Source organism: Tannerella forsythia 92A2, from assembly GCF_000238215.1.
GTDB lineage: Bacteria > Bacteroidota > Bacteroidia > Bacteroidales > Tannerellaceae > Tannerella > Tannerella forsythia.
The window spans coordinates 1,671,450-1,729,120 of sequence record NC_016610.1; the positions used below are offsets into that span (position 1 = coordinate 1,671,450).

49 protein-coding genes (2 of these 49 cut by a window edge) are annotated in these 57,671 nt (G+C 47.0%); 36 read left to right on the top strand and 13 right to left on the bottom strand.

The genetic code is table 11. The features are described from left to right. Window positions 1-135: the final stretch of a DNA-directed RNA polymerase subunit alpha gene (locus BFO_RS06870; protein ID WP_014224923.1), read on the top strand. The gene continues 858 nt to the left of window position 1, outside the view; the window shows 135 of its 993 coding nt (coding positions 859-993); the start codon falls outside the window, past its left edge; its stop codon occupies window positions 133-135. A 6-nt stretch (window positions 136-141) separates the two neighbouring features. Continuing rightward, complete coding sequence (gene rplQ / locus BFO_RS06875; protein WP_014224924.1) at window positions 142-621, top strand: 50S ribosomal protein L17; 480 nt, start codon at window positions 142-144, stop codon at window positions 619-621. 136 nt (window positions 622-757) lie between these two features. Here rplQ and BFO_RS06880 read toward each other — a convergent pair whose 3' ends face one another. From BFO_RS06880 to hemW, 5 genes are all read right to left on the bottom strand, one after another. After that, window positions 758-1,531, bottom strand: a complete 774-nt coding sequence (locus BFO_RS06880; RefSeq protein WP_014224925.1) for an ABC transporter ATP-binding protein — start codon at window positions 1,529-1,531, stop codon at window positions 758-760. Beyond that, window positions 1,531-2,274: an MlaE family ABC transporter permease gene (locus BFO_RS06885; protein ID WP_014224926.1), complete on the bottom strand. Its 744-nt coding sequence runs from the start codon at window positions 2,272-2,274 to the stop codon at window positions 1,531-1,533. Before BFO_RS06885 ends, BFO_RS06880 begins: the two co-directional genes overlap by 1 nt. Before the next feature lie 314 nt (window positions 2,275-2,588). After that, window positions 2,589-2,744 carry a hypothetical protein gene (locus BFO_RS15845; protein ID WP_167536503.1) on the bottom strand — a complete coding sequence of 52 codons (156 nt, stop codon included), beginning with the start codon at window positions 2,742-2,744 and terminating at the stop codon, window positions 2,589-2,591. Continuing rightward, window positions 2,737-3,312 carry an AAA family ATPase gene (locus tag BFO_RS06890; RefSeq protein ID WP_014224928.1) on the bottom strand — a complete coding sequence of 192 codons (576 nt, stop codon included), beginning with the start codon at window positions 3,310-3,312 and terminating at the stop codon, window positions 2,737-2,739. Before BFO_RS06890 ends, BFO_RS15845 begins: the two co-directional genes overlap by 8 nt. A gap of 129 nt (window positions 3,313-3,441) precedes the next feature. Then, a complete protein-coding gene (gene hemW / locus BFO_RS06895) occupies window positions 3,442-4,566 on the bottom strand; it encodes a radical SAM family heme chaperone HemW (RefSeq protein WP_041591186.1) in 1,125 nt (374 codons plus the stop codon). 195 nt (window positions 4,567-4,761) lie between these two features. Here hemW and BFO_RS06900 point away from each other — a divergent pair, with 195 nt between their 5' ends. Continuing rightward, complete coding sequence (locus BFO_RS06900; RefSeq protein WP_014224931.1) at window positions 4,762-6,918, top strand: elongation factor G; 2,157 nt, start codon at window positions 4,762-4,764, stop codon at window positions 6,916-6,918. Window positions 6,919-7,464: 546 nt separating this feature from the next. Next, a complete protein-coding gene (locus tag BFO_RS06905) occupies window positions 7,465-8,817 on the top strand; it encodes an IS5 family transposase (protein ID WP_046472573.1) in 1,353 nt (450 codons plus the stop codon). Between the two features lie 148 nt (window positions 8,818-8,965). On the opposite strand, the gene BFO_RS06910 is transcribed toward BFO_RS06905, so the two are convergent. After that, entirely contained in the window at window positions 8,966-10,168 is a 1,203-nt protein-coding gene (locus tag BFO_RS06910) for an IS110 family RNA-guided transposase (protein ID WP_014224932.1), read from the bottom strand. Between the two features lie 239 nt (window positions 10,169-10,407). Between BFO_RS06910 and BFO_RS06915 the strand changes: the two genes are divergently transcribed. Next, window positions 10,408-14,058 (top strand): DUF6383 domain-containing protein, encoded by a 3,651-nt coding sequence (locus tag BFO_RS06915; RefSeq protein WP_014224934.1) that lies wholly within the window; start codon window positions 10,408-10,410, stop codon window positions 14,056-14,058. Between the two features lie 148 nt (window positions 14,059-14,206). Here the strand turns inward: BFO_RS06915 and BFO_RS06920 are convergent, their stop codons facing one another. From BFO_RS06920 to BFO_RS06940, 5 genes are read right to left on the bottom strand one after another with little or no spacing between them, the layout of a single operon-like run. Continuing rightward, entirely contained in the window at window positions 14,207-15,490 is a 1,284-nt protein-coding gene (locus BFO_RS06920; protein WP_014224935.1) for an APC family permease, read from the bottom strand. A gap of 10 nt (window positions 15,491-15,500) precedes the next feature. Continuing rightward, window positions 15,501-16,373: a hypothetical protein gene (locus tag BFO_RS06925; protein WP_244262951.1), complete on the bottom strand. Its 873-nt coding sequence runs from the start codon at window positions 16,371-16,373 to the stop codon at window positions 15,501-15,503. Between the two features lie 35 nt (window positions 16,374-16,408). Next, on the bottom strand, window positions 16,409-17,965 hold the full coding sequence (locus BFO_RS06930) for a DUF6850 family outer membrane beta-barrel protein (protein ID WP_014224937.1): 1,557 nt from the start codon (window positions 17,963-17,965) through the stop codon (window positions 16,409-16,411). Between the two features lie 26 nt (window positions 17,966-17,991). Beyond that, the gene (locus tag BFO_RS06935) at window positions 17,992-19,227 is read right to left on the bottom strand and encodes a DUF4876 domain-containing protein (protein ID WP_014224938.1); all 1,236 of its coding nucleotides are present in this window, start codon (window positions 19,225-19,227) and stop codon (window positions 17,992-17,994) included. Window positions 19,228-19,240: 13 nt separating this feature from the next. After that, the gene (locus tag BFO_RS06940) at window positions 19,241-22,099 is read right to left on the bottom strand and encodes a TonB-dependent receptor (protein ID WP_014224939.1); all 2,859 of its coding nucleotides are present in this window, start codon (window positions 22,097-22,099) and stop codon (window positions 19,241-19,243) included. A 266-nt stretch (window positions 22,100-22,365) separates the two neighbouring features. Between BFO_RS06940 and BFO_RS06945 the strand changes: the two genes are divergently transcribed. From BFO_RS06945 to BFO_RS06960, 4 genes are all read left to right on the top strand, one after another. Next, window positions 22,366-23,202 (top strand): patatin-like phospholipase family protein, encoded by an 837-nt coding sequence (locus tag BFO_RS06945; RefSeq protein ID WP_014224940.1) that lies wholly within the window; start codon window positions 22,366-22,368, stop codon window positions 23,200-23,202. 8 nt (window positions 23,203-23,210) lie between these two features. Further along, the gene (locus tag BFO_RS06950; RefSeq protein WP_014224941.1) at window positions 23,211-24,914 is read left to right on the top strand and encodes an alpha-amylase family glycosyl hydrolase; all 1,704 of its coding nucleotides are present in this window, start codon (window positions 23,211-23,213) and stop codon (window positions 24,912-24,914) included. Window positions 24,915-25,015: 101 nt separating this feature from the next. Beyond that, on the top strand, window positions 25,016-25,960 hold the full coding sequence (locus tag BFO_RS06955) for a ribose-phosphate pyrophosphokinase (RefSeq protein ID WP_014224942.1): 945 nt from the start codon (window positions 25,016-25,018) through the stop codon (window positions 25,958-25,960). Window positions 25,961-26,048: 88 nt separating this feature from the next. Beyond that, the gene (locus tag BFO_RS06960) at window positions 26,049-26,390 is read left to right on the top strand and encodes a cupin domain-containing protein (protein ID WP_014224943.1); all 342 of its coding nucleotides are present in this window, start codon (window positions 26,049-26,051) and stop codon (window positions 26,388-26,390) included. A 20-nt stretch (window positions 26,391-26,410) separates the two neighbouring features. Here BFO_RS06960 and mnmA read toward each other — a convergent pair whose 3' ends face one another. Then, entirely contained in the window at window positions 26,411-27,475 is a 1,065-nt protein-coding gene (mnmA, locus tag BFO_RS06965; RefSeq protein ID WP_041591187.1) for a tRNA 2-thiouridine(34) synthase MnmA, read from the bottom strand. Window positions 27,476-27,905: 430 nt separating this feature from the next. Between mnmA and BFO_RS06970 the strand changes: the two genes are divergently transcribed. The 25 genes from BFO_RS06970 (at window position 27,906) to BFO_RS07085 (ending at window position 55,092) form a co-directional block, all read left to right on the top strand. After that, on the top strand, window positions 27,906-28,523 hold the full coding sequence (locus BFO_RS06970) for a TetR/AcrR family transcriptional regulator (RefSeq protein ID WP_014224945.1): 618 nt from the start codon (window positions 27,906-27,908) through the stop codon (window positions 28,521-28,523). A gap of 211 nt (window positions 28,524-28,734) precedes the next feature. Beyond that, on the top strand, window positions 28,735-31,083 hold the full coding sequence (locus BFO_RS06975) for an efflux RND transporter permease subunit (protein WP_014224946.1): 2,349 nt from the start codon (window positions 28,735-28,737) through the stop codon (window positions 31,081-31,083). 99 nt (window positions 31,084-31,182) lie between these two features. After that, a complete protein-coding gene (locus BFO_RS06980) occupies window positions 31,183-33,525 on the top strand; it encodes a TonB-dependent receptor (protein WP_014224947.1) in 2,343 nt (780 codons plus the stop codon). A 74-nt stretch (window positions 33,526-33,599) separates the two neighbouring features. Beyond that, window positions 33,600-34,802 (top strand): hypothetical protein, encoded by a 1,203-nt coding sequence (locus BFO_RS06985; RefSeq protein WP_244262892.1) that lies wholly within the window; start codon window positions 33,600-33,602, stop codon window positions 34,800-34,802. 362 nt (window positions 34,803-35,164) lie between these two features. Next, window positions 35,165-35,896 carry an L-2-amino-thiazoline-4-carboxylic acid hydrolase gene (locus tag BFO_RS06990; protein WP_014224950.1) on the top strand — a complete coding sequence of 244 codons (732 nt, stop codon included), beginning with the start codon at window positions 35,165-35,167 and terminating at the stop codon, window positions 35,894-35,896. A gap of 173 nt (window positions 35,897-36,069) precedes the next feature. Further along, on the top strand, window positions 36,070-37,515 hold the full coding sequence (locus BFO_RS06995) for a C69 family dipeptidase (RefSeq protein WP_014224952.1): 1,446 nt from the start codon (window positions 36,070-36,072) through the stop codon (window positions 37,513-37,515). Between the two features lie 248 nt (window positions 37,516-37,763). Next, window positions 37,764-38,492 carry a nitroreductase family protein gene (locus BFO_RS07000; RefSeq protein ID WP_014224953.1) on the top strand — a complete coding sequence of 243 codons (729 nt, stop codon included), beginning with the start codon at window positions 37,764-37,766 and terminating at the stop codon, window positions 38,490-38,492. Window positions 38,493-38,531: 39 nt separating this feature from the next. After that, entirely contained in the window at window positions 38,532-39,320 is a 789-nt protein-coding gene (locus BFO_RS07005) for an outer membrane lipoprotein-sorting protein (protein WP_014224954.1), read from the top strand. Window positions 39,321-39,397: 77 nt separating this feature from the next. Continuing rightward, on the top strand, window positions 39,398-39,808 hold the full coding sequence (locus BFO_RS07010; RefSeq protein ID WP_014224955.1) for a four helix bundle protein: 411 nt from the start codon (window positions 39,398-39,400) through the stop codon (window positions 39,806-39,808). Continuing rightward, the gene (locus BFO_RS07015; protein WP_014224956.1) at window positions 39,805-41,049 is read left to right on the top strand and encodes a DUF1302 family protein; all 1,245 of its coding nucleotides are present in this window, start codon (window positions 39,805-39,807) and stop codon (window positions 41,047-41,049) included. Before BFO_RS07010 ends, BFO_RS07015 begins: the two co-directional genes overlap by 4 nt. Before the next feature lie 199 nt (window positions 41,050-41,248). Then, the gene (locus tag BFO_RS07020) at window positions 41,249-41,887 is read left to right on the top strand and encodes a DUF6796 family protein (RefSeq protein WP_014224957.1); all 639 of its coding nucleotides are present in this window, start codon (window positions 41,249-41,251) and stop codon (window positions 41,885-41,887) included. A gap of 9 nt (window positions 41,888-41,896) precedes the next feature. Further along, on the top strand, window positions 41,897-42,460 hold the full coding sequence (locus BFO_RS07025) for a methyltransferase family protein (protein WP_014224958.1): 564 nt from the start codon (window positions 41,897-41,899) through the stop codon (window positions 42,458-42,460). 337 nt (window positions 42,461-42,797) lie between these two features. Next, window positions 42,798-45,143 carry a TonB-dependent receptor gene (locus BFO_RS07030; RefSeq protein WP_014224959.1) on the top strand — a complete coding sequence of 782 codons (2,346 nt, stop codon included), beginning with the start codon at window positions 42,798-42,800 and terminating at the stop codon, window positions 45,141-45,143. Window positions 45,144-45,193: 50 nt separating this feature from the next. Continuing rightward, on the top strand, window positions 45,194-46,423 hold the full coding sequence (locus tag BFO_RS07035) for a hypothetical protein (protein WP_155642564.1): 1,230 nt from the start codon (window positions 45,194-45,196) through the stop codon (window positions 46,421-46,423). A gap of 119 nt (window positions 46,424-46,542) precedes the next feature. Further along, the gene (gene zupT / locus BFO_RS07040; protein ID WP_014224961.1) at window positions 46,543-47,364 is read left to right on the top strand and encodes a zinc transporter ZupT; all 822 of its coding nucleotides are present in this window, start codon (window positions 46,543-46,545) and stop codon (window positions 47,362-47,364) included. A gap of 210 nt (window positions 47,365-47,574) precedes the next feature. After that, window positions 47,575-48,057, top strand: coding sequence for an SRPBCC family protein (locus BFO_RS07045; protein ID WP_208854686.1), 483 nt, complete (start codon window positions 47,575-47,577; stop codon window positions 48,055-48,057). 30 nt (window positions 48,058-48,087) lie between these two features. Beyond that, window positions 48,088-48,879 carry a class I SAM-dependent methyltransferase gene (locus BFO_RS07050; protein WP_014224963.1) on the top strand — a complete coding sequence of 264 codons (792 nt, stop codon included), beginning with the start codon at window positions 48,088-48,090 and terminating at the stop codon, window positions 48,877-48,879. A gap of 15 nt (window positions 48,880-48,894) precedes the next feature. Then, the gene (locus BFO_RS07055; protein WP_014224964.1) at window positions 48,895-49,515 is read left to right on the top strand and encodes a class I SAM-dependent methyltransferase; all 621 of its coding nucleotides are present in this window, start codon (window positions 48,895-48,897) and stop codon (window positions 49,513-49,515) included. 78 nt (window positions 49,516-49,593) lie between these two features. Next, complete coding sequence (locus BFO_RS07060) at window positions 49,594-50,247, top strand: class I SAM-dependent methyltransferase (RefSeq protein ID WP_014224965.1); 654 nt, start codon at window positions 49,594-49,596, stop codon at window positions 50,245-50,247. Between the two features lie 78 nt (window positions 50,248-50,325). Further along, on the top strand, window positions 50,326-51,141 hold the full coding sequence (locus tag BFO_RS07065) for a KilA-N domain-containing protein (RefSeq protein ID WP_014224966.1): 816 nt from the start codon (window positions 50,326-50,328) through the stop codon (window positions 51,139-51,141). A gap of 96 nt (window positions 51,142-51,237) precedes the next feature. After that, window positions 51,238-52,005, top strand: a complete 768-nt coding sequence (locus tag BFO_RS07070; protein WP_014224967.1) for a class I SAM-dependent methyltransferase — start codon at window positions 51,238-51,240, stop codon at window positions 52,003-52,005. Window positions 52,006-52,051: 46 nt separating this feature from the next. Then, window positions 52,052-52,627, top strand: coding sequence for a hypothetical protein (locus BFO_RS07075; RefSeq protein ID WP_014224968.1), 576 nt, complete (start codon window positions 52,052-52,054; stop codon window positions 52,625-52,627). Next, a complete protein-coding gene (locus tag BFO_RS07080; protein WP_014224969.1) occupies window positions 52,624-53,019 on the top strand; it encodes a VOC family protein in 396 nt (131 codons plus the stop codon). Before BFO_RS07075 ends, BFO_RS07080 begins: the two co-directional genes overlap by 4 nt. A gap of 58 nt (window positions 53,020-53,077) precedes the next feature. After that, a complete protein-coding gene (locus BFO_RS14960; protein WP_244262893.1) occupies window positions 53,078-53,335 on the top strand; it encodes a hypothetical protein in 258 nt (85 codons plus the stop codon). Between the two features lie 5 nt (window positions 53,336-53,340). After that, window positions 53,341-55,092 carry an ABC transporter ATP-binding protein gene (locus tag BFO_RS07085; protein WP_014224970.1) on the top strand — a complete coding sequence of 584 codons (1,752 nt, stop codon included), beginning with the start codon at window positions 53,341-53,343 and terminating at the stop codon, window positions 55,090-55,092. A gap of 76 nt (window positions 55,093-55,168) precedes the next feature. Here BFO_RS07085 and BFO_RS07090 read toward each other — a convergent pair whose 3' ends face one another. Continuing rightward, entirely contained in the window at window positions 55,169-55,534 is a 366-nt protein-coding gene (locus BFO_RS07090; protein WP_014224971.1) for a four helix bundle protein, read from the bottom strand. An 87-nt stretch (window positions 55,535-55,621) separates the two neighbouring features. On the opposite strand from BFO_RS07090, the gene BFO_RS07095 reads away from it, so the two are divergent. Beyond that, window positions 55,622-57,352 (top strand): ABC transporter ATP-binding protein, encoded by a 1,731-nt coding sequence (locus BFO_RS07095; protein ID WP_014224972.1) that lies wholly within the window; start codon window positions 55,622-55,624, stop codon window positions 57,350-57,352. Between the two features lie 83 nt (window positions 57,353-57,435). Then, window positions 57,436-57,671, top strand: partial view of a glutaminase gene (locus BFO_RS07100; protein WP_041591191.1) — the 5' end (the start) only. 679 nt of this gene lie beyond the right edge of the window; only the first 236 of its 915 coding nucleotides appear in the window; it begins with the start codon at window positions 57,436-57,438; its stop codon lies off the right edge, out of view.

A 57,671-nucleotide genomic window follows, 5' to 3' on the forward strand; every position in this document is an offset into this window, starting at 1 on the left:
CAGTTCAACAAGAACGACTTGTTGAAGTTTCGCAATTTCGGGAAGAAATCGCTCACTGAATTGGACGAATTGTTGGAGAATCTGAACCTCTCCTTCGGAATGGATATTTCAAAATATAAATTAGATAAAGAGTAAAAAACGATGAGACACAATAAGAAAGTAAATCATTTGGGACGTACGAAGGCGCATCGTGAAGCGATGTTTGCCAACATGGCATCGTCACTGATTAAACATAAACGTATCTTTACCACTACGGCCAAAGCCAAAGCATTACGCAAATACGTAGAGCCGCTGATCACGAAGTCGAAGGAGGTAACGGATCATTCACAGCGTGTCGTATTTGCTTCGTTGCAGGACAAATATGCGGTGAAAATCCTTTTTACCGAAATATCGCCGAAGGTGATGGAGCGTCCGGGCGGATATACCCGTATCATTAAGACGGGTACACGTGCCGGCGACAATGCCGCCATGTGCTTTATCGAATTGGTCGACTTCAACGAAAACATGTTGACGACTAAGACGAGGAAGACGGCAGCCAAGACCCGCCGTTCGCGCAAAAAGAGCGCCAGCGATGCGACAGTGGTAGCCGAAACCCCGGCCGAAGAAAAAGCGGTAGAGTAATCTATACATACACATAACAGTAAAGAGAAAATGCAGGATTTCGCGTAAGGCACGCGGGAACCTGCGTTTTTTTTGCGTTGTATGAAAGGGAGGGCGTTTTTTTTTGAGGTGTGCAGGGGAAAGAGAGTATCGGAATTTATCCTTCGCGCAGTTGCTGCTCTTCCAGCTCACTGGCTTTGCGCAGCAGATCGGAAGCAAAGATAAAATCGTTCAGCGCTTTATTGTTCGATGAAACGACCTGTTCTTTGGTACCCTGCCACTCTTTCACCCCTTCCTTGATAAAGACGATGTTCTCGCCCATGTTCATGACCGAATTCATGTCGTGCGTATTGATGATCGTCGTCATATTGTATTCTTTTGTGATACTATGAATCAGATTATCAATAACTAACGAGGTTCTTGGGTCGAGGCCGGAGTTCGGTTCGTCGCAGAGCAGGTATTGGGGTTGCAGCGCGATGGCGCGGGCGATGGCCGCGCGTTTCATCATCCCTCCGCTGATTTCGGAGGGATAGAGGTCGCATGCTTCGGAAAGATTCACGCGTTCGAGACAGAACCTGGCGCGTTTCTCACGTTCACGGGCCGTTTCTTTCGAGAACATATCGAGCGGAAACATTACATTTTCGAGCACGGTCATGCTGTCGAAGAGCGCTGAACCTTGGAAGAGTACGCCCGTTTCACGGCGTAGCAGGTTCAACTCCGTTTTGCCCATCCGGACGATGTTACGACCGTCATATAAGACTTCACCTTCGTCCGGATGAATCAGCCCGATGATGCTTTTGAGCATAACGGTTTTGCCCGATCCGCTGCGTCCGATGATGAGGTTGGTTTTTCCTGTTTCGAAGACGGCATTGATGTCGTTGAGGACGGTGCGTCCGTCGAAAGCTTTTGTCAGGTTCTTGATTTCGATCATCAGGTAAGCATGATTTGGGTTAAGACTACGTCGGCCAGCAGGATCAGGATGCTGCTGATGACGATGGCATTCGTACTGGCTTTACCGACTTCGAGCGAGCCGCCTTTCAGGTTATAGCCGAAAAAGGAGGCGACTGAGGAGATGATGAAAGCATAGAAGACCGACTTGATCATTGAATAGGTGATGTAGAACGGGTTGAAGAAATATTGTAACCCGAACTCGAACGATGAGGGGGTCATCCCATCTACGATATAGCTGGCGAACATACCACCGAAGATACCGGTCGTCATGCTGAATATCACGAGTACGGGGATAAAGAGCATCATCCCCGTGATTTTTGGCATGATCAGGAAGTTGGCCGAATTGATACCCATAATTTCCATGGCATCGATTTGTTCGGTCACCCGCATGGTTCCGATTTCGGAAGCGATGTTACTGCCTACCTTCCCGGCCAGAATCAAACACATGATCGACGACGAAAATTCAAGCAGGATGATTTCGCGCGTCGTATATCCGATGGTAAATTTAGGGATTAGTGGCGAAGTGATGTTCAGCGAGATCTGTATGGCGATAACCGTCCCGATAAAGACGGAGATGATGACGACGATCCAGATCGAATCGACGCCGAGCTTATAGATTTCACGCATCAATTGCTTAAAGAACATGCTCCATCGTGTCGGGATGGTGAACACTTTATTCATCAGCAAGACATACTCGCCCAATTGCTGCAATGCTTTGATCATGCGCTTTATGTTCTGTTTTTTGTTCGCGGTGCAAAGGTATGATTTTAATTGCTAAAACCCAAGCGGGGTGTCGTATGGCTTCGGCGCGGGGAATTATATTATACATTCTTTAGTACAGGGATAAAAGCAAACACGCAAAGACGATGGGGGAGGGCTACATCGTTTTGCGACAATCAAAGCGATAAGAAAGAATAAAAAATGTATTCGTTACGTCACGCGGTATATAGGATACAATGTATATAAATAGTCTTTTGTTGATTATTGAGATGGCGGACCTTTCTTCTCCCTTTCAAAGAGAAAAAGGGACAGTCGTCTTACAAATCAACGGCTTTCACACGAAATATCTGACCGTTGCGAGCAAAAACCAATTCTCCGTTTTCCTCTTTTCTCTTCTTGACTAAACGTTGAAATGCCAAACTGGCTCCTTTTACGACGTTTTCTTCAAATTTGCTCAACTCTCGTTCATTCATACGTTTCTAATTTATTATAAACAACAGTATTGTAAATTTCTTTCTTTCCATTTTTAAAGCCTTTTGCAATGACTTCCATGGGAGATAACGAATTGTCGGTAATCATCCAATAATCGCAGATCGGGATATATAACTGAAAAAGATTCTGAATACCAGCCACGTAGCGCCTTCGCACCGTGCTTTCTGTCACATTATGCCCTCCTGCCATGACCCGGTTGCGTACCCGCTCCACTGCCAAATCAGGCGTGTTCAGCCAGAAATAAAGCAAAGTCACATAATATCCTTTCTCCTGTGCATTTTGCAACAGTCTGGCAATCGAACGACTGGCCAATGTCGTCTCTAATGCAAAAGTCTTGTTAGCCGATATCAATTCCCTGATCCTCTTATACATAATCCGGCTCGCTTCTACGGCGACGGCAATACTGTCGGCGTTGAAAGGAGATAGTCCTTTCGCGATTTCATCGGAATTGACAAACTCCTTACAGCCCAGCATTTCCGGCAAGATGGTATATGAAGCCGTTGTTTTTCCTGCCCCATTACATCCGGATATGATATATAAGTACGGCACAACTTTTAATGGTTACTTGAGGCAAAGGTATGTAATCTTTTTGTAACAACCATGCTTTTTTAAGAAAAATGACAATAAAGGCAAAAAAAAATCGTTTTTCTAACCGAATCGGATGCTTTCCTTCGTTTTTTAAATCATCAGATCGCATATGATTCCGTCGGAAGTAAAAAACGTCTCTTCGGGAATACGTATGGTGTTTCCGGTTTGTTGGAGTTTTCCGCATTGGAGATAAGGTTGCGCCCGCTCATCAAAATAGCGTACATAATCCTTTCCGAATGCGTCTTGCAAGCAGGATATCTCAACTCCCCACATGGTACGCAAGGCTGTCATGACATATTCGTTATAACGCATGGGTACCGTTGGAAATTCCTGCTCGAAATAAGATCGATTGTGTAACAATGCGTTGCAATACTGAGGCAAAGAGGCTACATTCCATTGCCGGGAAGAACCGTCGTATGAATGGGCAGAAGGTCCTACGCCCAGATATTTTTTACCCATCCAATACGATGTGTTATGTTTGGAAAAACAGCCAGGAAAACAAAAGTTGGAAATTTCATAATGTACATATCCTGCCTCTTTCGCTTTTTCCGTCAGTATGGAGTATAGAAGTGCACTCGTATCTTCGTCGACCGGACAAACAGCGCCTTTTTTCATGGCTCGGTACAAGGGAGTACCTTCTTCATAGCTGAGATGATAGGCGGAGAAATGAGGAACACCCAGCCCGAACGCCTCTTCAAGGTTCAATTCCCATGCCTCGGTGGTTTGCCCGGGCAAACCATACATAAGATCAATACTGATATTTGTCAGTCCTGTCTTCCGGCAACGGTGTACGGTGTCAATGGCCTTCTGGCGATCATGCCGACGGTTCAATTGACATAAGTCGCTGTTACTAAAACTCTGCACACCGAGGCTGATGCGGTTAAACGGTAACATACGAATCGACCTCAGATACGCTTCGGTCAGATCGTCAGGATTGGCCTCAAAAGTCACTTCACGACATGTGGACAGATCGAAATGGAACTCGATAGCGTTGAAAATACGTGCAAAATCATCGGCCGCCAATCGAGAAGGCGTACCTCCCCCGAAATAAATCGTTTCGATCGATTCCCCCCGTACATAGCCGGCTCTCTCTCCCAGCTCACGCACAACGGATTCGACATAAGTGTCTTTATACGTATGATTCGTCTGCGAGTAAAAATCGCAGTAAGCACATCGTTGGGCGCAAAAAGGGACATGAATATAAATTCCAGCCATTCCGTTTATGGATAAAAAGTGTGTAAAGATACTGTTTTTCAGGAAAACAAAAGGTTTGTGTTGCAGAATAATGTTTTTAAACATGGTTTTTTTTGCCGGCAGGTTCGGGAACAATGTCTATTTTGCGACCATTTAAAAACAGACGGGAAAGTCATTTCTAAATTATCTTGCGTCAATTATTAAAAGAACAATAATATGAAAGTTTATCAAACAAATGAAATCAAGAACATCTCCATTTTGGGAAGTTCCGGTTCGGGGAAAACCACTCTCGCTGAAGCGATGCTTTACGAGGGTGGGGTTATAAAACGCCGCGGCACAGTGGAGGCCGGCAATACGGTGTGTGATTATTTTCCGGTAGAGAAAGACTATGGGTACTCTGTCTTTTCAACCGTTTTCAGTGTGGAATGGAACGGCTTGAAATTGAACTTTATCGATTGTCCGGGGGCTGACGACTTCATCGGCGGGGCCGTATCAGCTCTGAACGTGACAGATACAGCCTTGATGGTCATCAATGCACAATACGGGGTAGAGGTAGGTACGGTCAACCAGTTCCGTTATACGGAAGAATTTCATAAGCCTGTGATTTTTGTGGTCAATCAGTTGGATAATGACAAGGCGGACTTTGATAATACGGTCGCACAACTGAAAGAAAACTATGGAACAAAAGCTGTTCAGATACAGTATCCGGTACAATGTGGAGCTGCATTTAATGCGGTGGTCGATGTGCTGAAGATGAAAATGTATCGTTGGAAGCCTGAAGGAGGCGTACCTGAAGTATTGGAGATTCCGGCCGAGGAAGCGGAAAAGGCTACAGAATTGCATAAAATTCTCGTCGAAGCCGCGGCAGAGCACGACGACTCCCTGATGGAGAAATTCTTTGAAGAAGGAACGCTTTCGGAGGATGATATGCGCGCGGGTATTCGCGCAGGGCTTGTCTCGCGAGGCATGTTCCCGATCTTCTGCGTATGTGCCGGAAAGGACATGTGCGTACGTCGGACATTGGAATTTCTGGGCAATGTGGTGCCGTGCACGGATAAGATGCCGCGCCTCGTAACGACGGAAGGCGTTGAAGTCACTCCGAGCACATCGGGTCCAACAAGCCTCTTCTTTTTTAAGACGACGGTAGAACCACACATCGGACAGGTATCGTATTTCAAAGTCGTTTCGGGAAAAGTGAAGGTCGGAGATGATCTCACCAATGCCGATCGCGGATCGAAAGAGCGTATTGCTCAGCTCTTTGTCGTAGACGGACAGATGCGTAACGAAGTAATGGAGATGGAAGCCGGCGATATTGGCACAACCGTAAAATTGAAAGATGTACGTCGCGGTAATACCCTTAACGGGAAAGGCTGTGAGTATCGGTTTGACTTTATTAAATATCCGGAACCCAAATACCGCCGTGCCATTAAACCGGCGAACGAAGCGGATGCGGAAAAACTGAGTGAAATCCTGGCTCGGATGCACGAAGAAGACCCGACATGGCTCGTTGAATTGTCGAAAGAGTTGAAGCAAACGATTATTTCAGGCCAGGGAGAATTCCATCTGCGCACACTTAAATGGCGCATTGAGAATAATGACAAGCTGGCTGTCGAATATATTGAACCTAAAATACCTTATCGTGAAACGATTACAAAGGCAGCACGCGCCGACTACCGGCACAAAAAACAGTCGGGCGGAGCAGGACAGTTCGGTGAAGTACACTTAATCATCGAACCGTACTATGAAGGCATGCCGGCGCCTGCAATTTATCGCTTCGGCGGACAGGAATACCGCATGAATGTACGGGATACGCAGGTTTATGACCTTGAATGGGGCGGCAAGCTGGTATTTGTGAACTGCATCGTCGGAGGTGCCATTGACGCCCGTTTTCTTCCTGCCATTCTGAAAGGTATCATGGGACGCATGGAACAGGGCCCCCTAACCGGGTCGTATGCGCGTGACGTGCGGGTTTGTGTTTATGACGGGAAAATGCATCCGGTAGACAGTAATGAAATATCGTTCATGCTCGCAGGGCGTAACGCATTCAGTACGGCGTTTAAAGATGCCGGTCCGAAGATTTTGGAACCCATCTACGATGTGGAAGTATTTGTACCGGGCGATTATATGGGCGATGTGATGAGCGACCTGCAGGGACGTCGTGCGCTGATTATGGGCATGAACAGCGAGAAAGGATATGAAAAACTCATGGCTAAGGTACCATTGAAAGAAATGGCAAGCTACTCGACCTCCCTCAGTTCAATCACCGGAGGGAGGGCTTCTTTCACCATGAAGTTTGCCGGCTATGAACTTGTACCGTCTGAAGTACAGGAGAAATTGCTGAAAGAGTATGAGACAACACAAGAAGATGAATAACAACGAATCATAGTTGCTTTTGTTTTTTGTTTAAATGTATTAAAGAAAAGCCCCCTCTGTGACGGATGGGGGCTTTTTATGTGCATGCTGCTGTGCGTACGCATTTCTAAAAGTTGCTCCTTCCTCTGGGTATTGGGAGGATTTCTTGCGTAGTCGATTGTTTTTGTTCAAGTAAGACGCTTTTAATTCGTATCGATAACAATAGTTTGAATGCTTTAATACCCTGTTTTAGAATTTTACATGTCAAATTATGGATGAGAAAAAGTGATTTTTTGTTTGTCCAAACATTTTTTTTACCTTTCCTCTAAAACGTATTTTGTGAGTTTGCTTAGATTGCTGCTCAATCCCTCCCAAATTCGGTTGTTTGGGTGACTATAACACACGACTGTTGGCTCCGTGACGGTCGGTGTGTCTCGGAGATTGCGAATACTAAGTAGTCGCTCCTTAATATTTGCTTAATATTTTGTGATTCAACAAAATAATATTGAAAACAGTTGCATATATTTGCAGGAATTTGTATCTTTACAGAATAAAACCCTGCGAATTATGTTAGGAAAATTACCGGAAAAAGGGCAGCGGGATTTGTTCCGCCCCATGCTGAAAGATTTTATTGACATGAAGCACGAACTTGCCGTTCTTGCAGACAAAATAGACTGGTCCTATTTTGAAAAGGAGTTTGCTCCACTTTATTCCGAGAGAGGAGCTCCGAGCGTACCCATCCGCCTGATGGTTGGTTGCTTAATGTTAAAACATCTATACAATCTTGGAGATGAGCGTCTACCGGAATTTTGGGTTCGAGATGTTTACTTTCAGTATTTCTGCGGAGGTGAATTTTTTGAGCATGAGTTTCCTTTCGATCCGAGTGATTTCGTTCATTTCCGTACCCGTGTGGGTGAAGAAGGGATAGGAAAGATTTTTGCTTACAGTGTCCGTCTGCACGGCAAAGAAGTGCCTAAAGAATCCAAGTTTGTCCTATCGGACACCACCGTGCAGGAAAACAACATTACTTTTCCTACGGATGCCAAGCTGTGCAAGAAAGTAATTGATAAATGCAATAAGATTGCTAAGAAAGAAGGAATCATCCAGCGTCAGCGGTACACCCGGGAAAGCAAACAATTGCTTCGCGACGCTTACAACGGAAAACATCCCAAGCGTGTCAAAAAAGCCAATAAAGCCAAAAGGCGGTTGAAAACAATTGCCAATGCCTTGTTGCGTGAGCTTGACCGCAAAATGAACGAAGAACAGAAGAGACTGTACGAAAACGAGTTCTCGCTTCTTAAACAAGCTGTAAATCAAAAACGAAATGACAAGGATAAAATTTACAGTCTGCACAAACCCTTTACCCGCTGCATAGCTAAAGGTAAGGCACACAAACAGTATGAGTTTGGGAACAAAGTCGGACTCATTACTACAGGCAAGAAAGGCAGAAAAATCATTACAGCCGTACAGACATTCTTAGACAACCCTTATGATGGAGACACCATAGAACCGCTTCTTAGACAGATGGAAGACAATGATTTGAAATTACCTCAAGAACTTGCGTACGACAGGGGAGGGAGAGGTCGCAGAGAAATAAAAGGAGTAAAAATCATTACTCCCAACAAACCTAAAAAATCTGACAGTGAATATCAGAAAATGCAGAAACGCAAGAAATTTAGAACCAGAGCAGGTATTGAACCTATCTTCGGACATCTGAAAAAAGACTTCCGTATGGAACAGAACTATCTGTGGGGCGAAAAAGGGATACATATTAATGCCTACATGGCAGCAACAGCTTGGAATCTAAAGAAAATGCTGGAAAAGATTAAGGAAAATCTTTTGCGTTCTATTTTTTACGGGTTTCTGCCAAAGGAAAAAATATACTTTTATTCCTTTTTATTCAAGAAAATCAATTGTTAAGGAGCGACTAAGTATGTTACTTTCCTCTACAAGCTTGGGTAGCTTATGCCGGTGTCCGACTCCTTCCGGTGTATCTGTAAATTTGCGAAACGGGCTACTCTGTGCACCACAAAGGTAATTACGTGGCACCGAAAGGTATATCAAATGGCTAATCGGCCATATACGATTCAAGCAGTTTGATTTGTCCTTCTGTTCTTTTCAACTCTTCCTGCCTTTTGAGATAAATGTCAATGAAATCCTCTTCTTTGGAGAGCATGTGCCATACGGCAACGAGTATTTTCCGAGCGATGGCCACCTGGATCTTCATTTTGTTCTTTTTCTTGACGGTAGTTTGGAGGTAGCTGAAATGAGAGAAGAAACAGTTTCGGGTTCGTGATGCAGCCCATGCAATTTCGATCAATATTTGTCTGAGGTATCTGTTTCCGTGTGTCACTTTTCTGCTTTTGAAACGCCCGTTGCTTACATCGTTACGCGGTTTCAGACCGCACCATCCCACAAGGCTTGCCGCTGTAGCGAACATCTTCATATCAACCCCTGTTTCCGCAATGATTGCCGTGGCTGCGCGTTCCTTGACACCGGGGATGGTTTGCAGGCGTTCGTATGGTTTGGGGTAATGTTCTTTGCAGAGCCGGACGAGTTCTTGCTGACAGTCCGCCGTCTGTTCTTCGATCAGGTCGAGTGTTTCCTTCAATTGTCTGAGAACAATCAGGTCGGTTTCTGAGAACGAGCCTGTCAGCGCGGCTTTCACCCTCTCACGTCCATGTTTGTTGATTATGCGTCCATGCACAAGCCTGAGGAGTTCATCAGGATCGGTCTGTCCGTCGATTATCGCTTTGAGTACAGACCGATAGCTTTTGCTTTTGGTGGTAGCCACGTAATTGCTGAGCCTAAAACCGCATCTTTGCAAAGCTGCGTCGAGTTTGTTGCTGTTGTAGGTCGTATCTTCGCACAGGTCCATGATACGGCGGTTCAATTTGCGCATATCCTGCACGATGGGCTCGGGAACGAAGCTTCCCTTGATGAGATTTTTCAGAAGACACTCCGCGATCCATCGGGCATCCTTCACGTCACTTTTCCTGCCGGGAAGCTGCTTGATGAAATAGGGATTCACCAATCTGAGTTCCATCGATTCGCAGAGTTCCGTCCATACCGGAACCCAATAGACGGCCGTGCTCTCCATAGCTGCTTCGGTGACACCATGGGCTCTCATGTCATGATGCATCTGACGCAAGTCCGGAGTAAGCACTCCATAAGTATTTTCCCAAATAATGGCCTGGTCATACCCCATAATACAGAGATAAATGCTATCTTTGTGCACATCAAGGCCGGCAACTGTTCGAGTTCTGTTCATAATTATTTTTTTAAATTTTTTCCCTCCAAGATAGTAAAATTGTGGCTAAGAACACGCAAAGGAGGGGACAGAAAACAGAGCGTCGGCCTTGTGTTTTTATCTGACCGGTGTAAAATCTCGAGGATTTTATCTAAATTTGCGGTGTCAAATAGTTTGGTATTCAATGCTGATTTCAAACAAAAGAGAAATAAAACGTCATGATTTAAAATCCGAAATAATAATAATAATAAAGAATATTTATGAGAAAAAAATTATTTTTGCTATTCGCCGGCCTTTGTGTGTTGGCGAATCTTAATGCACAGGATAAGGAGTTCTGGTTTTCCGCATCGGATGTAGCGGTAACGCATGGTGACGCTCCGATGTTTTTTGTATTTACAAATCCTGGGAGGATAGATGCGCAAGTAACGATTGAGTATTGGGGCGGACAACCGGCCGGATCACCTCCTTATTTTGCCACTTTTACGGTTGATGCGGGTGGTTATAAAAAATGGGATATTGCAAGTGGAGGGTCAACACCGGCAAAAGGTTTATTCGAGACACCTGCCTACAAAGCCGGCACGGTTTCCAACTACGGTATTCATATTACATCAACTCAGAAAATTCTGGCATACTATATGGTGAATAACAATGTTCAACGAGATATTTATTCACTGAAAGGAGCACCGGCTTTGGGTAAGAAATTCATCACCCCGTTCATGCAACATGCAGGTGAGTATTTTGAACAACGACCGTCAGCGAAATATAACATGGGTAGCGATGAAATCGAAATCGTAGCAACGGAAGACAATACGATTGTCAAGATAGATAAATTGACTAAGCGGATTATGAAAGGTACAACAGGCACATACTATAATGTAGGAGAAACACCATCTTTTACGATGAATCGGGGAGAGACTCTTACTCTCCGCGAAGATACGGTGGGTGCCACAAATACAGTTAATGATATTGCTGCGACTAAGAACAACGGTACATTGGCCGGAACGATGATCTCGTCAAATAAACCGATTGCCGTGACACAGACGGAAGACTGTTTGAGCGCCGTCAGTTTTTCTCGGAAAAGCGGCAATACTGACTTGGTAGGAGACCAGTTGGTGCCGGAAGATATGGTTGGAAAACGTTATGTCGTACTTCGCGGACACTCGACGGTAGGTGATCGTGTAGACTTCGTTGCCATCAATGACCATACGACGATTAAGGTCTATTATTGGGATGGTACTACGCCTGCACAAGTTACTTCGCCGACATTGAACCGTGGCGAAATGTGGCATGTGGATATGACGAATCTAACGGGTGTTTTGCCTTATAATGCAGCTACTGCAAAAGCGAGCGATATTTTCGTCGATGCTACCGAACCGGTTTATTGCTATCAACATTCGGCTACCTTAGGAGAATTAGGTGGCGCAATTATCCCGTCCATGTATTCCATCAGTCAGCAGCAAATCAGTTTTTATCAATCGAATGGAGCTGTTGGTAAGAATAATATCTTTTTGGTATTCCGTACAGATTGCGATACGGCATTTACGATCAGTATCGACGGAAGCCCAGCTCAAAAATTCGCCGATGCGGGTTTGGTGATTACTCCTAAAACGATTCCCTCCCATATTGCCGGTGAATGGAAATATGCCAATGTGACACTCGATAATGCATGGGATAATCATGTAGTAACGATTAAAAATGAAACATCTACATTTTCTTTGGGATATTTCAACGGAGTAGGCACCAGTACGGCCGGCTATGGTTATCTTTCCGGATTCGGCAGTTTTGCCTTCGATCCCGATACATTTTGGCGTTGTGCCGATAACCCCCAACCCGTTACATTGGTAGGCGGTTATGCTTTGAGCTATCGGTGGTCGCATTATCCTGATACGGGCTATACGACTCCTACCGCCACTTGGACGAGCCCATCTATCCGTGCACGTGAAAAAGGAATGTATGTGCTGGAGATGAATCAAGACCCTCGCATCATCCGAGATACCGTTTGGGTACTTGATATGAAATGGAATGCCTCCATCAAGCGCCAACCGAACAAACCGGCCAAGATCGGGGTTCCGCAACAGTTCAGCATCAAGATGAATCAGTCGATGCTCAACATGCCTACCCTACGCATCAAGTGGACTTTCGAGGGCGGAACCCCGTCTACATCGGTAGCGGCCAGTCCGAAGGTAGTTTGGAACTCGACCGGACAGAAAAAGGTCACGCTTCATCTCTCGGCCACAGCCGGTACGGGGGCTTACGAAGTGACGTGCGACACGACCCTCGTGATGGATTTGATGCTTCACGAAAAGCACCTCGGATACTTTGTCGACCGGAACGTACGTGGCGGACGCCGTGACGGAACGAACTGGCCGAATGCTTTCCCGACGATCGATGAGGCGCTTGGCCTGGCTTCTCAGGGCGACTGTATCTGGGTGGCCGAAGGGAACTACATGCCTCCGCAAGGCCAGTCGTATGTGATCGATTACGACAGTGTCGAAATCTACGGCGGCTTCGGTGCATGGGAAACGGATTTGAACGAACGGAACTACACCTTGCATAAGACGATCATGAACGGTAACGGAAGCAACGTCGTCGTCTTCGACGGATCGACGAATTATACGAACAACGCTTGCGGAGTCAGTCGCGATGCCCGTGTCGACGGATTCATCATCCGTGGCGGAGAGGCCTCGGAAGGAGCGGGTATTCTCTTCAAGAACGGGGCTTCGGGGACCGTAGCCAACTCGATCATTACATCCAATACGGCGACGAACTTGGGAGGCGGCATCCATATCAGCGGCGGATATAACGGCGGCTGCATGGGACGTACGGGCGACGCGCTGATCTACAACACCGAAATCAGTCACAACCGGGCCACCACAGCGGGTGGCGGTATCTATAATAGCGGAAGTGCGTTCCTCTCGGTCAATAACACCGTGAGCGGAAATATAGCCCCGACGGCAGGAGGCCTCTATAACAACGGCGGTGATCCCCATCTGCGCAACAGCATCCTCTGGGGGAACCTTACGGGTGGGGCACTCGGGTCCGACGTGATGAACGAAGGCGGAACGCCCGTATGGAGCCATTGTAATGTAGGCGGATGGAGTGCAACGCTCGGAAAAGATGGCGGACGAAACATCGATCGCAACCCCGTATTCCGTCGCAAAGGATACGACGACGATCTGACGCCTCGCAGCGACGGCAACTACCGCCTCTCGAGCACCAGTCCTTCGGTGAACAGCGGCTATAACCCGTTCGTGCTGTCGGGATTCCGCAACCGAACCTCAACCGTGCTGCTCCATCCGGCCAAGGCAGGGTATACCGAAGCTCTCGGTCTCGATCTGGGCAGTCTGGCCAGGATTTATGACGATATCGTAGATATGGGTGCATACGAATATCATCCGAATACGATATACCCCAACGTTGTACATGAGATTGTGATCGGTACGTATCCGAACGTAACGACGGTTCCCGGCGCAGGTATTCATTATATCGAAAGCCAGAAAGACTTTACGATGACGCTCACCCCGGCCGAAGGCTACAGTCTGAAATACATACAGGTGAAGACGGACTCGAAGATACGCGATGAACAACAAGGTGGTATCCGCATCACCCATAACGAAGACGGAACGGTAACGCTCGTCTTTCCCAAAGTGGTCGAGCCGCTGACGATTCAACTCACGGGTGTGAGTCCCGTCTCGAACGTCTCGATCGATCGCGGTTACGCCCTCCGTACGGAAGAGGGTACGCTTCATATCCGTACCGCAAAAGCAACGGACGCACAGATTTACTCGGTCACCGGACAGCTCGTTCATCGGACGCAGATCGCCCGGGGAGAAACCTCGATTCCGTTAGCGAAAGGCGTATACATCGTTACCCTCGACGGACAAATCAGACAGAAGGTGGTGATACGGTAAAAAGCCGGGAGAGGAAAAGAAAAATACAATAAAGATGCAAAGAGGGTGTGCTCAAACGCAATGTTGCGGGTGCACCCTCTTTCGGTGTAAGAACGTGTGAAATAATCCTTCACCTCGGCCCTTACCCTACGGTAATCGTAATTTGTAATTATTTAAGATTTCTCCTGTATGTCAGGTAGCCGATCAGCAAGTTGATCAGTCCGAGCATGCATTCTTTTGTATGATTGAGAAAAGCGAAGGCAATCATCCATAATGAAGCGGCGATAAAGATGATCTGAAAAAGAGGAAAGGCCGGACTTTTGAAATTCTCCGTGTTGTCAGGATGTGCTTTCTTCTTGTATCGGACAAGAATGACACCGAGTACGACGAGCAGGGTTGAGATGCTCAACAACACCCCGCAATAGATCATGATTTGTTCGAAGGTACCGCTCAGCAGCAGGGTCGTGCTGATGGCAAACTGCAGCCATAAGGCTCTCCGCGGTACATCATTGTCGCGCGCCTTGAAGAAGCGCCAAAGCGGATATTCACGGGCGATGCTTGCCGTTACTCTTGGACCGATCCAGATCATGGCGCTGATGCCTGAGATAAGCAGCACCGAGAATCCCCATCCAAAACATGTTGCTGCTTGTTCGCCGAGCATCAAACGGATACCGGGAGTGGCAATGTCCAATTGCCCGACCAGTTCGTGCAAAGGGGTATGTTTCAGAAAGACGAATTGCAGGAGCGTATACAGCGTCGTTACGATACATGTCCCGTAAATCAGCGATCGGGGAATAGCCTTTCTCGGATGCTTAAACTCTTCCGTAATGTATGTCGCCGCATTCCATCCCGAATAGGAATAGCTGACGTAGATCAGGCTGACGGCAAAGGCCGATGAACTGCATTCCCACAGGTAGTCGGTGTTGAAGAGGAGAGCATTATCTTTATTCGCAGGGAGATACAGGCCGACAATGATGATAGCCAGTATTAAGAGTACTTTAAAGACGGTGCTTATATTCTGGAAACGTGCGCTGTAACGCAGGTTGAACGTATGGATTGATGTAATCAGCAGGATGACGGAAATAGCTGTCCATACAGGGGATATCAGTCTTATGGGTAGATAATCGGCGAAAGCGAAAGCCGAGAGTGCGATTGGGGCAGCGAATCCGACGGTCAGCGAAATCCAGCCGGATAAATATCCGACGACGGGGTGATAGATGCGGGAGAGAAATGTAAATTCTCCTCCCGATTTCTTAATGAGTGTGCCGATTTCGGCATAACTGAAGGCACCGCTTAACGCGATAACGCCTCCGCATAACCATAGCGTCAGAATCGTAGCGGTGTTATGTAGCGAAACGAGCTGAAAGCCTAAGCTGGTAAATACTCCGGCACCGATCATGTTGGCTACCACGATCGATGTGCCGGTAAGTATGTTAATCTTGTTTTTCGACACCGGAGCCGGTCTATTTTAAACGTCCTTCTGCTGTCGCAGCATCGAGCAACAACCGATATGCCCGTACCGTACTGTCGGCATTCAGGTAACGGTCTCTTAATTTTTCATACGTCTCCAACACCTTCGTCGAGCGGTGATAGAGCAAGGAATCCACTTCGCGCGAGGGTTCGTAGTCTTTGGGATACGCATAGACGAAATAACCTTCTTTGGATTGATGTGTGGGGATATTGAAAAAATTACGAGGCGTCGGTTGCTGTATGTCACGATGCGTATGGCTAGCCTCAACGAAAAAGTCGACGGCATAATCCGGATAACCGAACAGATACCCATACCCCCGGTACCGTTCGTAGATTCCTGCGTTCTCGATGGTCGAGACGACGGTGGCCGGGTCCGTACCGGGCACAAGACCATATTGTCCGAAGAAACTCTCCTTTGCCTTGAGTAGACTGTCTAAAAGACTGATACGCAAAACGCTTAACTGTATCGTGCGGATGCTGTCCTGATGTGCCCGATAAGGAATAAGGACAAAAGCCAGATCGGGTAGACGGATTTCGTTGACGGCTTTCTGTACACGCGACAGGCGGTCTAAGTACCGGCCTTTTTGGGTTCTGTCCACAATATTGGGACTGCTCCGTTTGGCAGAATCGGTATTGGCCAAAGGCATCCTGTACAGCTTTAACGAACTCATCGGCTTGATGCGTCCCATAAGGGTGTAGACTGCTTCGCGGTCTAACCCTGTCTGTAAGATGGAATCGATTAATAAAGCGCTTTCATCGGGGGGAGTTTGTTCCGCTACCGTTCTTGGAAGGGTATGCTGGCTGCTTCTGCAACCGAGCAGTAAAAAAACGAGCAAGAACATACCCCAGCAATATTTCATTACCATACTTGTTTCTTATTTTTTATGTTTCGATTTTGTCGTTAAAAATTGCATCCTATGCTGAATGATAGCATATTTCTGTTGCCGAAACTCTTGTTTTGCGCTTTGGCGTAAGAGGCATCCGCACGTACATATACGTTCACGTCGGCGGAGCGGTTTATTTTCTGCGAATAAACGCCCGAAAGATGCACGGCAAAAAATCCCGATGTATCATACTCGTTATCTCTCTTCTCTAACTGCGAATGAATCGGGTATTCTTTATAAGCCCCACCGTACAGATAGCTTCCGTCAATGTTTTTTCCGTAGATCAGCCGGGTGCCCACCAGCAGCTTTTTCGACAACTTGTCCGACAAGGTAAAATTACGCTTCCCGAAACCTTCGAATATGATATTTCGTGCGTGTTTTCTGCTTTTGGGCAAAAGATAATTGTCATCCAGATCAGTATAGTTTACTTTACCGCCAAGCAGATAGGTGTACTCGTCGCCCTGATTCTTTGTCCACGAATATCCGACACTCAGGAATTTGCTCGCATAGGTCGAACGGATGCTCTTATACAGTGTGACGTATCCTTTGAATGTCTCGGTATCGTCGAATTTCGTAACATATTCGATGCCCTTCACCATGCGTTGCATATATTCGAGATCAAGGTAATGCGTATGATCCTCCCCTTTCGTTTTGAGCGATGCTTTTTGATGCCACACACGATCGATGACCGTACCTTCTTTCCGCGGGTTCGTAAACGAAACTTCGGCGTCTTCTACACTCGTGAGATAGTTACCCGTCAACATCAGATCGATGCTTCCCGAGTAGTGATACTGCAAGCCTGCTCCAAGGCTTTTACGGATGTAATTCGTCGTTCTTCCGCTGCCGATACCGATGATGGCATTTCCCAAACCGCGCAGTTCGTAGAACGGCTGATCGATATAGACGTTTACATTAGACATATTCGATTCTTCCTTGAATACCCCATATTCGAGATTCAAGCCGATGTGATTGCCACTATTGACGGAATAAACCACTCCGGGACGGACGGAAAGTTTCATCGCATAATTTTCCGTGCGGATATCGCGTTGCTTGGCTGCCAGATAAGCGTAATATTCCCCTCCGACACCGAATAACCATTTCTCTCCGATAGCCGGAAAATTGATCTTATATTCCAGTTCGTAATACTGGTTGTTCCAGTCGCTCGAGAGCGTATCAGCCACGAAATAAGGCATGCCGCGGTAAGGGTTGATTAGCGAAGCGTTAAATCGGGCATCCTTGACTGCGTTTCGTGTGTAATCGAATCTTCCCCAGAAATAAAAGTCGCGAATATTTACGCCACCTTCGGTATTTAGCGTAAGGCTCTTATTCTTGTCTCCTTCCATCACCCGATGATAATTGCCGTTCTCCAGCGTATATCCTCCGGAGAGTGTCGCGTAGCTTTTCGATGGATCGAGTTTCAGACCGGCTGCGTTCGACGATTGATTCCAAACCCAAGTCATTTTCATCTTTTCGGTTGCTGCCGGCGAGAGGCCGGCTTCCTGTGCTGACATAACGGCGACCGACGAAAGGAAAAGCCAGAAGAGAAATTGCTTCTTATATGTTGTTCGTTGCATAGCGTTTTTTTACTTAAAAATGATACTTATTTTAGGGTGTGATTCCAGCTCGGCATTTTGGCGTTGTAGCGTCTGAACATGGGAACGACCCCTCTTTCAAAATCTTCCGTGCTATTGTTGGTATCTTGCAAAAAAGGAGTCCCATCCGGGTTCTCTCCGATCTTTTTACGGGTTACTCCAAGTGAATTATAGGTCGCACCGACGGTCGTGATTCCGGCATCCAATACGCCCGGCATGCGCTTGGCATTAACCTTCGTTTCGTCGTCTACGGCTTCTACACCGTCCAACACGTACTCAATCGGAATCTTTGCATAGAGCTTCTTGGATGAACTACTCTGATCCTTTGCTTGTAATGCCGGATTGTTTACCGGATCATACGTTTCTCCTTCGGGTACTTTGAAAATAACGTAGGCGCCACCGAAAATAGAAGTTAAATATTGGGGTGACCTTCCTTTGTCGGCCTTCCCATCAAAGTAGACATGTTCCATATCGAAAGCCGGTTGATCCGGGAACTTCGGATTGTTCATATTGAACTCGAACTCGGAGCTGGAACAGTCGACCGGTGAATTCGGATTATAAATCTCGAGCTTATGATTAGCTGCGAACTGTGAAATCACACAGCTTTCACCGGGTTTCAGAGGGTAAGTCGTTCCATTTCCGGGGAATTTCCATATCCGATCGGTGTAGACATATTTGTCGCCGTCCTCCTGAGGCCACACGGGAAGGATGGGAGTGGCTTTCGTCGGATACAGATTCGCAAAATAAATGTCATCTAAGTAAAGCGTTTCTTCCGAATTGTTATAAATTTCGTAAAACTGATTTCGGAAATAGAATTTGGCCGTTCCCGCGTAAAAGATTTCTTTAAACACGAGAGGGCTTATTTTCTGACCGGAAATAGGCAAATCAATCGTCGCACGATGATTCAATACGGGATGGTTCACTAAACTGCCGTTTAAATAATACCATACGCCTTCCTTGTTTTTTAATTTTCCCGAGACGACGATGCTGTACATTCCGGGAATCAGATCGCCAATCTCTACGGTCGAGGAAGTGAGTTCTTTTTCCACGCGGATCCCTTCGGTATAGTTGTTCAAAATAAGTTTCAGTCCGCTTGTGCCGTCAAAACCGGGCACTGTGATTTCGGGACGAATAGTGACGGATATCGGCGTTATTTCTTTTGTTCCGAGAGCATCGGAAAACGAGTCGCATGAAACCAAGAAAGACGCTGCCCCGATGAGTGCAAGATATATTTTTTTGTGCATAGTCCAACGTATATTAATGGATTAATAAATTTACTTCTAATCCGAAGAAGAAGTCTTTTACAGGGAGAAATCCTTCGCCCCCTTGATGATACGAGCCGGGGTTGCGCTTGGATTCCACAACCGGATAATATCTGAACATATTGTTCGCAAAGAAGGAGACACGCATAAAATTGCGTATTTCTTTTGTTATATTGATATTGAAATTGAATAACGGCGGGATGGATTCAACAATGTACAAGGCATCGTTGCGTCGACGAAGGATGGATTTAAACTCTGGCTCATCCTTCTTCGAAGGGTCGAAGTCGTATTGTTTTCCGTCGTTCTTGGAGATATAAGCTACAGGGACGGTATCATTGCCGAAAGTATAACGGTCTCGCTGGCTCCAAACGGTTTCCATTGTGAGGGTAACCACAAATCCTATTTCGGGGATGTTATGTGTTGCCCGTAGAGCTGTCGAGAACCGGTCGGTTTTATGTTTGGACATCGCTGGGCCGTACAGTCCGACGTGGGTGCGCGAAGCGCCTCCTTCACCGCTGTTGTCATAATAGGTATAGGTGTCCTGATAATTCTCGTTCTCCATGTAGGCGCCCGAAAAAGAAAAGGCGGTACGAATGGCGTCAATCCGGTTGATGCGTAAATCGAACTCAACGCCTTGGCTGTTCATGACCAAATGGTTGGAAGGAACATAATATTTCGCCAACACGGGATGAGCGGCCGATAATTTGTAAACCGGTTGATTCTTGCCTCCCGCGCGTTTATATTGTTTAAAAGTAACCGGATTGAACCTGGGCGACATGGAATAGCCATTCTTCAAGTGTTCTTTAAATGCGGTGACATACAGTTGGAAGTCATCGAACAGGAAATCTGCTCCGAGCTCCGCTTTCGTGTTGGTCGCCGCTTTCAGGTCATGATTTCGGGTGTCGAAAACCCGTGTCGTTGTCATAAAGATACGCTGATCTTCGGGAATCTTATCGTTCGGCATCTCGTTGATGTTGATGTATTCGAAGTATGCTTTCTCCGGATACAAATAAACCAGAGTAGGCATCTTCGCTGTCACGCCGTATCCCGCTTTCAGGAAAACCTTTTGAGGAATCACTTCGAATGAGGCGTTAATACGGGGGGATAAGACGTTCTCTACGTCTTTCATCATATCGTATCGTAATCCCGCCTGAACACGTAATTGGTTGTTAGGGGTAAGGTGTGCGGTCAAGTTCTCTTCCACAAAGAACGAACCGTGCCGGATAAAGGGTATGTCTTTGTAAGCACGCGGTCTGAACGTGGCGTTGAGCGCTTGTAAATTACGGTAAGGCGGAGCCATCCGGTCAAAGACTTTCCCTTTCCCTACATTACCCTCCAAGCGGTATTCTCCTCCGAGCAGTATCCGATGATCCGTTTTACCCCATCGTTTAAACAACGTGGCCGATAATTTGGCAAAGGCGTTGATCTCTTTTCCGTAAATATCATATTTCCCTTTATAGGTGGAAGGCAGGAATACGGCCCGATCCGAAGGATTTACGTGCGTGTAGTCGGTAATCTTTTTCCCGTCCACGTCATATAAATCAAGGCCGGGCTTGTTGGTGATGACTGCTCCGTCGACCGTTGTCATGGAATAGGGAGCATTCGCCGCTGTATACAATTCTTCGTAATGACTTTTTTTATCCGTATAGCTTCCGGATAATGCGTACCTGATATTCTTCAGCCAGCTTTTATCTTTAAAATAGATGGTCCCGTTCGTGTTTAAAGATAACTTGGCATCTTTACCGCTTGATACGGTTTCCGTGATTTTATCGTCCGGATTACGGTCTCGTTTAGCCTGTCCGTACATGAAATCGACGATAGTATTACTCTTCCATCGATTGTCTAAATATACATTGGAGTAGATGGCCTTGGATGAGAAGCGCCGATAATATCGATACGACTGAACCGGCGTATTTACATTATAAGTATAGTCGGCGCTCAGGTTTAAATCACCGCGGTTCTTCCCGAGGTTGGTCCCTTTCTGTGCAAAGAAATGGTAGATATTCGGGTTCGTTCGCGCCTTAACGGTTAATGGGGTCTTACCGGCTTTCGATTTGACTAAGACGGCCCCCGACGTTAAATCGCCATATTCTGCCGAGGGGATACCCCGTATCACTTCGACCGATTCGATATTCTCGAGCGAGATGTTTCTCGTGTCAAGCCCTCCTCCCGGCGAAGCCGTTCCTCCCAACGCACCTAAATTTCCTAACACGGCAGGGTGCATAGCTTGCAGGTTTGCATTGTTCGAGAGCGGTGATCCGTCTTGTATAATGGTGGCACCAAGGGCATTCATCGCCGATTCGCCCCAGCCGTTTGGATTGCCTACGGTGCGGATATTGATCTGAGAAGCATAGTTCAGATTGGGATTAGCGGTGATTCCTCCCGGCAGTAAGGCTAGTACATTATTTAAACTGACCGATTGAAGGTGTTCGATCGCTTTATGAGAGATCGTCGAGGAAGTCGATTGTCCGCTCTGTCCGGGTTCTACGGTTACAACGACCTCTTTTAACCGGAAATTGTCTTCTTTTAAGATAAAGTCAACGCTCGTATCGGCATGTATTTTCAAGAGCGTGTCTACGGTGACTTTCCCAATGAAAGATACTTTTAACCTGATTTCACCTTCGAAAATGGGAGTAAGAGTGTAATCTCCGTTTACATCGCTTGTTGTGCCGATGCCGGAAGCTTCAATGATAAGTGAAGCACCGGGAAGAGGCTGTTTTTGATGCCTTGTTGACATTTCATATACGGTTCCCCGCAGAGAAAACTTCTTTTGGCTCAACAGAGGAACCGCGTTAAAAGACAGACCTGCTATTCCGAAGAGGATAAGCAGGATTTTTCGTTTTGTTGTTATCATAGTTCTTAGTGCATATATTGGTCAGATATTCATATTATTTTTTGTACCCAACCATCTTTCTTTTGTCTGTGTTTTTTTTGAGGCGCAAAGATAAAAAATCACAGGTTACAAATCAATCCCTATTTTTGGGGATATTGAAAAGTGGGTTTTTCGATTAGGAGCCATGAGAAAGATAAGGATGGATCAAAGATTCGTGATAAAAAACAGATCCTGTACCGGTTGTTCATCCGAAAAAAAACTATACCTTTGCCAGACAAAGTTTGAGGGTGATGAAAAAAGGCACAAGAAAACGATATCGATTGGGATTGGCGCTAAGTGGAGGCGGAGCAAGAGGCTTTGCACATATTGGCGTGTTCAAGCTATTGGAAGAGTGTGGTATTCGTCCGGATGTGATCGTCGGAACGAGTGCCGGAGCACTGATGGGGACTTTATTTGCTGCCGGTCATGCGGCAGATGAAATCAAACGGATGTTTACGGGGCGGGAATTTTCGGAGTTTGCACAACTGCAAATCCCGAAGGCCGGTTTATTTGACAGTAACCGTTTTAGCCGGTTTGTCGAACGTCATCTGCGGGTGAAGACATTCGAGGAACTTCAAACTCCGATGATTGTTGTCGCCACGGATCTCGATCACGGGTGCAGCCATCACTTCTCATCCGGTCCTATTGCTGAACCGATTCGTGCATCATGCAGTATTCCGATCATTTTTAATCCAGTGATAATCGACGGAATCCATTATGTGGATGGTGGACTTTTTCATAATTTTCCCGTGTCGGTGATCCGTGATCTCTGCGATGTGGTGATTGGGGTGAATGTGAACCCATACACGTCACCCAAATACAGCCAAAACATTTACAGCATTGCCGAACGATCGTTTCACTATCTCTTTGAGGCGAACACAGCAAAAGACCGCACCAATTGCGATTTGTTGATTGAGACGGCAGAGTTCGGAAAATATAGAATGTTCGATCTGAAGAATGTCGACCTTATCGTGGATGTCGGGTATCGTACAGCTCTCAAGACATTCCACAAGTTCGTGAAGGCTTCGGACAAGAAAGAGTTACTCATTCATGCCTTTTTGGACAGAAATGCGATTATTACTTAATAAATGTTATGGAAAGAGATGAAAAAGTATTTATCTATCAGGTGTTTCCGAGGATTTTCGGAAACAGGACGCACCCTTGTGTGAAGCATGGAAGTTTGCAGCAAAACGGGTCAGGTAAATTTGACGACTTCACATCGACCGCTTTAAAGGAGATCAAAGATTTCGGTATCACGCATGTGTGGTATACCGGTGTCATTGAGCATGCCACGCAGACCGACTATACCGTGTTCGGCATACCTAAAGACCATGATGCCGTAGTAAAAGGGAAGGCCGGATCACCGTACGCAATCAAAGACTATTACGATGTGACGCCCGATCTTGCCCGAGAGGTCCCTAATCGTATGGCCGAATTTGAGGCACTTGTCGATCGTACGCATGAGGCTGGCTTGAAAGTTATCATTGACTTTGTGCCTAACCACGTCGCCCGGCAGTACCATTCCGATGCCAAAAATCCGCTTATGCAGGATCTGGGACAAAATGATCAGACTCATCTTGCTTTCGATCCGAACAATAACTTTTACTATCTGCCGGGACAGACTCTCCAACTGCATTTCGGTGCACAGCAGGAAGATTTTGAATACAGTGAATTTCCAGCCAAAGTGACCGGTAACGATTGCTTTTCTGCGCATCCCGGCCAAAATGACTGGTATGAAACGGTTAAGCTGAATTATGGCGTTGATTTCCAAAACGGAAAACTCGGACATTTCTATCCGGTGCCTGACACATGGAAGAAGATGCTCGATATCCTGAGGTTCTGGCTTGGAAAAGGGGTAGACGGATTTCGTTGTGATATGGCGGAGATGGTGCCGATCGAATTTTGGGAATGGGTTATTCCACGTGTGCGTAGCTGGAAGAATGTGATTTTTATTGCCGAAGTATATCATCCGTCACTTTATCGCGATTTCTTGAAACGTGGTCAATTCGATTATCTGTATGACAAGGTTGGTCTGTATGATACGCTTCGGGAGGTCATGTGCGGACGAGCTCCGGCCGGCCGGCTGACCGAATGCTGGCAGGCTGTCGACGATATCCGCCCTCACATGTTGGCTTTTCTCGAAAATCACGACGAACAGCGGATCGCCTCCGACTTCTTCGCCGGGGAAGCACAAGCCGGGATACCCGCTTTCCTTACGGCAGCTACGATGGGTACTAACCCGGTGATGATCTATTGCGGACAGGAACTGGGCGAACGGGGTATGGACGAAGAAGGCTTCAGCGGACGTGACGGACGCACAACGATATTCGATTACTGGAGCCTTGAGTGCTTGCGTAAATGGAACAACGACGGACGGTTCGATGAAGGACAGCTAACCGACGAACAGAAAACGTTGCGTCGCCAATATGCCGCCATTCTCCGCATCGCTGCCGCAGAGAAGGCAATTTGTCAAGGGAAATTTTTCGATCTGATGTACGTGAATCGGAACAACCCGTATTTCGATCCGCACCGGCAGTATGCATTCTTGCGCAAGTCGGGCCGTGAAGTCTTGCTTATTGTCGCGAATTTCGATCGGACGCCCCGGACGGTACGCGTCAACATCCCCGACGAAGCTTTCCGAAGCCTGCCGATTCCGGATAATCAAGCGGCCGAGCTGACGGACCTGTTTTCAGGAACGAAGACTGTCGGCACATTGACGGCCGCCTGCCCTTACGAGATGGCTTTGCCCGCATGCTCCGGAAAAATCTTGAAATTCCATTACAATACTCAGGGGTGAATATTTTAAGCGAGTGAAGGGTTTTTTCCATAAACAGACCCGTTATTTCGGAATAAGTTCCTACTTTTGTACGATATTACTTTTAAATAAAATTCGATCTGATGAGTGCACATACTCCTTTTGCTGTCTTTTCGGGAACAAACTCCCGTTATCTTGCAGAGAAAATCTGTAATAGTCTGGGTTGTTCGATGGGACAGATGAATATTGAACATTTCTCCGACGGTGAGTTTTCCGTCTCATACGAAGAAAGTATCCGTGGCAAAGACGTGTTTTTAGTACAATCTACATTCCCCAATGCGGACAATCTGATGGAACTCCTGCTGATGATGGATGCAGCCAAACGTGCTTCAGCACATTCGGTCATTGCCGTCATTCCGTATTTCGGATGGGCACGTCAAGACCGGAAAGATAAACCGCGCGTCTCCATTGGGGCGAAAATGATTGCGGATTTGTTGAGTGTGTCCGGTCTGGATCGGCTCATCACGATGGATTTGCATGCGGATCAGATTCAAGGTTTCTTCAATGTGCCAGTCGACCATCTGTACGCCTCATCCGTATTTCTTGACTACATCAAAGCGCAGCTCCCGCTCGATAACCTCGTGATGGCCACCCCTGATGTAGGCGGCACGAAACGTGCCAGCAGCTATTCGAAATTTCTTGAAATACCGATGGTCATCTGTTATAAGAAACGACTTAAAGCCAATGAGATTGCCGACATGAGGATCATCGGTGATGTAGATGGCAGAGATGTGCTGTTAGTCGATGATATTGTCGATACCGCCGGAACGATTACGAAAGCCGCCGATCTGATGATGCAAAATGGAGCGAAATCCGTGCGGGCAATGGCAAGCCATGCCGTAATGTCTGACCCTGCTACGATGCGTATTGATCAGTCGTCGTTAAAAGAAATGATTTTCACCGATTCGATTCCCTATACGAAGAAAAGCGAAAAGATTACAGTACTGTCGGTGGCCGACATGTTTGCCGAAGCCATCCGGCGTGTGTGCCACGACGAATCGATCAGTTCGCTTTATGCTATCAAGTAACGGGCGGGGAACAGATGATTATGAGTTAAGTATGCTGACAGCTGACAACTGAATACTGACAACTGAAAAACAATGATCAAACAATGCCATGATTTTGGATTTTCCGAACATTAAAGAAGAACGGTTACCGCGTTTTAAAGGCGGTGAAAAGGAATATATCGCACGTATGTTTGTCGATGAGCATAACCGTATCATGTACGGCCGGCTTGAATCCGGCGCATCCATCGGCATGCATATGCACGATACGAGTAGCGAAACTATTTATGTCCTGCAAGGAAGCGGTAAGGTGTTGATCGACGACGGGGAAGAGAACGTGAGCGCAGGGCAGTGTCATTACTGCCCGAAAGGTCATGCGCACAGTCTTGTGAACGACAGTGATGCCGATCTGATCTTTTTTGCCGTTATCCCTCAACATGAAAGCGTAGGCTAAGCCTCCTGCTGTCACTTTTATCAGATAATCATTCCGCTCCCAATGCAGAGATGATGCTCCTTGTCGTATACGACAGCGAACTGCCCGGGCGCAATGCCCTGTATCTTGTCGTCGCTACGGATCGTATATAAGTCGCCGAAGCGACGAATATAGCCATGCGTGAACTCGGGTGTGTGACGAATCTTGAATGTGATTTCTTTCTCATCGTCGAACGTCCCCCAGATATCTTCGGTGATAAAATGGAAACCTTCCATACGAATCGTTTTGCCGTATTGTGTTTCCGGATCGTAGCCGTTCGAGACATAAATAATATTATCGTCCACATCTTTCCGGATCACGAACCACGGTCCTCCGCTCAATCCTAACCCTTTGCGCTGACCGATGGTGTGAAACCAGTAGCCTTGATGTTTACCGATCACCTTACCGGTTTCCAGTTCGATGATTTTCCCTTCACGACGGCCGAGATAACGCTCGATAAAATCGTTGTAATCAATTTTACCGAGAAAGCAGATGCCCTGACTGTCTCTGCGCTGTGCGCTCGGCAGGTTCTGTGCCGAAGCAATGGCACGCACTTCACTCTTCATCAGGTGGCCGATCGGAAACATCAGCTTGGAAATTTGCAGATTCGTGATCTGACCGAGGAAATCCGTCTGATCTTTCACGGGGTCTTTCGCTGTTGACAACCACGTCCGACCGTTGATCTCCGTTGTTGTCGCGTAATGTCCCGTAGCGATTTTGTCGAAATCTTTTCCCCATCGGTCTTCAAAGCATCCGAATTTGATGTAGCGATTGCACATCATATCGGGATTGGGAGTCAGGCCACGTTTTACGGACTCGATCGTATAGCTGACCACTTTGTCCCAATATTCGTCGTGAAGCGAAACCACCTCCATCCGGCAGCCGTATTTCTTTGCTATATATGTGGTCATTTCGATATCTTCTTCCGCCGGACAGTCGATGTATCCGTCCTTATCCTCCATCCCGATACGGATGTAGAAAATCGTCGGGTCGTAGCCCGCCTCTTTCAGCAGATGTACGACGACCGAACTGTCTACCCCTCCGGAAACCAATGCGACTATTTCCATACTCTTACCGATAACTTTTCCGCAAAAGTACAAAAAAGACATCTTTCGGACAACGAAACCGCTTCGTTCCTGCTTATTGGCATAGAGAATCCCCTCTTTGGGGGATTGCGGCGTTCCTTCGTTCGTCGTACCTTTGAAGCCGGATGAACAAGCGCAATCAACGACCATACACGCCATGCCCGTGGAGAGATGACGCACCTCACCGAAGCTCTTATTGCTTTGACTGCCCGCCATGGATTCGAACTGAAGGAGTTTAAGCGGCTCTTGCCGCATTATTCACGCTAAAACGAAGATTTCGTCTCCCTCCTGATGTTTTTCTCCCTCCCTAACAAAGGGGATATAGTCCTCAAAAATCCCCTTTTTTAGGGATTGTGAACACTGTTCATTTGGCGTAATTTTGCAATTGTAATTTTACTGTTTAAGTAGATAAATGGCACAAGTACAGAAAGAGGATATACGCCGTATCATTCTGCAAGCGGCACGGGGAGAGTTTCTGCAAAAGGGATTCAAAGATACTTCTATGCGTACTATCTCGAGACTGTCGGGGGTAACGCTTAGCAATATTTACAACTATTTCAGAGACAAGGACGAGATTTTCCGTGCGGTACTCACACCGTTGCTCAATGCTTTCGAGCAGTTGTTCGCCGAACACAACAGCGATGATTACATGAGTAAGGAATTTTTCTCAATGGACTCGCACCAGAAAAAGTTGATCGATGATTTTATGGTTATCCCGACGAATTACAGGACGGAGCTGAAAATATTGCTTTTCAATTCCGCGGGTTCGTCGCTCGAAAATTTCAGAGACACCTTTGTCGATCGGTACACGCAGGAGAGCCTGCGGTATATGAAATTAATGAAAGAACGATACCCTCATATCAAAGCCGACTTCTCTGATTTTTTCTTGCATTCGATGTGCTCACTTTGGCTGACGGTGATGGGCGAAATCGTAACGCACGACGAATTGACCGATGCCGATATCAAACAGTTTATTACGGAATACATCACTTTCGGTACTGCCGGATGGAAAGCTTTGATGAAGATATGAACAAAATATTTTTTTTGAACGAATTAGAACAATGTTCTTTAATAGGTATTGGGCGTTTGGTATTCGGTCTTGGGTGTGTTGTAGAGACGTAATTGCCGAGCAAGAGCAAATGGTTAGGGTAAAATTGTGTTTTTTACACCCCAACACCTAACCCCCAAAACCCAATACCAAACATAAATATAATTGAATTATTAATTAATAGACAATACAGATGAAAATAGAAAAGATCAACAGATGGTTTGCCCGTAGAGGCGAATGGATTGTAAAAAGACGATGGGTGGTAATAATCGGATTCATTGCTCTGTTTGCCGCAGGGTTCTATGGGCTTCGGTTTATGAAAATCAACGACTCGTGGGAGAGCTACTTCCTCGAAGACGACCCCGTACTGCTCAAGACAGAAGAGTTCAAAGCCGTATTCGGCAACGACAATTATGCTGCCGTATTGACCGATTGCGACAACACTTTTACCAAGGAAAATCTGGAACTCATACGCGAGCTGTCGAACGAGATGCTCGACAGTATGTCGTATGCCGACAAGATGACCTCTATCACCGACATCGAATTTATGATAGGCAATGAAGAGGGTATGTCTATCGAACAGATTGTGCCCGAAGAGATACCTTCCGACGAGGCAGGGCTTGCAGAGATACGCCGTAAGGCATTCCTCAAACCGTATATCGCCAACCGACTCGTATCGCAAGACGGCAGAAACACTTGGGTATTGCTCAAACTGCGTCCCTTCCCCGACGATTCGGTATGGTACAAGGGCAAAGGTTCGGTGCCTCCCGAGAACCTGACAGGTAGAGAATTGGAACACATCATAAGAAAAGACAAGTACAAGCCCCTCAACCCGAAAGGTATGGGACTTCCCTATCTTACCGACCAGAAGATGAAATGGATAGGCAAGGAGTTACCTCGTATTATGGGGCTGGCTATATTGCTGGCAATCGTAGTGCTGATATTTGCCACCAGATCGTTGAGGGGAGTCGTAGTGCCTGTCGTTACGGCAATAGGGTCTATCGTGATGTCCTACGGTATGCTCGGATATCTTCGTTTCTCGATAGACAGCGGTATGATGTTGATACCTATGTTGCTGGCTTTTGCCGTGGCGATAGCTTACAACATACACGTACACTCGTTTTTCAGGCGACGATTCCAGATGTACGGCAATCGTCGGCAGGCGGTCGTAGACACGGTAGGCGAGATGGGCTGGCCTGTACTGTTCAGTGCCCTGACTACGTTTGCCGCACTGCTGTCGTTCCTTACCATTCCTGCCACACCGATGCACTTTATCGGTATTGCTACTTCTACGAGCGTGATGCTTACCTTCCTGATTGCCGTAACCGTGATGCCTGCCGTCCTCAGCTTCGGCAAAGACCGCCAACCCGACCCCAAGATACAGGCAGCCGGAGGCGGATGGCTCGACCACCGTCTCGAAGCATTCGGTAATGTGGTATTGAATCGCGAGAAAGTGATATGGGGCATATTCATTGTCTTTACCGTCTTTATGATTTATCAGTTTACCAAGATAGAGACGGCATTCGATGTGGAGAGTTCGATGGGACGTAAAGTTCCTTATGTAAAAGAAATACTCGAAGCGAGTGAGACGGAGCTCGGCTCTATTTACTCGTACGATGTTATGATAGATCTGCCCGAAGACGGAGCCGCCAAGTCGCGCAAAACGCTGGTAGCCCTCGACTCATTGCAGAGATATGTCGATAAATATCCGTTGACCAAACGCAGCTCTTCGATATTGAACATACTCAAAGACCTCAATCAGACACTCAACAACGGCGATGCCGCCTACTATGCCATACCTGCAAACTCCGACGAGATAGCCCAACAACTGTTGCTCTACGAGAATGCCGGAGGCAGCGAAGCAGAGACGTGGATAGATTACGATTACCGACGGCTGAGGCTGCAGGTGGAGATGAATGCGTATAATTCGGGTGAAGCCGAAAGAGAGTTGAAAGACGTGGCGGAGGTAGCCGAAAAGTTGTTCCCCGATGCCAAAATCACTCCCGTAGGCTCTATGCCGCAGTTTACCGCAATGATGAACTATGTGGTACGCGGACAGATTACCTCCTTTGCCGTGTCGCTATTGATTATCGGAGTGCTGATGATGTTGGTATTCGGAAGCATTCGTCTTGGGCTTATAGGGCTTATTCCTAATATTATGCCTGCCATCACGGTAGGCGGTCTGATGGGTTGGCTCGGATATCCGCTCGATATGATGACGGCTACCATTATGCCGATGATACTCGGTCTGGCTGTCGACGATACCATTCACTTCATCAACCACGGACATCTCGAGTTTCAGCGTCAGCGCAACTATCGAAAAGCCACTCTCAGAACATTCCGTATAGTGGGTACTCCCATCTTGCTTACAAGTCTGGTCATATCCGCCAATTTTGCGATGTATATGACATCGAACGGACTTACCATAATACATATGGGTATACTGTCGGTGGCAGGTGTATTGACGGCTTTGTTAGCCGACTTGTGCATTACGCCGCTATTATTCCGCCGTTTCAGAATATTCGGTAAAGAAAAGAATTGAGGTAGGTGTTAGGGATTGGGTATGGGGTTGTTCTTGCCTAATACCCAACACCTAATATCTCTTAAAAATAAACAGCGTAATAATATGTATATATAGAATATGAACGCAACAATCAGAACAATTGCCGCAGTGGCTGCTTTCATCATATTGACGACCGCCGCACAGGCACAGACAGCAGGTATCAGAGGTGTTGTCGTCGACGATGCGAACGAAGAGCCGCTGATAGGTGCAAACATATACATCGAGCAACTTCGGCAGGGCGATGCGGCAGGGAGTAACGGCGAATTCGCCTTCTCGGGACTTGCGGCAGACACGTATACTGCCATCGTATCGTATATGGGCTATCGTACACGGACGGAGAAGATTACACTGCGCGAGGGCGAGACACGACAGATAAAGATACGTCTCCAAGCTGAGTCGAAGTCGCTCGGAGAGGTCGTCGTAACGGCAAAGGGCGAAGCCCGAATACTACGCGAACAGGCTATGCCTATCTCGGTCATATCGATGAATCAGCTTAGCGGAACGGTCAATAGTATTGTCGATGTGCTAAACAAAACGGTAGGTGTTACCCTGCGTTCGTCGGGCGGAGTAGGTGGAGCTACACGCCTCTCGGTGCGCGGGCTGGAGGGCAAACGCATAGGATTCTTCATCGACGAAACGCCTTTGAACGACAATACCGATTTTATCGACATCAACGATATACCTATCGATATGATAGACCGTATCGAGGTGTACAAAGGCGTAGTACCTGCCAAATTCGGCGGCTCGGCAATGGGGGGTGCCGTCAATATAGTCCTCAAAGAGTACCCTGACCGTTATGCCGATGCAAGTTATGCTGTCGAATCGTTCAATACTCATAAGATACAGACCGTTGTCAAAAGAAACATTAAGGAAAAAGGTATCGTATTCGGTGTAGGAGGAGGATATACATATTCCGACAACGACTACGTTATGGAGCTGTCGCACCTGAATAATATAAAGGTGAAACGCAATCACGACAAGTATAAAAAGCTGTTGTTGGGCGGGTCGTTGAAAGCTAAAAAATGGTGGTTCGACGAGGTAGAGTTCGAGCCCGTATTTGTCGGTACATACAGAGATATTCAGGGCATAGAGACCGACATACGCGAGGCATTCATAAAGTCGCGTGCGTACATTCTTGCCAATACTCTGAAAAAAGATAATTTCCTAATCGAGGGGCTCGACCTCGATATGTCTACTTCTGTGGCTTACACCGACTATAATCTTGTCGATACGGCAAAGCAATGGTATGACTGGAACGGCAATGCTTATCCGTCCGTATCTCCGTATGGGGGAGAGTTGGGCAACAGGTACGCCTCCGACGCCCGAAACAAAAAGTTTACGATATTAAACAAGCTGAATCTGGAATATCTCATAGGCAAGCAACATACCATCAACTTCAACTCGTACTTTGCTTTTGCCGACGGATATCCCAAAGACGATATGCGGGAGCTCAGCATAGGCAAAAAGGCGGTGTTCGACTCCAAAATGCGAAGTTGGACAGGAGGGCTTACTTACGATTTCCGTAGCGTAGACGACCGTTTCCTCAACTCGCTGACCGCTCGTTATTATCTTTATACGATGAATACACGCAGCGCCAGCATATTCGGATTGGGCGATAAGGACGTGAATCTGAACAAGAGCGACTTCGGTATCAACGACGCTTTGCGTTATCGTTTTATGCCCGACCTGATGGGGAAACTGTCGGCGGGTTACGACGTGCGGATACCGTCCGAGACCGAGTTGCTGGGCGACGGATATACCATATCGCCGTCGGAGGCGCTGTTGCCCGAACGCAATACGAGCGTCAACATCGGTATGCTGTACGACCTGACGGGCAAAAAGCCGAGCAACCTGCAAATAGAGATAAACGGATTCTTTATGTATCTGCAGAATATGATACGTTATACGAAAGGTATTATAGGGGCACAGTATCAGAATTTCGGAGAGATGCGTACGATAGGAGTAGAAGCCGAAGTGAAAGCCGATATTACTCATTGGTTATACGGATATGCCAATGCTACGTTTCAAGACCTCCGTGATGCACGACGATACGAAGAGAACAGCTCTGTCCCAAATCCGACGAAGGGGTTGCGTATGCCCAATATTCCGTATCTGCTTGCCAATGCAGGACTGGAGTTTCATACGGAGAATATCTTTGGAGGCAAGGGGCAAAATACCCGTATTTTTGCCGACATATCGTTTGTGGAGGAGTATTTTTACGATTTCGAGATGGCTGCCGGACAGCGGCGTATCCCACGCAGTACGACGATAGACCTCGGCTTCGAACACAGTTTTTTCAACAACAGTCTTTTTATTTCCGGAAAAATAAAAAACCTGACCGGTGCACGCGCGTTGTCCGAATTCAACCGTCCGCTACCGGGACGTAGCTTCGGCATAAAAATAAGATACGTGCTTAAATGATACGTTTTTAGATAATTAGATAACAATAAATCATTTTATAAATAAATTTTTAATCAAGTAATATGTGTAAAAAAATGTTTTTAGCGGCTTGTATTGCCGCAGTAGTGATGACGGGTTGCAAAAAAGACACTCCGAATGTACCCGATGGAGGCAAAGGTAAATTTTTAATTGAGACCACCGTTAAGAATCCTGAAGGTATGAGCGGTTCGTCGTTCTTACAGCTGGTTCCCGATATATCTGGGAGTATCGATAATTCCAACGCCATTCCGTTGGGCTTTTCGAGTCCGGTAATGGTCGTAGACAACAGCGTGTTTATTTTCCCCACTATGGGCAAAGATGCCGACAATAACATAAAGCGCTATACCTACAACCTCTCGGCACAGAAGCTCACCGATATGGTGAAAATGGACGTGCCGGCAAACACAATGCCTATCAATATTATTAAAGTAACCAATCGGAAAGCCTATGTGCCGTTCTACACTTTGGGCGTGGTGTGGATTGTCGATATCGAGACGATGCAGAAGACGGGCGAGATAGACCTTAAACCTTATTCGCACAAAGACTCAAGCCCCGAGCCTGCTTTCGGTATCGTACGCGACGGACTCTATTACCTGCCACTCGACCAGATTAACGAAAACTTTATGCCTTACGAAGATTATCGTCAGGTAGATGTGGCTGTAATCGATACGAAAACAGACAAGGTACAGAAGATTATATCCGAAAAGACATCGAAGCTCTCTTTCCCGACAAGACCTATGTTGAGGAATATGATTTTCACCGACGAGCACAACGATATCTATATTGCCTGCACGGGCAATTTCGGACTTAACCCGACGTATCTCAATAACGGTTTCGTCTGTATCCCTGCGGGAAGTACCGAATTCGACGTATCGAAATCGTGGGATATAAAGGATAATGTGATAATCGGCACCGACGAAAACTACAAACCAGCCTCGATATTCAACTGCAAATATATAGGCAACGGTAAGGTAGCCGCCTATGTCAATATCATAGAATTGAACGGCGAAAATCCGTATACCTCGAAAAACAGTATGGCTGTAATTATAGATATGAAAGCTAAGACGATTACCAGAGTGAAAGGTGTCCCGTTGAGCGATAGCCATAGCGTGGTAGTGGAATTCTATAACGGTCAGGTTTTCTTTGGAGCTTACGGCGACAAGCAAGCAGGCTTCTTCACATACAACCCCGCAGACAGCGAGGCAAAACACGTATGCACCACAACGGGTAATCCTATCGATCTCTATATTTTCAAATAAAAGGTTATTGGGTGTTTGGGTATTGATATACCGTATATACGCTCATATTGGGCGTATATACAACCCAATACCTCTATGCCGAAAGTTGCATTAGTTTTTGAATAATAAAAGGTTAGATATATGTACACGAAACAAAAATATAATACCGATGTTCTCTGTCACCGTTCGATACGGTTGTGCGGATAGTTGGCTTTGTCTACAAAGCATTTTATGCGTGAGTTCTTACGAACGGAGCGGTTGGATTGTCTGGACGGAAAAACGTTTCCCCTGCCCCAAAACAACCCCAAAATCGTAGGAGCCTCGATACGCTCTGACGAACATACGAGATTAATTAAACATAAAATTAAAAGAAGGAGAATACTATGATAAAAACGAATGATTTTACGGATTATTACACGAAGCAACACGCGAATATGATAAAGCAGTTCGAGCAATGGTTTCGGTGTGTACGAAAAAGTGCCGCTCCGTACATAACGCCCGAGCAGTCGGAGAGGGTACACGAAATCGCTTTGAAAGAATACGAGACGCTTATCCCCGAAATACCTTATATCGGCGGTAAGAAAGTAGCCGGTACACGCAATCTGGTAGGCAGTGTCATACTGCTTGCATATATCAGAGCGTTCGAAAAAGAAGGGCTCTCGGAGCGAGTCATCGGCGAAATCGTTTATAAAAGTTTCGACGCTTTTTTTGCTCGAATTCCAGCCGTATTCGGCACCCTTGCGGGAAAACTGATGTTCGTGCCGTGGTATGTAAAAAAGCGTAAAAAGACGATGGAACGTGTTGCCGCCTTGTCATATACGGAAGGCTTCGTTTCCAGTTTTGTGCCTTGTGTCGACGGTAGTTTCGTTTTCGGACAGGATGTGTCGGAATGTGCCATTCACAAATTCTACGTAAAGCACGGTGCTCGGAAATATGTGCCATATCTTTGTTTGGGCGATTATCCGATGTTTCGCAGACTGAATATAGGATTTTTCAGAACCAAAACGATAGGGCACGGAGATGCCGTATGCGATTTTCGTTTCAAAAAGGGGAAAACCGAAAGCGGCTGGCCTCCCGAGAATCTGGCTGAATGGCAGGGAAGTAGGGAAAACTGAGGTAGCTGTGAGAAATGATATTGAGCACTGCTGGGAGAATGATGGAAAAATGTTGGTTGACAATATCGAACCGTTATCGCAATGTGATTTTACACGAAGATATCGTAATACCGAATCATTTCCACACAGTTACACAAAACATTAAAATAAATAACAAATAAAATTTTATAGATATGAATAGTAAAAAGATTAACGAAAAAGGAAGCATTTATCCGTCGGAATGCACGACCGTGATAGTCGGCAATAAGATGACAGACGACGGTTCGATGATTGTGGCACGGTCTGAGGACTGGAATACTATGTTTGCCAAAAACTTGGAGATTTACGAAGACACTGCCGAAGGTCCCGAGACATTCGTTGCCCGCGACAGCGCCTTTCGCTGCGAGCTGCCACGTGAGGCACTCGGCTATACGGCGTTAGCTCCGTATCATCTGCCGGGGCACTGGGGCAGTGCGGGCTTCAACACGGCGGGCGTAGGTATGAGTGCCACTGAGAGTATCTTCAGCAACGAGAAGGCTCTGCAAGCCGACCCGCTTGTCGAGGACGGCGTTGCCGAAAACTCGGTATTCAATATCGTGTTGCCGTACGTACGCACGGCACGTGAAGGGGTGCGGCGTCTGGGAGAACTTATCGAACGCCACGGAATAGCCGAAGGATTCGGTATCGGCTTCGTGGACGATAGCGAGATATGGTATCTCGAGACCGCTTGCGGACATCGCTGGCTGGCTTGCCGTATGCCCGAAGACAAGTACTTCGTGACAGGCAATCAGAGTCGTTTCCGAAAGTACGACCCCAATGATACGGAGCACTATATGGCGTCTGCCGACTTGATAGAGTTTGCCCGCGAGCACGGACTGTACGACCCCGCCAAAGGAGAGTTCGACTTCCACGAAGCTTATGCCCGCGACATAGAGCTCGACACCACCTACAATTATCCCCGCGTATGGGGATTGCAGGCGATGTTTAGCCCGCAGATAAAGAACGACGTGGCACGCAACACATTCCCTGTATTTGCCGAAGCCTCCAAGCCGCTGAGCCTCGACGACATACGACGTGCATTCCGTTTCCATTACCAAGGTACCGAGCACGACCCCTATCTGCACCGCAACCCGAAGGAGAAGTACCGCCCTGTATCTATCTTCCGTACCACGCAGACACATATCCTACACGTACGTCCAGAGCTGCCGCAGGCTATCGGGCGTGTCGATTATATGTCTATGGGAATGGCTGTGCTGGGGGTATTCTTGCCACTGTATCAGGGGATAACGTCGTACCCCGAGGCGTACACGAAGGGAACCAACCGTTCGAGTGCAGACTCTGCCTATTGGAAGTTCCGTAAGGTGCAGACATTGGGAATGGTCGATTTTAATCGCTATGCTCCGCTCATTCAGAGCACATACTCGCGTTTCGAAGCCGAGACGGCACAGCGGCAATGCGAGATGGAAGAGCAGTATTTGCAGATATACAAGGCACAGCCTATACGTGCACGTGAGTTGCTGCAATCGTTTTCCGACAAGATGCTCGAAGCGGCTCTCGACGTAACGGACAAGCTGACCGAGAAGTTGTTTACCTGTCTTGCCGAAGATATTCAGGCAGAATACCGCTTTGCCGGAGCGTGATTTCATAGCGACCACCTCTTGCGGTGAAAGGTTTTAATCGCAAAGTAAGCAAAGGAATATACAAAGTACGCAATAAATATGGATAGAATGAAAATAGAAAAATCTTGCAACCACTGCGAAACCCTTTGTATTACTTGCGATAGGAGAAAAAATAAAAACACTAACGGGGATTCCATAGATACGCCCCAATGGGCGTATCTACAACCCAATACTTTAGATTAGATTACATAAAAACAAGAAGAATAATTATGAACCTTGAAGAAATATTGAATCATCGCCGTGCTGTGCGTAAATACAGCACAACAGAGCTTATCGACACCGAAAAGGTTCGTCGATGTCTGGAGCTGGCTCTGCTTGCCCCGACAAGCTCGAATATGCAGCTTTTCGAGATGTATCACATTACCGACGGAGAACTCCTGAAGAGGTTAGCTGTTGCCTCGCTTGACCAGCAGTCGGCAACCACCGCTCAGGAGATGGTTGTCTTCGTGGTACGCCGCGACCTGTATCGGCAGCGGGCAAATACCGCTTTTGCTTTCGAAAAAGGAAATGTCGGTCGCAACAGCCCTACCGAAAAACAGGCTAAACGTATCCGTCTGTGGGATTCTTACTATAAAAAGCTGATACCTTTTCTTTATGCCCGCTGCTTCGGTCTGTTGGGACTGTTCCGAAAACTGTTGGTGTCGGTCGCAGGGCTTTTCCGTCCCATCATACGCCAGGTCTCCGAAGGAGATATACGTGTCGTTGCCCATAAGAGTTGTGCCTTAGTGGCTCAAACTTTTATGTTGGCGATGTCGGAACAGGGCTACGATACCTGTCCGCTGGAAGGGTTCGACAGCCTTCTGGTGAAGCGTATCTTGCGACTGCCCTGTTCGGCGGAAATCAATATGATTGTCTCGTGCGGTATCCGTACGGCAGGCGGCGTATGGGGCGAACGTTTCAGACAACCGTTCGAGACGGTATATAAACGAAATATATAACAATTCAATAGCATTTATAATTTAATACATAAAAATAATATGAACACAACAATCAGAACAATTGCCTCGGCGGTACTCATCACATTGGCAACCGCTGCACAGGCACAGACGGGGCGAGACATCGCCCAGAAGGTAAAAGACCGTCCCGATGGCGACACACGTCGGTCGGAAATGGTAATGAAACTCGTCAACAAGCGAGGCAGCGTACGCGAGCGTAAACTCGTCTCTTACTCTATCGATGTGGGTAAGAACAAAAAAGACCGTAAATCGATGATGTTTTTCAGCTATCCGGGCGATGTCAAAGGCACGGGCTTCCTTACGTGGGACTACGACCAGGTGGGCAAGGACGACGACAAATGGCTCTATCTGCCGGCAATGAAGAAGACACGACGCATCAGCGGCTCGTCGGCAAAGACCGACTATTTTATGGGCAGCGACTTCACCTACGACGATATGGGCAGCCGCAACGTGGACGAAGACACGCACAAGCTGCTCGGCGAAGAGACCGTCGACGGATACAAGTGCTGGAAGCTCGAGTCGACGCCGAAAGACAGTCGCGATATCTATTCCAAGAAGATAGCGTGGATACGTCAAGACTGCCTTATACCCGTCAAAGTGGAGTATTACGACAAGATGAACAAGTTGCACCGCAGGCTCGAGATATCGGATATACGGCAGGTCGACGGTTTCTGGACAGCTGCCAAGATGCAGATGACCAACGTGCAGACCGAGCACCAGACCATTCTCGAAATCAACAACCCGAAATACAACGTCCCCCTCGAAGAGGCGAAATTCAACGTAACGACGCTGGAGAAAGGAAGTTTTTGAGCTGGTATTGGGTGTTGGGTTTTAGGTATTAGGCTACCCTGCACCCAATCTCCAAAACCTAACACCTAAATTAAGTTATGCGTAAATTCAAAGAGTTACAGATTTGGCAATTAGGAATAGAAATAACCAAAGCCATTTATAAGATAGCAGAGAAATTGCCGAAAGAAGAGCGGTTCGGCATACGCAGTCAGATGACACGTGCTGCAGTTTCTATTCCAACTAATATTGCAGAAGGCAGCAGTCGGCAAAGCGATGTCGATTTCAGGCGTTTTCTGGAAATAGCCTTGGGCTCGCTGTACGAACTGGAAACACAATTAATTGTGCTTAAAGAACTATCTATAATAGATAACAAAGAATTGGATCCTATCTTTGAGATAATAGAACAGGAAAGCAAGATGATAAACCGCTTTATGTCGAAGGTAAAAACCTTTTCCAATTCTCCAACACCTAAACCCCAACACCTAACACCTAAAACCCAACCAAAATGAAACATCATACAATCATCCTTCTGTTTGCCCTATTATATGCGGCAATATCGACACACGCACAGACCTACGAAGAAAGTATCTGGCGTATCAAAGGTTTTGTAGATACGTATCACGCTATGCGTACCGACGAACCTAACAACCTGATGAGCTCACGCACTCGTGTACGCGGCGAGATAGGACGCGACTTCGGGCGGTCGTCGCTCTTCGTCTCGTTCAACGCAACGTACAATGCTCTGCTGAAAGCCCGTACCGGCTTCGAACTGCGTGAGGCGTACCTCGACCACCGCGGCGACCACTGGGGACTGCGTGCCGGACGGCAACTCGTCATCTGGGGAGCAGCCGACGGCGTACGTATCACCGACCTCGTCTCTCCGATGGATATGACAGAGTTTCTGGCACAAGACTACGACGACATCCGTATGCCTGTCAATGCCTTGCGATTCTTCGTCTTCAACGACAAGATAAAGCTCGAAGCCGTAGCCGTGCCTACCTTCGAGGGATATGTGTTGCCTGTAGACGCCTCCAATCCGTGGAGTGTGTTGCCGACAGACTCACCGCTGCCGGTCGTGTGGGACGACAAGGGCAGTCGTCCTGCATTCCGCCTCTCGAACTTCGAATACGGCGGTCGTTTGAGCTTCACTCTGCCAGGTATCGACTTCGCTCTGGCAGGGCTGTATACGTGGAACAAGATGCCTGTATTGCAATATAAACCTTCGATGACCGAAATCACCGTCTCGCCGCAATACTACCGTATGGGTTTTGTCGGCGGCGATGTGTCGAAGCCGCTCGGGCAGTTCGTGCTGCGGGGCGAAGCGGCGTACAACATCGACAAGCATTTCAGCTACACGATGGAGGCAGCCGGTGTTCCGCAACGAGGCTTCAACTCGCTCAACTGGTTGGTGGGCGTCGATTGGTATGCTCCGCACGAGTGGACGTTGTCGGTGCAGTGCTCTTCGGAGCATATCTTCGGGTACGAAGACATTATCTCACAGCAACCCAACGGCACGCTGGCGACGCTCAACGTATCGAAGAAGCTGTTCAACAGCACGCTGCAGCTCTCCGACTTCACCTATTTCGACATCGACAACAAAGGCTGGTTCAGTCGCTTTGCTGCCGACTATGCTCTGAGCGACCAGATACATCTGCTGGCGGGCTTCGACTGGTTCGGCGGCGACAAAGGCATCTTCGGTACTTACCGAAACAACTCCGAAGTATGGATAAAGGCGAAGTATAGTTTTTAGGGGAGTTTTTGGGTGTGTCTGCCCTTGCGTTTTTTGCGGTTAAAAAGACATAGACCGCAAAGAGAGGGAAAGTGTCCTGTGTGATTTTAACATTTTTCTCCTCATAAATAGGTAGTATTATAGGTAAAAATACTTACTTTTAGGGATTGTGGGCTGTGTTCGTTTATTATAATTTTGTAACTAAAAAAATGTATAAAATATGGATAAAAGAATCAAGTTGACAGGATACATCGGAATTGTGGCGAGTTTGCTGATGTTCACTGGCGATATGCTGCTTTACTTTACAACGGAGAATTTCGCCAATAGGCACGACGAATTGCTGCTATCGATGGGCAGTGTCTCTTTCGGGCGATTGGTAGCGGGCGGTTTGCTAGGTCCCCTGCCTGCGCTGCTGTACATCGTGGGAGCGTATCATCTCTACCTCCGCACCCAGAAGCCTTATCGGCGTTCTGCCCGGGTGATGTTTGCCATCTTTGCTGCAGGTTGGATGGTGGACGGAGCTTATCATGGCTTTTTCCCTGCCTTCGGCATTGTTTCGGCACAAGGACATCCCGAACTTATCAAGCCGCTTGCAGAATATGCTGGCTATCTGGGTATGCTCTTATTTGGGCTGATGGCGGCGGGCTGGACGATATTTACTGTCATGACGCTGCGTCGCCGGAACGATTATCCTCTGTGGATACTTCTCTTCAACCCACTATTTACAATGTGGCTCAACTTCGTGTGGGTGGAACTTCCGGCACCTTTCCAGGTCTTGATTGCCGGAGGATGGTACAACCTGGTCCATACACTCTTTTTTGCCGCATCGTTATTATCATTAAAGAAATCAATCAAATAATATAAACATATGGAACTCTCTTTTTTCACAACATTCGAGATAGGGTGGCTGAATGGATGGGTACCGTCGTTCGCTATGTTGCTGGTGCAAATTATTTTTATGATGCTCTTTCCCCAAGGGGGCAAACGGGCAGTCGATACGTCGTGGTACACCCCTCGGGATCGCCGATATGCACTTCTGAGTTCGGCGGCTCAGGCAGCAGTGTTGATCGTATCCGTTTTTGCGCCGTTTAAGTTCGGGACGGCTTGGTTTACTGTCGGTACGATCGTTTATCTGATCGCTTTTGCATTGTTCATCTGGTCTTTCTTTTCGTATAAAGCGGGGAAACCGGGTGAAACGATTCAGGGAGGCATCTACCGTTACTCGCGCAACCCGATGTATTTCTTCTTCATGCTCGGCATGCTGGGCGTGTGTATCGCTACGGCTTCGTTGTGGCTGTTGATTGTCATGCTACCGTTTGCTGTTTTTACGCATGGCATTATCCTTGGCGAAGAGCGTTATTGCGAAGCCACTTACGGCGAAAGCTACCGGAAATACAAGGCCTGCACGCCTCGCTATTTTTTAATTGTATAAGGTATTATAGGTTTTGGGTGTTAGGCATTGGGTTGTAGGGGCGAACTCTTGTGGTCGCCCAATAGAAACAGGGTACGTAGGGGCGTATCAACATACGCCCAAGATATACAGAATAACGAATATAAAAAGAACAAGCATTATGAGTATTACAAATTTTATTAACAGTGAGGCAAGTACCATCGTACAAGGTGTGAATGGTATACGCTTGTGTCAAGAATCGTGGATGATCGAAAGATCCATTAAACAGACAGAACGTCGCAAACCTGCCGTGCAGTCAGGAGGGAAGCGTACAGCAAAGAATAGAGCGTGTTACTTATAAAGACAGAGCGGTGCATAGATGAAACATAAAATACTTTTTACGCTGAGTATTTTGCAGGTTTGCCTCTGCATGGCTTTGCCCTCTTGGGCGCAGACGGCGCGTATTACCGGTGTGATAATTGATGCCAAGAACGAAGAACCGCTTATCGGTGCCAGCATCTATATCGAGCAATTGAAGCGTGGTGACGCAGCCGGACAGAACGGCGAATTCACCCTTAACGGACTGGCCGCTGGGAGTTACGAAGCCGCCATTTCATATATGGGGTACCATACGCAACATGAGAGAATTACGCTACGTGAGGGTGAGACGAAAAAGTTGATCGTGCGTTTGAAAGCCGAGACCCAGTCGCTCGGAGAGATAACCGTTACTGCTAAAAGCGAAGCTCGCAAGCTACGCGAGCAGGCGATGCCCGTTACAGTACTTTCGGCTGCTCAGCTTGCCGGATCGGTAAGTGATGTAACAGATATTCTCAGTAAGACGATGGGGGTCACCATTCGTACGCAAGGCGGTGTGGGCAGTGCATCGCGGTTATCCGTACGCGGATTGGAAGGTAAACGCATAGGTTTTTTTATTGATGATGCACCAATGAATGAACATTCTGATTTTATCGATATCAATGATATTCCCATCAGTCTGATTGATCGCATCGAGATTTATAAAGGCGTAGTACCTGCTAAATTTGGAGGTTCGGCTATGGGAGGGGCTGTGAATGTAGTATTAAGGGAATATCCGCCGCGTTATTTAGATGTTTCATATGCGATGGAATCATTCAATACACATAAGGCTACAGCTGTTGTAAAGCGTAACTTGCCTGAGCCCGGCATTGAATTTGGAGGCGGTGGCTTTTACACTTATTCCGACAATAATTATACGATGGAATCCCCTTATCATAAGGGGTTGATCATTCAGCGTGATCACGATCGTTTTGAAGCTATCGCAGGAGCGCTCGGCATAAAAGCGCGCAAATGGTATTTTGATGAATTAAAAATTACATTGGAAGGGATTAAAAACAGGAAACAGATACAGGGGATATTTGCGAATATACAGCATGCACATAGTAAGTCGATGGCTGGTGTAATGGAAACTGAATTGAAAAAGAAAGATTTTCTTGCCGCCGGATTAGACTTGGACTTCAGTGGTGCAGCAGCATTTACGCGTTTCAACTATATCGATACGGCGATGCACCGTTATAATTGGCAGATGGAACCTTATGTACCTGTACATCCTTTGGGGGGGGAAACGGGGATAGCTCCGTCAAACAGTACGATTGATAAGATTCATATTGTTACAAAGCTCAATCTGAATTATATTCTCTCGGAGCGACATGCATTCAATCTTCATATCTCGCAAGTCTATGCGCACGGGAATCCAGTAGATACACTGAAAGATCGCGCTCTCGGATACAAGACGAACTTTGACAGTAAAATGAACAGCTTGGTGGCAGGTGTGAGCTATGATTATAAGTCACCTGACGACCATTTGCTGAACTCTCTTACGGGCAAATATTATTTCTATTCGATGGAAACGAAGCTGCGTGAGTTGACCGGGTCGCACAAGGAGATTCCCGTCAACTTGAAGAAGCACTATTGGGGCATCAGCAATGCGTTACGTTACCGATTCACTGAAGAACTGATGGGCAAGGTCTCTGCGGCTTACGAGGTGCGAACTCCTACCGAAAGCGAGCTGATAGGCGACGGATATCTGGTAGCGCCTTCGGGCGATCTATTGCCCGAGCGGGGAATGAACATGAATATCGGAGCTATTTGGGATAAAAAAGTTTCTCACGGCATGTTTCAGATCGAAGTCAACCTTTTCGGGAACTATTTGAAGGACATGGTCCGCCAGACCCGAAATATTATTCAGACACAGTACGAGAATTTCGGTGAAATGCGTTCGCTTGGAGTCGAATCCGAAGTAAAAGCAGATATGCTCTCGTGGCTTTATGGCTATGCCAACATTACATTTCAAGACTTGCGCGATACCCGTAAATATGAACCCGATAGTGAGGTCCCCAACCCGACCAGAAGACTGCGGATGCCCAATATTCCCTATTTGATGGCTAATGGCGGACTTGAATTTCATAAAGAAAATCTTTTCGGTGTACGTAATACCAATACCCGTCTTTTTACTGACGCTTCATTTGTGGAAGAGTATTTTTACGATTTTGAACAGAGTATCTATCAGGAACGTCGCATCCCGCGTTCGTTTCGCGTAGATGTGGGTGTCGAATACAGTATGTTTGGAGGTACTTTGATAGTATCAGGGAAGTTAGGTAATGTCACCGGTGCAAAGCTCTTCAGTGAGTTTAATTATCCGCTACCCGGACGCACGTTTTCGGTACGTCTGCGGTATGTCTTGAAATGAAAAAAGAACAATTAATTCATGGATTTTTAATTAATAAAGAATGTATCAAAATGAAAACAAGTAAATTATTTCAATGGGTGGGGCTTATCTGCTTTACTGGTTTAACGCTGATGGGCTGTGAAAAGGATGGACCTTCCGTTCCGGCCGGAGGTAAAGGTGATCTTGCTGTTGTTTCCATGCTTACCAATGCCGACGGACAATCTGGTACAGCATGGCTGCAACTTATAAAAGGCATCTCTTTAAAAACGGTCGATAATTCGCCGGCATACCAGATCGGTTTTGGTATGCCTCCAATGGCCGTGATGGGAAATGACATCTTTACGATGCCCGACTATGGGCAATCGAACACATTCCAGAGATGGACACGCAACGCAGATGGTATGCTTGCAAAAGGAGCGAGCCTCGAACTGCCGGTAAACAGTTTTGCTACACATGGTGTGATCTTCTCAAAAGAAAAAGCTTACCTCGCTACTATGACTGGGAAAATATTGATATTTAACCCTTCGGAAATGACGTTAACCGGTTCGATAGATATTAGTTCCTATGCTGCCGAGGGAGTAGCCGTCCCTTATAGCGGTTCGATGTTTATCGACGGAGAGACGATGTACGTTCCTTTATGGCAGGTGAATTCGCAGCGTCAACCCATAGGAGCCCCCTTAATCGATATGTTGATTATTGATGTGAAGACAGATAAAGTGCTTAAACATATTCAGGAAAAAAAATCAGGACTTACCAACGCGGGTTATCCGTACGGCATACAGAAGAATGTCTTTAAGGATGAGAAAGGTGATATTTACTATGTGGCCGGAGGATCGTTCTCAGTTAATCCGGAATACAAGACAGGTATTCTCCGCATAAAAAAAGGTACGCAGGAGATAGATACGGATTATAATTGGGTATTTAACGATCAATTTATAGAAGGTGAAACGGGAAAAGCACAATGGCTGGTTTCTGTGCATTATCTTGGTAACGGAAAACTCTATGGAATGATGGACATTCCTAACTACTGGGCGGACCCGAAAAAAAACAACTGGCTGCGCGACCGTTCAGTGATCTCGGTCGAAATTGATATCTATGCTAAAACAGTGAAGAGATTACCTATTCCGAATACCTGCTGTTATGCAACGCATATAGCACCGTATGATGATCTGCTGCTCTTCTCCGTATGGGGAGAAAAGAGCTCGGGATTTTACACCTATGATCCCAAAACAGGGAAAACAAGTTCCGAGGCCGTGATCAAGATGTCCGGTTTTCCGTTCTGGTGTTATCAGTTTAAATAGAGTGATGAGGTGATGGTATATGATTTAAGGTGAAAAGATAGGGTTTCTTGTGACAGAAATATAAACCGCCAGATTGCAAAGAATATGCCAAGTGCGCAATAGATTAAAGATAAAAGACAATGGATAAACAGCTTTTTTTTGCATTTCTGCTGACACTTCTTGCCGGTATCTCTACCGGTATAGGCAGTGCCATTGCGTTTTTTGCCAAACGCACGCATACTTCGTTTCTGTCCGTTTCGCTGGGTTTCTCGGCGGGTGTGATGATTTACGTTTCGTTCATGGACTTGATGCCCAATGCCGTCACTTGGCTCTCGGAAATTCACGGTATACAGAAAGGCATTCTTTATGCTGCACTCTCTTTCTTCACCGGCGTACTGCTTATCCTGCTTATCGATAAACTGGTGCCCGACCGGGAGAATCCGCACGAGATGCGACGGGTCGAAGCGATGGAACACATCGGCGGGATCGGAAAAGGTACACGCCGACGCCCGAACCTGCTCCGTACGGGACTGATCACAGCATTGGTGTTGGGTATCCATAACTTCCCCGAAGGGATGGTTACCTTCCTTGCCGGACTGAAAGATATAAACATTGCCATACCGATTTCGATTGCCATCGCCATCCATAATATCCCCGAAGGTATCTCGGTTTCGGTGCCGATCTATTATGCCACCGGCAACCGTAAGTATGCTTTCTGTCTTTCCTTCCTTTCCGGTCTGGCCGAACCCGTAGGAGCGTTTATCGGCTATCTGCTGCTTGCCCCCTACCTTAACGATCAGATATTCGGACTGATTTTCGGAGTGATTGCCGGCATCATGGTCTTTATCTCGCTCGACGAACTGCTGCCTGCAGCCGAAGAATATGGCAAGCATCACCACGCCATCTACGGATTGATCGCGGGAATGGCTGTCATGGCTGCCAGCCTGATATTGTTGGTATAAGGCAATTTTTTTTGAGGTCCTCTTTTTTATATGATGATGAAAAAATCGACCGATTATGAATTGTATTGTTGGTGACTTAGTTAAATGTCAGCGTATGACAAAGAAACGATAAATTATGTGATTATGATACTCAAAAAACAGACATTGCCATTATTGCTTGGCTTTATGATTACTTTTAGTATGAATGTAAACTCACAAAACAATAACCGTATGATGGAACTTCGCGATTCGATAACGATAAACACGACGATTGCTGCTGTCTCCGACTGGTTCGAGAACCTCGACACCAATTTTGTCCGCTGGAATGTCCGCCACAAAGAATTTAAGTACCTTACGGGAGGTAGGGCGGTAGGCGACAAAGTATATTTCGCGCAATGCGTCGAAGGGGTTTGGTACAAAGTAAAAGCCGTCATCACCGAGAAGCAGATGGACGACAACCTGTTCAACCTTACCGTGAAATCGACAACAGGCTTGGGTGTCATTACTTTTAGGGCAGAGAAGCAACCCGACGGCTCGGTGCTCTTTACGCATATCGAGAGCTTCGGAGCTCGAAGGTCGTTCTTCGGCAACTTTGTTAACTGGCTGTTTTTTAAAGCGTTTTTCCCAAAGCAGGCAAACTGGGAACTGATAAAGCAGGATATGCAGGAAGACGACCGAAACCTGAAACGAATACTCGAAAAGTCTGATTTGTAGCTTGTTTTTTAATAAATTTATTCGACAGTTATGATTGAAACAGAAAAAACGAATTATGGGAATTGGATACCGCGAACGTTTATGACGTTGTGTTATTCGGCAGTTGCTCTGCTTCTGGCGATAGGGCTCGGTTTGTTCTTCGCCTCTGTCGGTACGGTGGTGTTGTGGCTGGTAGGCGTTGTATTGCTCTTAGCGTTGTTGTTTACGCTGTATATGCAGGTGTGTCGTTGGCTTTTCTCGTTTACGGGCAGAGGGTTGATGGGTAAGTTCCACGAATACCTGTTGGCACATCTCGATTGGGACGGACACGGACAAATGCTCGACATCGGTTGCGGGGCGGCGGCACTCACCATCAGGTGTGCTCATACATATCCTCAGGCACAGATAACTGGCATCGACTATTGGGGAATCGGGTGGAATTACGCCAAAGAGCAGTGCGAACGAAATGCGGCGATAGAAGGCGTTGGCGAGCAGACAGTCTTTCGGAAAGGCGATGCGGCGAAACTTGATTTTGCCGATGGTACGTTCGATGCCGCAGTGAGCAATTTTGTTTTTCACGAAGTACGCACACAGCCCGATAAGCATCTGGTTGTACGTGAAGCATTGCGTGTGGTACGCAGTGGCGGATCGTTTGCGTTTTTAGACCTCTTCGGGCAGAAGCAGCTCTATGGCGATATGACGGCTTTTGTGGCACAACTCAGAAAGGAAGGTATCTCCGAGATTCATTACATTGCCAACGTAGAAAAACAACCGTTTATGCCTGCGTTTCTACGTACGCCTTGGATGATGTACGGAGTGGGACTTATCTATGGGAAAAAATAAAATTGAAATAACAGTATGTTTAATAGAATAATCGGAAACACACGAAAGCCCGAGAGTAACTTCTGGGGACGAATGATGCTTCGGGGAATGAATTGGGGGCATAACGCGATGGCTGTGTGGTGTATCGATAAATGTATAAAACCGCAGGGCAACGAAGATATTCTCGATGTCGGTTGCGGTGGTGGGCGGAATATTGCCCATTTCCTGAAACGTACCGAGGGCAGGGTTTACGGTATCGATTACTCGCCCGAGAGTGTAAAGAAATCGATAGAAGTAAATCACCATGCGATAGCACAGAAGCGGGCGGAAATATACGAAGCAAATGTATCGGCAATACCTTTCGATGACGGAATGTTTGATATTGTTACCGCTTTCGAGACCATCTATTTTTGGAATAATATCGACGTTGCTTTCCGTCAGGTAAGCAGAGTGTTGAGGAAGGGAGGACGGTTCGTCGTTTGCAACGAATTGGCATCTCCAAAGGGGAACGAATTGTGGATGAGGTCGCTTAATATGCCTATCTACACCGTCGAGGAGATAGAACAGCTGATGCTTGCCAACGGGTTCGGTACGGTAGAGAGCTTTCGCCGCCACAGGTTGCCGCATATCGTAGTTATTGGAACTAAAAAATCATAATACGGAACAATATTGCACACACTCAAAGTAAAATACAAATCTGTATGGGTTATATCTTCCTCAAAAAAATGACAAACAATGCAAAGGAATGCCTATAAGAAACGAATGAAACACTACGACGACGTACTGACGGGACGCCGCTGGTGGTCGCATATTTATATGAAATACCTTTGGCGGACGGACGATAACGCCATTGCCCGTGAGGTGCTGGCGATGATTCCCGACGATTTTCGGGGGAAAGTACTGGATGTGCCCGTAGGTACGGCTGTTTTTACCGCCGAGAAATACCGTCGGATGACCGATGCTGAAATCGTAGGGCTGGATTATTCGCAAGAGATGCTTGCCATTGCCGGCGAACGTGCTGCTCAGATGCAGCTCCGCAACCTCCGTCTCGAACAGGGCGACGTGGGCAAGCTGCCTTACCCCGACGAGAGCTTCGACTGTGTCTTGTCGATGAACGGTTTCCACGTCTTTCCCGACAAGCCGAAAGCGTTTGCCGAAACTTTCCGCGTGTTGAAGGCGGGAGGGCTTTTCTGCGGATGTTTCTACATCACGGGGCAGCGTCCGTGTGCCGACCGTTTTGTACGCCACGTACTCGACCGCAAAGGGTTGTTCGTGCCGCCCCACCTTACCCGAACCGAAGCCGAAGACCTGCTCTGTGCCTTCTACGGCGACAACGTAGCCGTGCGTAACGAACACTCGATACTGATTTTTAAAGCAAGAAAACCATAGTGTCACTTGCGGAGAAAAAATATACGGAACGATTTTTTACTGAAAAATAATTAGAATTTAAAAAGAAGAGCGGAACGAATGGCAAAGAACAGGAAAATAAACGTACAAGGAGTTGATATAATATTGTATAAAACAGACAATAGCGATTATATCAGCCTGACGGATATGACAAAGGCTTTCCGTGAAGGAAGCAGTCTTATCGGAAAATGGATTACCAACAAAAATACATTGGAGTATATAGGCATCTGGGAAAAAATCAACAATCCCGATTTCAATTACCCCGAATTCGGGGTAATTGAGCGGGAAGCAGGAAGCAACAGATTCATAATGTCTGTGGGTCAATGGATTGAGAGAGCAAAAGCAATTGGATTAGAGGTAAAAACGGGGCGTTATGGCGGGACTTTCGCCTACAAAGACATTGCTTTTCATTTTGCAATGTGGTTGAGTCCCGAATTTCAGATATATCTTGTAAACGAATTTCAGCGGCTTAAGGAAGAAGAAAACAACCGTCTCAAACTGGAGTGGAATTTACAGCGCACCCTTGCCAAAATCAATTATCATATCCATACCGATGTCATAAAAGAGACTCTTATCCCGAAAGAGGTAAGCAAGCGGCAGGCGGCTCTTATCTATGCCGACGAGGCGGACTTACTCAATACGGCATTGTTCGGACTTACCGCCAAAGAGTGGCGAGAGCGTAACCCCGACCTGAACGGTAATATCCGCGACTATGCCGAGTTGGAACAGTTGGTAGTGCTCAGCAACCTGGAAAGCATCAATGCTTTGCTTATCAAACAGGGATTGTCGCAAAGCGAACGACTCATTCAGCTCAACAGGGTAGCAATCTCACAAATGAGGTCGCTGGTAGAAAACAGGGCAATAAAAAGGTTATAGGGTCGTATTGATTATGCCCTTATCGAATACATTTCGGAAACGACAACAGAATGTATGAATAAATGAACGAGGACAGCAAATGAAAATAGAATAACGATGACACAGAAGAAAGCGAAAATGGACTATACGAAGATAAATGCACAGACAATCGATTCTTGGATTGAGGACGGTTGGATGTGGGGGAAACCTATCTCGCACGAAGAATTTGTAAGAGCAAAAAGCGGCGATTATGCCGTAAAACTGACCCCGACGAAGAATGTTCCGAAAGATTGGCTGGGCGATTTGAACGGCAAAAAGGTCTTGGGACTTGCAAGCGGAGGCGGTCAACAAATGCCGGTCTTTACTGCATTGGGAGCGGAATGTACAGTGCTCGACTATTCGGGAAAACAGCTGGAAGCAGAGCGTATGGTTGCCGAGCGTGAAGGTTATCGGATAAACATCATACGTGCGGATATGAGCAACCCCTTGCCTTTCGATGATAGCTTTTTCGACATCATTTTTCACCCTGTATCGAACTGTTATGTCGAGGAAGTGAAACCAATCTGGCACGAGTGTTACAGAGTGCTGCGTAAGGGTGGAGTACTTGTGTCCGGCTTGGACATAGGTATCAACTACATCTTCGATTTGGAGGAAAGGGTGCTGACCAATACCCTACCGTTCAACCCGCTGAAGAACGAGGAGCACCTGCGTCAGATGCAGGACAGCAACGGTGGCGTGCAGTTCTCGCATACCATAGAGGAGCAGATTAACGGTCAGTTGGAGGCAGGTTTTGCACTGACGAACCTTTATGACGATACGAATGGTTTTGGCAACCTGCACGAACATAATGTAGCGTCGTATGTGGCGACAAGGTGCGTCAAATAAAAGAATGTCAGGCATTAGATATTAAACCAATTGAAATTATAGTAATATGATGAAATCATTTGCAGAAGCTCTTTGCAGCAACGAGAAAAACGATAGGATACCCGAAGCATACGATTATTTCGGAGGGCTGATAGGCGAATGGGCTATCGAATGGAACGACCGTTTGGACGAAACCGTCCCCCGACGCGTGAAAGGCGAATGGATATTCTCGCGGGTCTTGGAAGGGACAGCCATTCAGGATTTGTTTATCGTACCCTCGCGTACGGAGAGGCTGGACAACCCGCAAGCCGATGCCGAATACGGCACTACCCTGCGGATTTATAATCCTCAAACGATGGCGTGGGATATATTCTACGGATGTACGGGCAGCGCCTTTCGTCTGACGGCGGTGAAAGCAGGCGATGAAGTGGTGCTGACCGAAAACGGCGAGGGGAGAATGCGGTACGTCTTTTCGGAAATAACCGCCGATACGTTCAGATGGCGAAAGGAATATTCAGACTCCGAAGGTCATTGGACAGTTGTAGCAATCGTAACAGCCATAAGGAAGAAATGTTCATCAGGTGTAGGGTATCAGGCAAAACGACCTAATACCCAATACCTAAAACCTAAAAACAATAGATGAAAATACGTAAAATATATGCCTGTTGGGTTTATGTGAGCGATATGGCACAATCCGTTCGTTTTTATCAGGATATAGGCTTTACCGTCAAATTCGTTGAGAAAGACGGTGCTTGGGTGGAATTCGATTTGGGCGAAACATCGTTTGCCCTTCTGCAACGACCGGAAGAAAAAGGTAAGGTGCAACCCCGAAAAACACGAATTATGTTTGAAGTAGCTCGTATCGAAGAAATGCAGGAACATTTGATTTCTCTCGGAGTCAAGCGGATTGGAAGCATCAGGAAAGAGCCTTACGGCAAACTGCTGACCTTCGAAGACCCCGACGGACATTGGCTGGAATTTTTCGAACCCCACCCCCAAAAACCTAAAACCCAATACCCAACCCCCAACACCTGAATATGACTGTAAATACGAAATATAGTCCCGAAAAACATTACCGCCGTTCGATACGGTTGTGCGGATACGATTATTCGTGCGACGGATTGTATTTTGTTACCGTTTGTTGTCAGGACAGGGCGTGTTTATTCGGCAAAATCGTCGACGGCGAAATGATATTGAACGCTGTGGGACGAATGGTGGAAAAATGTTGGTTGGATATTACGAACATATCATCCGCAATGCCGAATCGTATGGAAATATTGCGAAATACATCATTACGAATCCTACCCGTTGGCAGGACGATAATCTTTATATTGATAAATTTAAACAATAAATAATATGAACACATTAAAAAAATTTCAGATCTATATGGGCGAGCGACGGATATTGTTCCCGTTGGCGCTCATTGCTTCGGGGCTTAGCGGACTGATGTCGCTCGTGCCCTTCGTATTTGTGTGGCTCATTGTCCGCACATTGCTCGGTGTCGGCGGCACGGTCGCCTCTACGCCTATCGGCACGTATGCCTGGTGGGCGGTGGGCACAGCCGTAGCCGGCTTGCTGATTTATTTTGCTGCACTGATGATGTCGCACTTGGCGGCGTTCCGTGTCGAGACCAATATGCGTCGCTCGGCGATGCGTAAGATAATGGCTATGCCGCTCGGCTTCTTCGGAGTCAACGACGGCGGGCGGATGCGTAAAATCATCGACGAAGACTCGTCGAGTACGCACTCATTCATTGCTCATATTATGCCCGACCTGGTAGGCAGTATACTGTCGCCGCTTACCGTCGTGGTGTTGCTCTTCGTCTTCGACTGGCGGCTGGGCGTAGCCTGCCTCATACCGCTCGTGGCAGCCTTCGCTACGATGGGCTATCTGATGAATCCGCGTATGAACAACTTCCAGAAAAAGTACCTCGACGCACAAGAGCGTATGAGCAGCGAGGCGGTGGAATACGTGCGGGGAATACCCGTCGTAAAGGTGTTCCAGCAGACGGTATTCTCGTTCAAACGCTTTTACGACAGTATCATCACCTACCGTGATTTGGTAACCAAATACACGCTCAGCTGGCAGAAACCCTATTCGTTCTACACGATTATCATCAATGGGTTTACTTACTTCCTCGTACCTGCCGCCATACTGATTATCGGCAGGACGGGCAACTACGCCGCCGTCATCACCGATATGTTTTTCTATATTCTGATAACGCCTCTGATATCTTCGAATATTATGAAGATTATGTTCCTCAATCAGAATATGTTCTTGGCAAACGAGGCTATTACGCGTGTCGAAAAACTGACCGATTACCCGCAGCTTGAGTCGTCGGCACAGCCACAGCTGCCGCAAGGATACGGTATTGACTTCGACGGTGTCGTGTTCCGTTACGACGGGGCAGTGCAGAACGCCGTCGACGGCATAACGTTCTCTATCCCAGAGGGTAAGACGTATGCACTCGTCGGAGCTTCGGGCGGAGGCAAGACCACCATCGCCCGCCTGATACCGCGTTTCTGGGACGTTAACGAAGGCAGCGTCCGTATCGGAGGGGTAGACGTTAGGCAGATTGACAAAGAGGAGCTGATGAGTCGTATCTCGTTCGTGTTTCAGAATACGAAACTGTTCAAGACCACACTGCGGGAGAATATCACCTACGGTTGCCCCGATGCCTCGGCAGAAGCTGTCGACCGTGCCGTAGAGCTCTCGCAGAGCCGTGAGATTATCGACCGTCTGCCCGACGGGTTGGAGACAAAAATCGGAACCGAAGGTACCTACCTCTCCGGTGGCGAACAGCAACGTATCGCACTGGCACGTGCCATCCTCAAGGATGCTCCCATCGTGGTACTCGACGAGGCGACAGCCTTTGCCGACCCCGAGAACGAACATCTCATACAGCAGGCTCTCCACGAACTGATGAAGGGCAAGACATCGCTGATGATAGCCCACCGGCTCTCGAGCGTACAGACGGTAGACCGTATCCTCGTCATCGAACACGGCAAGATAGCCGAGCAGGGTACGCACGACGAACTGCTTGCCCGCGGCGGCATCTATAAAACGATGTGGGACGAATATCAAAAATCGGTAGCGTGGACGGTATGAATTAAATGAAATATGAAGGATTAAGAATGAAGATTCGTGATGCAAGTTATACGCATTCCGGGTATGTATAAAATGTTCATTCTTTATTATCCTTCAATCCTTTAGCGTTCTTAAGTATGGCAATAAGCAGATATACGATTGCGTTAGCTTCGGGAAAGATAGAATTATATATTTCCATAGTAATATGGTTGCTATCTTTGAGCAACGATAACCAATACAATGTTTCGTTGGCTTCTTTTAGAGCGACGTGCATTTTATTTATAAAATCGGCTTTGCTCTGTGCAAATTTAGCCTCGCTAATTAATGCACCAATAGCAGTACCGCTTCGCAATATCTGCTTCGACAGCACAAATTCTCGCTTTTCTTTCGAGAGAAACAAGTATAGCTTAATGATACGCAATGCCAATGAATATGATTTTTCGTAAACAATATTTTCACTCATAATAATTTATGACAAACTTATGTGTTTAGTAATAGCCAAAAGTACAAAAAAACACTTAACTTTTAACTTTTCATTCTTCATTTTATAATGATACACTACTTTGAGAACCGTTTCGCACTTTCGGAAAAAGGTGCACGCTCGCTTGCAGTAGGCATAGTTTTTTCTGCCCTGCTCAATATCGCCCTGATGTTACCGGTGATATTTCTGTTTATGTTTCTGACGGACTATCTGCAGCCCGTCATCGACCCGCAGAATACCGTGATGCACGGTATCTGGTACTATACGGTTATAGCCGTAGCTTTCTTTGCGGTTGCTTACGTCGTGTCATTGTTGCAATACAAGAGCACTTTTTCCAATATCTATACCGAGAGCGGCAACCGACGTATCTCGCTCGCCGAAAAGCTGCGTAAGCTGCCGCTGGCGTTCTTTGGCGAGAGGAATCTCTCCGACCTTACGTCCAATATTATGAATGATAATAGTATGATGGAGCAACTCTTTTCGCACGCTATGCCGCAGCTTTTCGCTACCTTCATCACAACGTCGCTTATCGGCATCGGTCTCTTCTTCTACCAGTGGCAATTGGCGTTGGCACTGTTTTGGGTGGTGCCGGTGGCTCTTGCCGTTGTGTTGCTTTCGAAGAAGAAGATAGATAGGCTCAATGCCAAATTTCATCACGACAAGCTCGACGTCGCCGAACAGGTTCAGTCAGGACTCGAATGCGTGCAGGAAATCAAAGCCTACAACGGCGAGGCAAAATATCTCGAAGACTTAGACCATAGTCTCCGTCGTTACGAAAAGAGTCTTACCAAAGGCGAATTTGTCGGAAGTGTCCTGATTAATTCTGCCAATGCGATACTCAAACTCGGTATGGCGACGGTCATCATCGTCGGTGCCTACCTATTGTCGGTCGGTACGGTCGATGTGTTTACCTACCTTATCTTCCTGATGATATCGGCAAGTATCTACAATCCTATCGGTGAGGTATTCAATCACATTGCAGTACTGACTATTCTCGACGTGCATATCAACCGAATAAAAGAGATGGAGTCGATGCCCGTACAGCAGGGAACAACCGATTATTCGGTCGATAACTACGATATAGCGTTCGACGGTGTCGACTTCTCTTACGAGACGGGCAAGCAGGTGCTCCGCAACGTATCGTTTACCGCTCGGCAGGGCGAGGTGACGGCGTTGGTAGGTCCCTCGGGCGGTGGCAAGAGCACATCGGCTAAGCTCGCCGCACGTTTCTGGGATATCGATAAGGGCACAATCACTCTCGGCGGGCAAGACATTTCGAAGATAGACCCCGAGGCATTGCTCAAAAACTATGCGGTGGTATTCCAAGACGTGCTGCTGTTCAACTCGAGCGTCGCCGACAATATCCGTATCGGCAAGCCCGACGCCACCGACGAGGAGATACGCCGAGTGGCAGAGCTCGCTCGTTGCGATGAGTTCGTCAGCCGTATGCCCGAGGGCTACGACACTCTCATCGGCGAGAACGGCGCCGCACTCTCGGGTGGCGAACGTCAACGCATCTCCATCGCCCGAGCCCTGCTCAAAGACGCTCCTATCGTGCTGCTCGACGAAGCTACCGCCAGCCTCGACGTCGAGAACGAGACCAAGATACAGGCAGGCATCTCGGAGCTGATACGCAACAAGACCGTGCTTATCATCGCCCACCGTATGCGAACCGTCGCCAATGCCCACAAGATAGTGGTGCTCAAAGACGGTACGGTTGCCGAACAGGGCACTCCCGCCGAACTGATGGCTCGTGACGGCGAATTTGCCCGTATGGTAGAGCGGCAAAGGGAAGGATGAGACAGGAATTATTTTGTTTGCAGGATCGGCCGAAGCTCTCTTTTTTATAGTTTTGTATCCGAATTATAGCGATGTTTGGCAAAATGAACTACGAAAAAATATTCGAAGATATTTTCGAGAAACTGAAGAACGTTCCCGATGAAGGAAAGGTGGCGGATTATATTCCGGAGCTGGCTCGTGTCAATCCCGATTCTTTCGGTGCCCATCTGACTACGGTCGATGGTGTGCATTATGCTTTCGGCGACTCCGAGACGCGTTTTTCCGTACAGAGTATCGCCAAGGTATTGTCGTTTGTACTTGCTTATTCCCATCTGAAAAG

What these genes read in the sequence shown, in the direction of transcription:
- BFO_RS07080 (WP_014224969.1), top strand. Translation starts at nt 52,624, where the DNA reads ATGAAAATACGTAAAATATATGCCTGTTGGGTTTATGTGAGCGATATG.
- BFO_RS07060 (WP_014224965.1), top strand. Translation starts at nt 49,594, where the DNA reads ATGCAAAGGAATGCCTATAAGAAACGAATGAAACACTACGACGACGTA.
- BFO_RS07055 (WP_014224964.1), top strand. Translation starts at nt 48,895, where the DNA reads ATGTTTAATAGAATAATCGGAAACACACGAAAGCCCGAGAGTAACTTC.
- BFO_RS07070 (WP_014224967.1), top strand. Translation starts at nt 51,238, where the DNA reads ATGACACAGAAGAAAGCGAAAATGGACTATACGAAGATAAATGCACAG.
- rplQ (WP_014224924.1), top strand. Translation starts at nt 142, where the DNA reads ATGAGACACAATAAGAAAGTAAATCATTTGGGACGTACGAAGGCGCAT.
- BFO_RS06900 (WP_014224931.1), top strand. Translation starts at nt 4,762, where the DNA reads ATGAAAGTTTATCAAACAAATGAAATCAAGAACATCTCCATTTTGGGA.
- BFO_RS07085 (WP_014224970.1), top strand. Translation starts at nt 53,341, where the DNA reads ATGAACACATTAAAAAAATTTCAGATCTATATGGGCGAGCGACGGATA.
- BFO_RS07025 (WP_014224958.1), top strand. Translation starts at nt 41,897, where the DNA reads ATGGAACTCTCTTTTTTCACAACATTCGAGATAGGGTGGCTGAATGGA.
- BFO_RS07010 (WP_014224955.1), top strand. Translation starts at nt 39,398, where the DNA reads ATGCGTAAATTCAAAGAGTTACAGATTTGGCAATTAGGAATAGAAATA.
- BFO_RS07030 (WP_014224959.1), top strand. Translation starts at nt 42,798, where the DNA reads ATGAAACATAAAATACTTTTTACGCTGAGTATTTTGCAGGTTTGCCTC.
- BFO_RS15845 (WP_167536503.1), bottom strand. Translation starts at nt 2,744, where the DNA reads ATGAATGAACGAGAGTTGAGCAAATTTGAAGAAAACGTCGTAAAAGGA.
- BFO_RS07065 (WP_014224966.1), top strand. Translation starts at nt 50,326, where the DNA reads ATGGCAAAGAACAGGAAAATAAACGTACAAGGAGTTGATATAATATTG.
- BFO_RS06940 (WP_014224939.1), bottom strand. Translation starts at nt 22,099, where the DNA reads ATGATAACAACAAAACGAAAAATCCTGCTTATCCTCTTCGGAATAGCA.
- BFO_RS06905 (WP_046472573.1), top strand. Translation starts at nt 7,465, where the DNA reads ATGTTAGGAAAATTACCGGAAAAAGGGCAGCGGGATTTGTTCCGCCCC.
- BFO_RS07090 (WP_014224971.1), bottom strand. Translation starts at nt 55,534, where the DNA reads ATGAGTGAAAATATTGTTTACGAAAAATCATATTCATTGGCATTGCGT.
- BFO_RS06960 (WP_014224943.1), top strand. Translation starts at nt 26,049, where the DNA reads ATGATTTTGGATTTTCCGAACATTAAAGAAGAACGGTTACCGCGTTTT.
- BFO_RS07015 (WP_014224956.1), top strand. Translation starts at nt 39,805, where the DNA reads ATGAAACATCATACAATCATCCTTCTGTTTGCCCTATTATATGCGGCA.
- BFO_RS07075 (WP_014224968.1), top strand. Translation starts at nt 52,052, where the DNA reads ATGATGAAATCATTTGCAGAAGCTCTTTGCAGCAACGAGAAAAACGAT.
- BFO_RS06925 (WP_244262951.1), bottom strand. Translation starts at nt 16,373, where the DNA reads ATGGTAATGAAATATTGCTGGGGTATGTTCTTGCTCGTTTTTTTACTG.
- BFO_RS07095 (WP_014224972.1), top strand. Translation starts at nt 55,622, where the DNA reads ATGATACACTACTTTGAGAACCGTTTCGCACTTTCGGAAAAAGGTGCA.
- BFO_RS07005 (WP_014224954.1), top strand. Translation starts at nt 38,532, where the DNA reads ATGAACACAACAATCAGAACAATTGCCTCGGCGGTACTCATCACATTG.
- BFO_RS06990 (WP_014224950.1), top strand. Translation starts at nt 35,165, where the DNA reads ATGATAAAAACGAATGATTTTACGGATTATTACACGAAGCAACACGCG.
- BFO_RS06880 (WP_014224925.1), bottom strand. Translation starts at nt 1,531, where the DNA reads ATGATCGAAATCAAGAACCTGACAAAAGCTTTCGACGGACGCACCGTC.
- mnmA (WP_041591187.1), bottom strand. Translation starts at nt 27,475, where the DNA reads ATGGAAATAGTCGCATTGGTTTCCGGAGGGGTAGACAGTTCGGTCGTC.
- BFO_RS07020 (WP_014224957.1), top strand. Translation starts at nt 41,249, where the DNA reads ATGGATAAAAGAATCAAGTTGACAGGATACATCGGAATTGTGGCGAGT.
- BFO_RS06915 (WP_014224934.1), top strand. Translation starts at nt 10,408, where the DNA reads ATGAGAAAAAAATTATTTTTGCTATTCGCCGGCCTTTGTGTGTTGGCG.
- BFO_RS06885 (WP_014224926.1), bottom strand. Translation starts at nt 2,274, where the DNA reads ATGATCAAAGCATTGCAGCAATTGGGCGAGTATGTCTTGCTGATGAAT.
- BFO_RS06975 (WP_014224946.1), top strand. Translation starts at nt 28,735, where the DNA reads ATGAAAATAGAAAAGATCAACAGATGGTTTGCCCGTAGAGGCGAATGG.
- BFO_RS07035 (WP_155642564.1), top strand. Translation starts at nt 45,194, where the DNA reads ATGAAAACAAGTAAATTATTTCAATGGGTGGGGCTTATCTGCTTTACT.
- hemW (WP_041591186.1), bottom strand. Translation starts at nt 4,566, where the DNA reads ATGGCTGGAATTTATATTCATGTCCCTTTTTGCGCCCAACGATGTGCT.
- BFO_RS06995 (WP_014224952.1), top strand. Translation starts at nt 36,070, where the DNA reads ATGAATAGTAAAAAGATTAACGAAAAAGGAAGCATTTATCCGTCGGAA.
- BFO_RS06950 (WP_014224941.1), top strand. Translation starts at nt 23,211, where the DNA reads ATGGAAAGAGATGAAAAAGTATTTATCTATCAGGTGTTTCCGAGGATT.
- BFO_RS06955 (WP_014224942.1), top strand. Translation starts at nt 25,016, where the DNA reads ATGAGTGCACATACTCCTTTTGCTGTCTTTTCGGGAACAAACTCCCGT.
- BFO_RS06985 (WP_244262892.1), top strand. Translation starts at nt 33,600, where the DNA reads ATGTTTTTAGCGGCTTGTATTGCCGCAGTAGTGATGACGGGTTGCAAA.
- BFO_RS06935 (WP_014224938.1), bottom strand. Translation starts at nt 19,227, where the DNA reads ATGCACAAAAAAATATATCTTGCACTCATCGGGGCAGCGTCTTTCTTG.
- BFO_RS06910 (WP_014224932.1), bottom strand. Translation starts at nt 10,168, where the DNA reads ATGAACAGAACTCGAACAGTTGCCGGCCTTGATGTGCACAAAGATAGC.
- BFO_RS07050 (WP_014224963.1), top strand. Translation starts at nt 48,088, where the DNA reads ATGATTGAAACAGAAAAAACGAATTATGGGAATTGGATACCGCGAACG.
- BFO_RS06980 (WP_014224947.1), top strand. Translation starts at nt 31,183, where the DNA reads ATGAACGCAACAATCAGAACAATTGCCGCAGTGGCTGCTTTCATCATA.
- BFO_RS07045 (WP_208854686.1), top strand. Translation starts at nt 47,575, where the DNA reads ATGATGGAACTTCGCGATTCGATAACGATAAACACGACGATTGCTGCT.
- BFO_RS06970 (WP_014224945.1), top strand. Translation starts at nt 27,906, where the DNA reads ATGGCACAAGTACAGAAAGAGGATATACGCCGTATCATTCTGCAAGCG.
- zupT (WP_014224961.1), top strand. Translation starts at nt 46,543, where the DNA reads ATGGATAAACAGCTTTTTTTTGCATTTCTGCTGACACTTCTTGCCGGT.
- BFO_RS06930 (WP_014224937.1), bottom strand. Translation starts at nt 17,965, where the DNA reads ATGCAACGAACAACATATAAGAAGCAATTTCTCTTCTGGCTTTTCCTT.
- BFO_RS07000 (WP_014224953.1), top strand. Translation starts at nt 37,764, where the DNA reads ATGAACCTTGAAGAAATATTGAATCATCGCCGTGCTGTGCGTAAATAC.